The sequence below is a fragment of the Aureimonas ureilytica genome (genome assembly GCF_001475935.1).
In the GTDB taxonomy this organism is placed as follows: Bacteria; Pseudomonadota; Alphaproteobacteria; order Rhizobiales; family Rhizobiaceae; genus Aureimonas; species Aureimonas ureilytica_A.
In genome coordinates, this window is sequence record NZ_LDQA01000029.1 from 1 (window position 1) to 54,795 (window position 54,795).

Annotated in this window: 55 protein-coding genes, 1 other RNA gene and 1 pseudogene; 30 read left to right on the forward strand and 27 right to left on the reverse strand. The window is 66.8% G+C overall.

What is annotated here, in order from left to right:
- From NS365_RS14245 to deoA, 8 genes are all read left to right on the forward strand, one after another.
- Positions 1 to 1,049: ABC transporter ATP-binding protein (locus NS365_RS14245; protein ID WP_058600964.1), on the forward strand; the 1,049-nt coding region annotated here is incomplete at its 5' end.
- Entirely contained in the window at positions 1,046 to 1,495 is a 450-nt protein-coding gene (locus NS365_RS14250; protein ID WP_058600965.1) for a VOC family protein, read from the forward strand. The genes NS365_RS14245 and NS365_RS14250, both read left to right, overlap by 4 nt.
- Positions 1,492 to 2,628, forward strand: coding sequence for an ABC transporter permease (locus NS365_RS14255; RefSeq protein WP_058600966.1), 1,137 nt, complete (start codon positions 1,492 to 1,494; stop codon positions 2,626 to 2,628). Before NS365_RS14250 ends, NS365_RS14255 begins: the two co-directional genes overlap by 4 nt.
- Positions 2,628 to 3,596: an ABC transporter permease gene (locus NS365_RS14260; RefSeq protein ID WP_058600967.1), complete on the forward strand. Its 969-nt coding sequence runs from the start codon at positions 2,628 to 2,630 to the stop codon at positions 3,594 to 3,596. Before NS365_RS14255 ends, NS365_RS14260 begins: the two co-directional genes overlap by 1 nt.
- Entirely contained in the window at positions 3,596 to 3,991 is a 396-nt protein-coding gene (locus NS365_RS14265) for a cytidine deaminase (RefSeq protein ID WP_058600968.1), read from the forward strand. Before NS365_RS14260 ends, NS365_RS14265 begins: the two co-directional genes overlap by 1 nt.
- Positions 3,988 to 4,788: a purine-nucleoside phosphorylase gene (locus tag NS365_RS14270; protein WP_058600969.1), complete on the forward strand. Its 801-nt coding sequence runs from the start codon at positions 3,988 to 3,990 to the stop codon at positions 4,786 to 4,788. Before NS365_RS14265 ends, NS365_RS14270 begins: the two co-directional genes overlap by 4 nt.
- Entirely contained in the window at positions 4,785 to 5,540 is a 756-nt protein-coding gene (gene deoC / locus NS365_RS14275; RefSeq protein ID WP_058600970.1) for a deoxyribose-phosphate aldolase, read from the forward strand. Before NS365_RS14270 ends, deoC begins: the two co-directional genes overlap by 4 nt.
- Positions 5,540 to 6,850, forward strand: a complete 1,311-nt coding sequence (gene deoA / locus NS365_RS14280) for a thymidine phosphorylase (RefSeq protein WP_058600971.1) — start codon at positions 5,540 to 5,542, stop codon at positions 6,848 to 6,850. Before deoC ends, deoA begins: the two co-directional genes overlap by 1 nt.
- Positions 6,851 to 6,929: 79 nt before the next feature.
- Here the strand turns inward: deoA and NS365_RS14285 are convergent, their stop codons facing one another.
- The 4 genes from NS365_RS14285 to NS365_RS14300 form a co-directional block, all read right to left on the reverse strand.
- Positions 6,930 to 7,460 (reverse strand): retropepsin-like aspartic protease family protein, encoded by a 531-nt coding sequence (locus NS365_RS14285; protein WP_058600972.1) that lies wholly within the window; start codon positions 7,458 to 7,460, stop codon positions 6,930 to 6,932.
- Between the two features lie 455 nt (positions 7,461 to 7,915).
- Positions 7,916 to 8,116 (reverse strand): hypothetical protein, encoded by a 201-nt coding sequence (locus NS365_RS14290; RefSeq protein ID WP_058600973.1) that lies wholly within the window; start codon positions 8,114 to 8,116, stop codon positions 7,916 to 7,918.
- A gap of 2 nt (positions 8,117 to 8,118) precedes the next feature.
- On the reverse strand, positions 8,119 to 8,307 hold the full coding sequence (locus NS365_RS14295; RefSeq protein WP_058600974.1) for a hypothetical protein: 189 nt from the start codon (positions 8,305 to 8,307) through the stop codon (positions 8,119 to 8,121).
- 86 nt (positions 8,308 to 8,393) lie between these two features.
- On the reverse strand, positions 8,394 to 9,683 hold the full coding sequence (locus NS365_RS14300) for a cytochrome-c peroxidase (protein ID WP_058600975.1): 1,290 nt from the start codon (positions 9,681 to 9,683) through the stop codon (positions 8,394 to 8,396).
- Between the two features lie 313 nt (positions 9,684 to 9,996).
- On the opposite strand from NS365_RS14300, the gene NS365_RS14305 reads away from it, so the two are divergent.
- Complete coding sequence (locus NS365_RS14305; RefSeq protein WP_430515423.1) at positions 9,997 to 11,538, forward strand: acid phosphatase; 1,542 nt, start codon at positions 9,997 to 9,999, stop codon at positions 11,536 to 11,538.
- A gap of 112 nt (positions 11,539 to 11,650) precedes the next feature.
- Here the strand turns inward: NS365_RS14305 and upp are convergent, their stop codons facing one another.
- From upp to NS365_RS14335, 6 genes are all read right to left on the reverse strand, one after another.
- A complete protein-coding gene (gene upp / locus NS365_RS14310) occupies positions 11,651 to 12,280 on the reverse strand; it encodes a uracil phosphoribosyltransferase (protein WP_058600977.1) in 630 nt (209 codons plus the stop codon).
- Between the two features lie 38 nt (positions 12,281 to 12,318).
- The gene (gene add / locus NS365_RS14315; RefSeq protein ID WP_058600978.1) at positions 12,319 to 13,335 is read right to left on the reverse strand and encodes an adenosine deaminase; all 1,017 of its coding nucleotides are present in this window, start codon (positions 13,333 to 13,335) and stop codon (positions 12,319 to 12,321) included.
- The gene (locus NS365_RS14320; RefSeq protein ID WP_058600979.1) at positions 13,332 to 14,528 is read right to left on the reverse strand and encodes a phosphopentomutase; all 1,197 of its coding nucleotides are present in this window, start codon (positions 14,526 to 14,528) and stop codon (positions 13,332 to 13,334) included. The genes add and NS365_RS14320 overlap by 4 nt, the downstream gene beginning before the upstream one ends.
- A gap of 107 nt (positions 14,529 to 14,635) precedes the next feature.
- Positions 14,636 to 15,175 (reverse strand): TadE/TadG family type IV pilus assembly protein, encoded by a 540-nt coding sequence (locus NS365_RS14325; RefSeq protein WP_058600980.1) that lies wholly within the window; start codon positions 15,173 to 15,175, stop codon positions 14,636 to 14,638.
- Between the two features lie 23 nt (positions 15,176 to 15,198).
- Complete coding sequence (locus NS365_RS14330; RefSeq protein ID WP_058600981.1) at positions 15,199 to 15,735, reverse strand: TadE/TadG family type IV pilus assembly protein; 537 nt, start codon at positions 15,733 to 15,735, stop codon at positions 15,199 to 15,201.
- Between the two features lie 76 nt (positions 15,736 to 15,811).
- Positions 15,812 to 16,273 carry a pilus assembly protein N-terminal domain-containing protein gene (locus tag NS365_RS14335; protein WP_058600982.1) on the reverse strand — a complete coding sequence of 154 codons (462 nt, stop codon included), beginning with the start codon at positions 16,271 to 16,273 and terminating at the stop codon, positions 15,812 to 15,814.
- A gap of 256 nt (positions 16,274 to 16,529) precedes the next feature.
- Here NS365_RS14335 and NS365_RS23615 point away from each other — a divergent pair, with 256 nt between their 5' ends.
- From NS365_RS23615 to NS365_RS14375, 9 genes are all read left to right on the forward strand, one after another.
- Positions 16,530 to 16,706: a Flp family type IVb pilin gene (locus NS365_RS23615; RefSeq protein ID WP_062222939.1), complete on the forward strand. Its 177-nt coding sequence runs from the start codon at positions 16,530 to 16,532 to the stop codon at positions 16,704 to 16,706.
- A 168-nt stretch (positions 16,707 to 16,874) separates the two neighbouring features.
- Entirely contained in the window at positions 16,875 to 17,381 is a 507-nt protein-coding gene (locus tag NS365_RS14340) for an A24 family peptidase (RefSeq protein ID WP_058600983.1), read from the forward strand.
- Between the two features lie 111 nt (positions 17,382 to 17,492).
- Positions 17,493 to 18,329 (forward strand): Flp pilus assembly protein CpaB, encoded by an 837-nt coding sequence (gene cpaB, locus NS365_RS14345; RefSeq protein ID WP_058600984.1) that lies wholly within the window; start codon positions 17,493 to 17,495, stop codon positions 18,327 to 18,329.
- 3 nt (positions 18,330 to 18,332) lie between these two features.
- On the forward strand, positions 18,333 to 19,931 hold the full coding sequence (locus NS365_RS14350) for a type II and III secretion system protein family protein (RefSeq protein ID WP_058600985.1): 1,599 nt from the start codon (positions 18,333 to 18,335) through the stop codon (positions 19,929 to 19,931).
- Positions 19,928 to 20,617 carry a CpaD family pilus assembly protein gene (locus tag NS365_RS14355; RefSeq protein WP_058600986.1) on the forward strand — a complete coding sequence of 230 codons (690 nt, stop codon included), beginning with the start codon at positions 19,928 to 19,930 and terminating at the stop codon, positions 20,615 to 20,617. The genes NS365_RS14350 and NS365_RS14355 overlap by 4 nt, the downstream gene beginning before the upstream one ends.
- 10 nt (positions 20,618 to 20,627) lie before the next feature.
- A complete protein-coding gene (locus tag NS365_RS14360) occupies positions 20,628 to 21,908 on the forward strand; it encodes an AAA family ATPase (RefSeq protein WP_058600987.1) in 1,281 nt (426 codons plus the stop codon).
- 79 nt (positions 21,909 to 21,987) lie between these two features.
- The gene (locus NS365_RS14365; protein WP_058600988.1) at positions 21,988 to 23,475 is read left to right on the forward strand and encodes a CpaF family protein; all 1,488 of its coding nucleotides are present in this window, start codon (positions 21,988 to 21,990) and stop codon (positions 23,473 to 23,475) included.
- Between the two features lie 14 nt (positions 23,476 to 23,489).
- On the forward strand, positions 23,490 to 24,470 hold the full coding sequence (locus NS365_RS14370; protein ID WP_058601028.1) for a type II secretion system F family protein: 981 nt from the start codon (positions 23,490 to 23,492) through the stop codon (positions 24,468 to 24,470).
- Positions 24,471 to 24,478: 8 nt separating this feature from the next.
- On the forward strand, positions 24,479 to 25,468 hold the full coding sequence (locus NS365_RS14375; protein WP_058600989.1) for a type II secretion system F family protein: 990 nt from the start codon (positions 24,479 to 24,481) through the stop codon (positions 25,466 to 25,468).
- Positions 25,469 to 25,510: 42 nt separating this feature from the next.
- On the opposite strand, the gene NS365_RS14380 is transcribed toward NS365_RS14375, so the two are convergent.
- A complete protein-coding gene (locus NS365_RS14380; protein WP_082684612.1) occupies positions 25,511 to 26,377 on the reverse strand; it encodes a tetratricopeptide repeat protein in 867 nt (288 codons plus the stop codon).
- Between the two features lie 109 nt (positions 26,378 to 26,486).
- Here NS365_RS14380 and NS365_RS14385 point away from each other — a divergent pair, with 109 nt between their 5' ends.
- From NS365_RS14385 to NS365_RS14395, 3 genes are all read left to right on the forward strand, one after another.
- Positions 26,487 to 27,869, forward strand: a complete 1,383-nt coding sequence (locus NS365_RS14385; RefSeq protein ID WP_058600991.1) for a leucyl aminopeptidase family protein — start codon at positions 26,487 to 26,489, stop codon at positions 27,867 to 27,869.
- Between the two features lie 70 nt (positions 27,870 to 27,939).
- Positions 27,940 to 28,290 carry a MarR family transcriptional regulator gene (locus NS365_RS14390; protein ID WP_058600992.1) on the forward strand — a complete coding sequence of 117 codons (351 nt, stop codon included), beginning with the start codon at positions 27,940 to 27,942 and terminating at the stop codon, positions 28,288 to 28,290.
- Positions 28,287 to 29,162 carry an NlpC/P60 family protein gene (locus tag NS365_RS14395; protein WP_058600993.1) on the forward strand — a complete coding sequence of 292 codons (876 nt, stop codon included), beginning with the start codon at positions 28,287 to 28,289 and terminating at the stop codon, positions 29,160 to 29,162. Before NS365_RS14390 ends, NS365_RS14395 begins: the two co-directional genes overlap by 4 nt.
- Before the next feature lie 181 nt (positions 29,163 to 29,343).
- On the opposite strand, the gene NS365_RS14400 is transcribed toward NS365_RS14395, so the two are convergent.
- The 9 genes from NS365_RS14400 to NS365_RS14440 all read right to left on the reverse strand — a co-directional run bounded on the left by NS365_RS14400 (position 29,344) and on the right by NS365_RS14440 (position 41,092).
- Positions 29,344 to 30,285: a 2-hydroxyacid dehydrogenase gene (locus NS365_RS14400; RefSeq protein ID WP_058600994.1), complete on the reverse strand. Its 942-nt coding sequence runs from the start codon at positions 30,283 to 30,285 to the stop codon at positions 29,344 to 29,346.
- A 46-nt stretch (positions 30,286 to 30,331) separates the two neighbouring features.
- Complete coding sequence (locus tag NS365_RS14405; RefSeq protein ID WP_058600995.1) at positions 30,332 to 30,982, reverse strand: NUDIX domain-containing protein; 651 nt, start codon at positions 30,980 to 30,982, stop codon at positions 30,332 to 30,334.
- Complete coding sequence (locus NS365_RS14410) at positions 30,979 to 32,631, reverse strand: ABC transporter ATP-binding protein (RefSeq protein WP_058600996.1); 1,653 nt, start codon at positions 32,629 to 32,631, stop codon at positions 30,979 to 30,981. The genes NS365_RS14405 and NS365_RS14410 overlap by 4 nt, the downstream gene beginning before the upstream one ends.
- Before the next feature lie 10 nt (positions 32,632 to 32,641).
- On the reverse strand, positions 32,642 to 33,724 hold the full coding sequence (locus tag NS365_RS14415; protein WP_058601029.1) for a cation diffusion facilitator family transporter: 1,083 nt from the start codon (positions 33,722 to 33,724) through the stop codon (positions 32,642 to 32,644).
- A 5-nt stretch (positions 33,725 to 33,729) separates the two neighbouring features.
- Positions 33,730 to 34,854, reverse strand: a complete 1,125-nt coding sequence (locus NS365_RS14420; protein ID WP_058601030.1) for an ABC transporter permease — start codon at positions 34,852 to 34,854, stop codon at positions 33,730 to 33,732.
- A 140-nt stretch (positions 34,855 to 34,994) separates the two neighbouring features.
- A complete protein-coding gene (locus NS365_RS14425) occupies positions 34,995 to 36,083 on the reverse strand; it encodes a microcin C ABC transporter permease YejB (protein ID WP_058600997.1) in 1,089 nt (362 codons plus the stop codon).
- Positions 36,084 to 36,123: 40 nt separating this feature from the next.
- Complete coding sequence (locus NS365_RS14430) at positions 36,124 to 38,004, reverse strand: extracellular solute-binding protein (RefSeq protein ID WP_058600998.1); 1,881 nt, start codon at positions 38,002 to 38,004, stop codon at positions 36,124 to 36,126.
- A gap of 10 nt (positions 38,005 to 38,014) precedes the next feature.
- Positions 38,015 to 39,979: an extracellular solute-binding protein gene (locus NS365_RS14435; RefSeq protein ID WP_058601031.1), complete on the reverse strand. Its 1,965-nt coding sequence runs from the start codon at positions 39,977 to 39,979 to the stop codon at positions 38,015 to 38,017.
- A gap of 255 nt (positions 39,980 to 40,234) precedes the next feature.
- Complete coding sequence (locus tag NS365_RS14440) at positions 40,235 to 41,092, reverse strand: c-type cytochrome (protein WP_058600999.1); 858 nt, start codon at positions 41,090 to 41,092, stop codon at positions 40,235 to 40,237.
- 388 nt (positions 41,093 to 41,480) lie between these two features.
- Here NS365_RS14440 and NS365_RS24995 point away from each other — a divergent pair.
- Together NS365_RS24995 and NS365_RS25000 are read left to right on the forward strand one after the other, a co-directional pair.
- A pseudogene (locus NS365_RS24995) lies at positions 41,481 to 42,140 on the forward strand (3-deoxy-manno-octulosonate cytidylyltransferase); the annotation flags it as partial.
- A 120-nt stretch (positions 42,141 to 42,260) separates the two neighbouring features.
- Positions 42,261 to 43,082 (forward strand): prephenate dehydratase, encoded by an 822-nt coding sequence (locus NS365_RS25000; RefSeq protein WP_058601032.1) that lies wholly within the window; start codon positions 42,261 to 42,263, stop codon positions 43,080 to 43,082.
- A 129-nt stretch (positions 43,083 to 43,211) separates the two neighbouring features.
- Here NS365_RS25000 and NS365_RS23625 read toward each other — a convergent pair whose 3' ends face one another.
- From NS365_RS23625 to NS365_RS14455, 3 genes are all read right to left on the reverse strand, one after another.
- Positions 43,212 to 43,358 carry a DUF1127 domain-containing protein gene (locus NS365_RS23625; RefSeq protein ID WP_082675558.1) on the reverse strand — a complete coding sequence of 49 codons (147 nt, stop codon included), beginning with the start codon at positions 43,356 to 43,358 and terminating at the stop codon, positions 43,212 to 43,214.
- 143 nt (positions 43,359 to 43,501) lie between these two features.
- Entirely contained in the window at positions 43,502 to 44,476 is a 975-nt protein-coding gene (nudC, locus tag NS365_RS14450; protein WP_058601000.1) for an NAD(+) diphosphatase, read from the reverse strand.
- The gene (locus NS365_RS14455) at positions 44,473 to 44,889 is read right to left on the reverse strand and encodes an HIT domain-containing protein (RefSeq protein ID WP_058601001.1); all 417 of its coding nucleotides are present in this window, start codon (positions 44,887 to 44,889) and stop codon (positions 44,473 to 44,475) included. The genes nudC and NS365_RS14455 overlap by 4 nt, the downstream gene beginning before the upstream one ends.
- A 30-nt stretch (positions 44,890 to 44,919) precedes the next feature.
- Between NS365_RS14455 and ffs the strand changes: the two genes are divergently transcribed.
- From ffs to recR, 4 genes are all read left to right on the forward strand, one after another.
- An RNA gene (ffs, locus tag NS365_RS23630) (signal recognition particle sRNA small type) lies at positions 44,920 to 45,016 on the forward strand.
- Between the two features lie 240 nt (positions 45,017 to 45,256).
- Positions 45,257 to 47,230 carry a DNA polymerase III subunit gamma/tau gene (locus NS365_RS14460; protein WP_058601002.1) on the forward strand — a complete coding sequence of 658 codons (1,974 nt, stop codon included), beginning with the start codon at positions 45,257 to 45,259 and terminating at the stop codon, positions 47,228 to 47,230.
- 39 nt (positions 47,231 to 47,269) lie between these two features.
- Entirely contained in the window at positions 47,270 to 47,593 is a 324-nt protein-coding gene (locus NS365_RS14465; RefSeq protein WP_058601003.1) for a YbaB/EbfC family nucleoid-associated protein, read from the forward strand.
- Positions 47,594 to 47,667: 74 nt separating this feature from the next.
- Positions 47,668 to 48,273 carry a recombination mediator RecR gene (gene recR, locus NS365_RS14470; RefSeq protein WP_058601004.1) on the forward strand — a complete coding sequence of 202 codons (606 nt, stop codon included), beginning with the start codon at positions 47,668 to 47,670 and terminating at the stop codon, positions 48,271 to 48,273.
- Positions 48,274 to 48,276: 3 nt separating this feature from the next.
- Here the strand turns inward: recR and NS365_RS14475 are convergent, their stop codons facing one another.
- Complete coding sequence (locus NS365_RS14475) at positions 48,277 to 48,750, reverse strand: monooxygenase family protein (protein ID WP_058601005.1); 474 nt, start codon at positions 48,748 to 48,750, stop codon at positions 48,277 to 48,279.
- Between the two features lie 61 nt (positions 48,751 to 48,811).
- Between NS365_RS14475 and NS365_RS14480 the strand changes: the two genes are divergently transcribed.
- From NS365_RS14480 to NS365_RS14490, 3 genes are all read left to right on the forward strand, one after another.
- Positions 48,812 to 49,354, forward strand: coding sequence for a TetR/AcrR family transcriptional regulator (locus tag NS365_RS14480; protein WP_082684614.1), 543 nt, complete (start codon positions 48,812 to 48,814; stop codon positions 49,352 to 49,354).
- A gap of 84 nt (positions 49,355 to 49,438) precedes the next feature.
- Positions 49,439 to 50,674 (forward strand): lytic murein transglycosylase, encoded by a 1,236-nt coding sequence (locus NS365_RS14485; protein ID WP_058601033.1) that lies wholly within the window; start codon positions 49,439 to 49,441, stop codon positions 50,672 to 50,674.
- Between the two features lie 96 nt (positions 50,675 to 50,770).
- A complete protein-coding gene (locus tag NS365_RS14490) occupies positions 50,771 to 51,682 on the forward strand; it encodes a cation diffusion facilitator family transporter (RefSeq protein ID WP_058601007.1) in 912 nt (303 codons plus the stop codon).
- Between the two features lie 85 nt (positions 51,683 to 51,767).
- Here the strand turns inward: NS365_RS14490 and NS365_RS14495 are convergent, their stop codons facing one another.
- From NS365_RS14495 to NS365_RS14505, 3 genes are all read right to left on the reverse strand, one after another.
- A complete protein-coding gene (locus tag NS365_RS14495) occupies positions 51,768 to 52,316 on the reverse strand; it encodes a GNAT family N-acetyltransferase (RefSeq protein ID WP_058601008.1) in 549 nt (182 codons plus the stop codon).
- A gap of 234 nt (positions 52,317 to 52,550) precedes the next feature.
- Positions 52,551 to 52,997: a glyoxalase superfamily protein gene (locus NS365_RS14500; RefSeq protein WP_058601009.1), complete on the reverse strand. Its 447-nt coding sequence runs from the start codon at positions 52,995 to 52,997 to the stop codon at positions 52,551 to 52,553.
- A gap of 213 nt (positions 52,998 to 53,210) precedes the next feature.
- On the reverse strand, positions 53,211 to 54,707 hold the full coding sequence (locus NS365_RS14505) for a serine protease (protein ID WP_058601010.1): 1,497 nt from the start codon (positions 54,705 to 54,707) through the stop codon (positions 53,211 to 53,213).
- Positions 54,708 to 54,795 lie beyond the last annotated feature (88 nt).

Consider the following 54,795-nt stretch of genomic DNA (forward strand, 5'->3'; position numbering starts at 1 on the left):
TCCTGATCCTCGACGAGCCGACCGGCGTGCTGACCCCGGCCGAGGCCGACCAGCTCTTTTCCGTGCTCCGCCACCTGCGCGACGAGGGAAAGACCGTCATCCTCATCACGCACAAGCTGCGCGAGATCCTGGCCGTCACCGACAATGTCTCCGTCATGCGGCGCGGCGAGATCGTCGCGACGGTCAAGACATCAGAGACCAGCGCGGCGGAACTCGCCGAACTCATGGTCGGGCGGCGTGTGCTCTTGCGCGTCGAAAAGGGCGAGGCCGCGCCGAAGGCTCCGCTTCTGGACGTGCGGAACCTCACCGTACGGGACGGGCGCGGCGTCACCATGGTGGACGACGTGTCGTTCAGCTTGCGCGCGGGCGAGATCGTCGGCATCGCGGGCGTGGCGGGCAACGGCCAGTCGGAGCTTCTGGAAGCGCTGTCGGGCATTCGGGCGGCGGAAAGCGGCACGCTGCGCCTCAACGGCGAGGCGCTGGACCTGAAGCGCGACATGGACCCCGCCGGCCTTCGCGCGCGGGGCCTCGCCCATGTGCCTGAAGATCGGCATCATATGGGCCTCGTCCTGCCCTTCAAGGAATATGAGAACGCCATTCTCGGCTATCACCGCGACCCCGCCTATGCGAAGGGGCCGTTCTTGAGCGTTTCGGCCATGCGCGCGGAAGCGAAGGAAAAGATCGCGGCCTATGACATCCGCCCGCCCTCGGCCGATCTGAAGACCGCCAATTTCTCCGGCGGCAATCAGCAGAAGGTCGTTCTGGCGCGCGAAATGGAGCGCGACCCCGCCGTGCTCCTGATTGGCCAGCCGACGCGCGGCGTCGATGTCGGCGCCATCGAATTCATCCATAAGCGCATCATCGAGATGCGCGACGCCGGCAAGGCGGTTCTGCTCGTCTCCGTCGAACTCGACGAAATCCGCGCCCTGTCCGACCGCATCCTCGTGATGTGCGCGGGCCGCGTCGTCGGCGAGCGCAGCCCCGACACGTCCGAAGGCGAACTCGGCCTGATGATGGCCGGCGAGACGGCAGCGGAGGCGGCGGAATGAGGGACGCGCGCGTCACGCTCGTCACCTTGGGCGTCACCGACATTGCCCGCGCCGCCCGCTTTTACGAGACGCTCGGCTGGGTGAGGACGGATCAGGGCAACGACAAGGTGATCTTCCTGCAAGGGGAGGGGCTGGTTCTCTCGCTGTTCGGCTTGCAGGATCTGGCTGACGACGCGTCGCTGCCGCTGGAAGCGCTGCCGCGCTTTCGCGGCATGACGCTGGCGATCAATCTTTCCAGCGAAGCGGAAGCCGATCGGCTCTTCGCGCTCGCCTGCGAGGCCGGCGGCGTGCCCGTGAAGGCCCCGCAAAAGGTCTTCTGGGGCGGCTATTCCGGCTATTTCGCCGATCCCGACGGGCATCTCTGGGAGATCGCCCACAATCCCTTCTTCGCGCTCGACGCCGCCGGGCGGCTCGACCTTCTGAATCAGCCGAAGGACCCGGCATGAGCCGACCCTATACCAAGCTTCCCGCCTGGATCGACCATGGCGTCATTCCGCTCGTCAATGTCGTGGTGGCCTTTCTGGTCGCCGGGCTCGTGGTCCTGGCCGTCGGAGAAAGTCCGGTTGAGGCCGCGCGTCTCATGCTGCGCGGCGCCTTCGGCTATGGCGAGGGCTTCGGCTTCACGCTCTACTACACGACCAACTTCATCCTGACGGGCCTCGCCGTCGCGGTCGCCTTTCACGGCGGCCTGTTCAATATCGGCGGCGAGGGGCAGGCCTATGTCGGGGGCCTCGGCGTCGCGCTGGTGGCGCTGAACCTCGGCTCCATCCTGCCCTGGTGGGTGAACCTGCCCCTGGCGGTGGTCGCGGCCGGCGCCTTCGGCGCGGCCTGGGCCTTTCTGCCGGGCTATCTCCAGGCCAAGCGCGGCAGCCATGTCGTCATCACGACGATCATGTTCAATTTCATCGCCTCGGCGCTGATGGTCTATCTCCTCGTCGGCCCCTTGCGCCCGCTCGGCACGATGCAGCCCGAAACGCGCCAGTTCGATGCGGGCGGGCAATTGCCCAAGCTCGGCGGGCTGTTCGAGAGTCTGGGCATGAGTCTCGGCGGCGCGCCATTGAACATGACCTTCTTCGTCGCGCTTGCCGCCGCGCTCTTCGTCTGGGTGCTGATCTGGCGCACGCGGCTCGGCTATGAAATCCGCACGCTGGGCTTCTCGCCCGCCGCCGCGCGCTATGCCGGCATGAAGGAAACGCGCCTCGTCGTGACCATCATGCTGATCTCCGGCGCGCTCGCCGGCATCATGGCGCTGAACTCGGTGATGGGCGATCAGTACCGGCTTCAGCTCAACTTCCCGGCCGGCGCAGGCTTTGTGGGCATCGCCGTCGCGCTCATGGGCCGGGGCCATCCGCTCGGCATCCTGCCGGCCGCGCTTCTCTTCGGCGTTCTCTATCAGGGCGGGGCGGAACTCGCCTTCGACATGCCATCGATCTCGCGCGACATGATTGTCATCATCCAGGGCCTCGTGATCCTCTTTGCCGGCGCGCTCGAAAACATGCTGCGGCCGGGCGTCGGCAGGCTCTACGGCTTCGTGCGCCTGCCGCTGACGAAACCCTTGCCCGCCGAGGAGGCCCGCTGATGGAACTGCTCGGCCTTCTCAATCTCCTGGATTCCACCATCCGCCTCTCGACGCCGCTTCTCTTCGCGGCGCTGGCTGGCCTTTATTCCGAGCGCTCGGGCGTCTTCGACATCGGGCTGGAAGGTAAGATGCTGGCGGCGGCCTTTGCCTCCGCCGCTGTCGCGGCCCTGTCGCAGAACGCCTTTGCGGGCCTCGCCGCCGGCATCGGCGTCGCCGTCGTCTTCTCACTGGTCCATGGCTTGGCCTCGATCACCTATCGCGGCAACCAGATCGTCTCGGGCGTGGCGCTGAACTTCATCGCGTCGGGTCTCACCATCATCCTCGGCGCGGCCTGGTTCGGGCAGGGCGGCAACACGCCGACGCTCAGCCAAAGCGGGCGCTTTCTCGACATCGCTCTGCCGGGCGCGGAGGCGGTCAAGGATGTGCCGGTTCTGGGCTTCGTCTATTCCGGCCTTGTGTCGGGGCAGAACCTTCTCGTCTATCTCGCCTTCCTCGCCGTGCCCTTCACCTGGTGGGTGCTCTATCGCACACGCTTCGGCCTGCGCCTTCGCGCGGTCGGCGAAAATCCCGGCGCGGTGGATACGGCCGGCATCTCGGTCACATGGCTGCGCTACCGCGCCGTGATCATCTGCGGTGTGCTCACCGGCATGGCCGGCACCTATCTCGCCATCGCGCAGTCGGCGGGCTTTGCGCGCGAGATGACGGCGGGGCGCGGCTATATCGCGCTGGCGGCCCTCATCTTCGCCAATTGGAAGCCGGTGCCCGTCATGTTCGCCTGCCTCCTGTTCGGCTTTCTGGACGCGGCCTCGATCCGCCTCCAGACGACGGAACTGCCTCTCATCGGTCAGATCCCGCCGCAGCTCGTCCAGGCGCTGCCCTATATCCTGACCGTGATCCTGCTCGCCGGCTTCGTCGGCAAGTCGCACCCGCCCAAAGCCGGCGGCGTGCCCTATGTGAAAGAGCGCTGATGTCGGAAGACCTGTTTCTCAAGGCGCGCTCGGCCATGAAGAAGTGCCACGCGCCCTATTCCAACTTTCCCGTCGGCGCGGCCCTGCGCACCGAAGACGGGCGCATCTATGCCGGCTGCAATATCGAGGTCGTGAGCTTTCCCGAAGGCTGGTGCGCCGAGACGACGGCCATCGCCCATATGGTGATGGATGGCGGCGGCAAGATCGCGGAAATCGCGGTCGTCGCCGAGCGGCTGCGCGCCTGCTCGCCCTGCGGGGGCTGCCGCCAGCGCATCGCGGAGTTCGCCAGCGCCGAGACGCGCGTCTTCCTGTGCGACGCCGTTGAGGGCGTGGTGGAAACCATACTGATGGGCGAACTTCTGCCCAAGGCCTTTCCGACGGATGCCGTCTCGTGAGCGCGGCGGCGGATGCCCTGCGGGATCGGCTCGGCGCGCGTCGGCCGCGCGTCGCGCTGGTGCTCGGCTCCGGCCTCGGTGCGCTCGTGCGCGAGGTCGAGGACGCCCATCACATTCCCTATCGCGATCTGCCGGGCTTTCCCGTCTCGGCCGTGTCGGGCCATGCGGGCGAGGTGGTCTCGGGCTGGCTGGCGGGCGTCGATGTCCTGATCCTGTCGGGCCGCATTCATTATTACGAGGCGGGCAACGCGGCGGCCATGCGCCCCGCGCTGGAAGCCTTGAAGGCGGTCGGCGTCGAGATCCTGTGCCTCACCAACGCGGCCGGCTCGGTGAACCCCGCGATCGCGCCGGGCGAGGTCATGCTGATCGACGATCACATCGCCTTTTCCGGGGCCAATCCGCTGATCGGGGAGCCGACCGACGCCCGCTTCGTCGGGATGACCTCGGCCTATGATCCGCAGCTGCGCGAGGCCATGCTGCGCGGTGCGATCAAAGCTGAGGAGGCGCTGCACCGCGGCGTCTATATGTGGTTCTCCGGACCGTCCTTCGAGACGCCGGCCGAAATCCGCATGGCGCGGGTTCTGGGCGCGGATGCGGTCGGCATGTCCACCGTGCCGGAAACGATCCTCGGACGTTTCTTGGGTCTTCGCGTCGTCGGCGCCTCCGTCGTCACCAATTTCGGCGCGGGCATGACGGGTGCGGAACTCAGCCACACAGAAACCAAGGACATGGCGCCGATCGGCGGCGCCAAGCTCGCCCGCATCCTCGCCCACGCCCTGCCGGAGTTCGCCCTATGAGGGATCGCGCAGACGACGCACGCCGGCTGATCGCCTGCCTCGACCTCACCAATCTCAACGAGACCTGCACACCGGCCGATATCGACGCGCTGGTGAAGCGCGCTCAGACGCCCGAGGGCGATGTCGCGGCCATCTGCATCTGGCCGCGCTTCGTCGCGCAGGCGCGGGCCATTCTGCCCGAGACCATCCATCTCGCGACGGTCGTGAACTTTCCGGCCGGGGGCGAGGACGTGGAGGCCACCGTCCGGGAAACGAAGCAGGCCGTGGCCGATGGCGCGGACGAGATCGACCTCGTGATCGCCTATCGGCGCGTCGCCGCCGATCCTGCCTTTGTCGAGGCTCAGGTCCGCGCGGTGAAGGCGGCGGCCGGTTCGGCGCGGTTGAAGGCCATCCTGGAAACGGGGGAGCTTACCGACCCCGACCTGATCCTCTCGGCCTCAGAGGCAGCGCTGCGGGGCGGAGCGGATTTCCTGAAGACCTCGACCGGCAAGGTACCCGTCAGCGCGACACCCGAGGCCGCCCGTATCCTGCTTCAGGTCATCGCGAATGGCGGCGGCGCGGTCGGTTTCAAGCCGTCCGGCGGCATCAAGACCTACGAGGACGCCAAGCTCTATCGCGACATGGCCGAAGAGGTTTGCGGCGCGGGCTGGCCGACGCCCGACCGCTTCCGGCTCGGCGCGTCCGGTGTCCTGACCGACCTTCTGGCGGTGGCCGGCGGGGACGGGCGAGGCGGCGAGACGAGCGGCTATTGATGCGCCTGCCCGCCGAGATCATCCGCGCCAAGCGCGACGGGCTGGCGCTGGACGGGGCCGAGATCGCGGATTTCGTGCGCGGTGTCAGCAAGGGCGCGATCCCCGACGCGCAGATCGCAGCACTTTGCATGGCGATCTTCCTGCGCGGCATGGATCGCGATGAGACCGTCGCGCTGACGCTCGCCATGCGCGATTCCGGCGATGTGCTCGACTGGCGCTTTCTGGAGCGTCCGGTCGCCGACAAGCATTCCACCGGCGGCGTCGGCGACAATGTCTCGCTGATGCTGGCACCGATCCTGGCCGACTGCGGCGCGGCGGTGCCGATGATCTCGGGCCGGGGCCTCGGCCATACCGGCGGTACGCTGGACAAGCTGGAAGCCATTCCGGGCTACACGGTCACGCCCGAGCCGGATCGCTTTCGCCGCGTGGTCAGCCAAGTCGGCTGCGCCATCGTCGGGCAGACGGCGCGCCTCGCCCCGGCGGATGGGCGCATCTACGCCGTGCGCGATACGACGGCCACGGTGGAATCGACGCCGCTCATCGTCGCCTCCATCCTGTCGAAGAAGCTCGCGGCCGGCCTCCAAAGCCTCGTTCTCGACGTGAAGACGGGCTCGGGCGCCTTCATGGCGGATGAGGCGGATGCGCGCGCGCTCGCCCGCGCGCTGGTGGATGTCGCCAACGGGGCTGGCCTGCCCTGCAGCGCGCTGCTCACCGATATGAGCCAGCCGCTGGCAGCGGAAGCCGGCAATGCGCTGGAAGTGGCCAACGCCGTTCGTTTTTTGAAGGGCGAAAGCGCCGGCACGCGGCTGCATCGGGTCACGTTGGCGCTCTGCGCCGAAGCTCTGGTCCAGGCGGGGCTCGCCGGAAACGCCGATGAAGGCGAGACCTTGGCTGCGCGCGCGCTGGAAAGTGGCGCGGCGCTGGAGCGGTTTGGCGCGATGATCGCCGGGCTCGGCGGCCCGGCCGATTTCGTGGAACGGATGGACGCCTACCTGCCAGCCGCGCCCGTGGTGCGCCCCGTCGCCGCGCTTTCGGCCGGCATCGTGGCTGGGATGGACACGCGCGCGCTGGGGTTGGCCGTGGTGCAACTGGGCGGCGGGCGCAGCGTGCCGGGCGAGGCGATCGACCCCTCGGTCGGCCTGTCAGCCATCGCGCCGCTCGGAACGTCTGTCGCGCCGGGCGATCCGCTGGGCTTCGTCCATGCCCGAAGCGAAGCAGAAGCCGAGCGCGGGGTGGCGCAGGTTCTCGCTGGTATCACGCTGGCCGAGACGGCTCCTGAAAGCCGCGATGTGATCGACCGGATCGGATAAAGCCGTCCCTGCGATGGGGCGCAATGGGTGCCGGAAGCCGGGGCTTCGCGCGACCTATGGCTCGGCTGGCCCGTCGCCCTCAGGGCACCAGCGTCAGCGTATTGCCGCTGGCCGAAAAGCTCTTCAGGCGCTTGAGGAAGCTCATCCCGAGAAGGGTGGTGGACAGCGCCTCGCCCTTGGCCACCATGACATCGACATCGCGCACTTCCACCGAGCCGATGGCAATGCGTCTCGCCTTGGCGAGCGCGACGGGCATGGGGCCATTGGCGGTCTGGGCCACGCCGGTGAAGGCTTCGGGCGGAACATTGATGCCGAGACGGCGCGCCGTGCGCTCGTTGACGGCCACATAGGTCGCGCCCGTGTCGATCAGCACGGGCTCGATGCGCCCCTCGAAGCGCGCTTCCGTGCGGAAATGCCCGTCCGCGCCGGCGCGCAGCTGCAGGCCGCGACCGCTCGCGGGCGCGGGCAGCGCGGCTTCCACCACCTTGGCCGGTGGGGTCAACTGCTCGGCCTCGCCCGTTTGCAGCGTCGCGCGATAGCGCTCGAACACCGATGGAAAGGCCATGGCGACGATCGAGGCGAAGACGGCAAAGCCGAGAAGCCGGGTCATGCTCAAGTTCCCTGGGCAGCGAGCGGAGGCCGATCGAGGAAGCTTGGCGGCAAATGGTGAACGAAGGCTTGGGGAATGCCTCGTCGGACACCTTATGGTTAGGGATCAATGGGGCGTCGGGCTTCGATTTTCCCTGACTGCCCCTGGGCTCGCCGAAGCAATGCGGCTCGGACGCTCGGGTTGGGAAACGCGCCGGCCTTCGCGCGGATGATCTCAGAGGCTGTCCGGCCGCCCATCGGGTCGGGCCGTCGTGAGGTGTGTCGTCGGCGTGAAGCGCTCAAGGAAGACGATGCGTGGGCAAGGCCCAGCCTCGGCCACGAGACGGCGGGTGGATGGGGCAAACCGTTCGGGGGCCTCAACAGCGCGGAGGCTTTCCGACGGCCGATGGATACGACGGCCCGAAAGGGAGAAAGGCCCGCCATGAAGCGAGCCTTTCCAGAATTCGGCGCATCCGCCTATTTCAGATTCGCGTCATGCGTATGGTGCGTGTCCTGCTCGCCGCCACCGCCCGAGATCTGCGCACGGGGGCCGTTGGTCGGCTCGCCCGGCTTGGGGCCGCGACCCTCGGTGGGGTCGGGTCGGTCGGGCGCCTGATGGCTGGAGCCGGGGCCGCCATGATGGCGGTTGGCGCTTTCCGTCTTCGATGAGCTGGACATGGCTAGCGGTCCTGCTGATGACCCTGATGGGTCGTGTTCTGGTGGATATTGCCTTGCCGGCCCTGCGTATCGAGATTGCCGGGGGAGGCCTGAGCGCCTTTGGCGACGGTATCAGCCTTGTGGGTCTCGTGGTCGCCCGGTCCTTTCGGGCTCAGATTCTCGGCCGGGATCGGCGGGGATTTGGAGGACATGCGATCGCTCCTTCTCGTTGTTCGAGAAGGTTAATCCCGTTCTCCCCCATGGGTTCCCAGCCTTTCGCCGGGCAAGGATTTGGCTCTCAAGGCCGGGGCGCATCCGTCTTGGGCGCGAGGTCCGCATCCGTCAGGGTCTTCAGGAAGGCCACGACATCGTCGATCTCGCTCTCGCTCAAGGCCGGCGCGCCGCCCGGCTTGCGGCCGAAGGGCGGCTCCTGGTTCACGTTGGCGCGCGCGGCCTCTGGCAGGTCGTCATAGGTTCGGGCGGTGCCGTCGGCCTTGTGCCCGTACCAGCGGCCGGGGTCGGTGTCGCGCGTGGCATAGAAGGCCACCGCATCGCGCAGCGAATGGAACACGCCATTGTGGAAGAAGCTCGTGCGCAGGGCGACATTGCGCAAGGAGGGCGTGCGGAACAGGCCGCAATAGTCGGTGTGATCCTTGAGATCGGTGCGATAAGGGCCGCAGAGGCCGAGGTCGAAATAGCGGGGATCGCGATTGGCCGGGATCGCTTCGTTGCGCGGCGGCGCGATGGCGAGAAAACCGAAGTCGGAGAATTGCGGCGGCTCGCCGTCATTGGCGCGTTCGCTCACATGGCAGCTCGAACAATTGCCCTTGTCCTCCGCCTGAAACAGGGCGAGCCCGCGTTTTTCCTGGTCCGTGAGATCGCCCTTGCCGGCGAGATAGGCGTCGTAGCGGCTGGAATAGGGATAGAACTCGGCCGGGTTCTGCTCGAAGGCGGCCAGAGCCTTGCCGGCCGCGTGCAGCGCATTCTCGGGCCGCTCGAAGATATCGCCCCCGAACAGGCGCTTCAGCTCGGGCGCATAGGGCGCGGCGGCGAGCGAGCGGGTGAGGCTCGCCGCATCCGCATTGGCCATTTCGAAGGGCGAGAGAAGCGGGATCGCCGATTGCGCCGCGCCGCCGTCCACGCGCCCGTCCCAGGTGAGGCCGCCGGTCGGGCCATTGTCGACGCTCTCGTCGGCCTCGTCGTCGGATTCGAAATAATGCTGGGTAAAGGGGGGAACGGCCTGCAGATAGCGCAGCGACGGCACGGCCCTCACGCCCGGCCGGTCCAGCGCCGGCCCGCCCATCATCACGGGCTCGGCCGAAGCCGGGCCGAAAGCATGGGCCGGGTCGTGGCAGGTCGAGCAAGCTTCGCGGCCGGACGCCGACAGGGACGGGTCGAAGAACATCTCTTGCCCGAGCGCCCGGAGCGCATCGGCCCGCGCAAAGGCCTGCACACGGCTCATCGGCGCGGCATCGGGGTGCGGCGGCCCGCCGGCCTGAACCAGCGCAGGCAGGAAGGGCGCGCCAAAGGCGGTGAGCGTCAGGCCCAGCAGGGCAGCAAGGTGCAGACGAAGGGGCTGCGGGGTCATATCGGCGACTCTTCACATCGACAGGGCGAACCTCGCGCACCCAGCAGCACGCGGAGCGGCGGGCTTGGCCGCAGCGGATCGTCCAGACAACTCGCAGGCAACAGCGATTCGCCGCGCTTGGCGCTCGCTCCTATCGGCGCGGTTCGTGACATCTCGATGAATTCCAGCGCCGATTTAATTTTCACGCGAATGTGAAACTGTCACGAACCTGTCAGAACTCGGGCCTAGAGCGGCGGCGCGAACCCTCCCCCTGGAGGGCCGTGCCGTTCGCCGCCTTCCCTTGCGGCCGGCCTCTTTCGAAGGGCTCTTGATGATGAAGCTTTCCCAGCTTTCTCGCCGTCTTCTGGCGGGCGCATCCGCCGCGCTCGTGCTCGCGCCGAGCATCGCATCCGCCGCGCCGGCGGGGCTCGACAAGATCGACACCGTGGTCGTGATCTATGCCGAGAACCGCAGCTTCGATAATCTCTATGGCGCCTTCCCCGGCGCGGACGGTATCGCGCAGGCCTCCGCCGAATCCAAGCTCCAGCTCGATCGCGACGGCAAGCCGCTGTCCGAATTGCCGCCAGTCTGGGAAGGGCTGACGGCCAAGGGCGTGACCCCGGTCATCAACGAAACGCAGACCGAGCACCTGTCGAACGCGCCTTTCGCTTTGGACGATCCCAAGGGCTTCGACCTGTCGCTCGGCACCATCACACGCGATCTCTGGCACCGCTTCTATCAGGAGCAGATGCAGATCGACGGTGGAAAGAACGACAAGTTCGCGGCATGGGCCGATTCCGGCGCGCTGGTCATGAGCCATTTCGACGGCTCGAACATGCCGATGTGGAAGGTCGCGCAGAAATACGTTCTGGCCGACCACTTCTTCCAGGCGGGCTTCGGCGGCTCGTTCTTCAACCATTTCCAGCTCGCCTGCGCCTGCGCGCCGGTTTATCCCGACGCCGACAAGAGCCCGGCCAAGGATCTGATCGCGGCGGTGGATGGCGACGGCAAGACGCTGACGCTCGCGGCCAACTCCCCGGCTTCGGCGCTGGAGGGCATGCCGAAATTCGAGAAGGACGGCAATCTGACGCCGGACTTCTACGCCGTGAACACGATGCAGCCGCCCTATCAGCCGAGCGCCAACGCGCCGGCCGAGGGCGGCGACAAGGCCTATGCGGATCCGGCCAAGCCCACGACCCTGCCGCCGCAGCATGAGGCGACGATCGGCGATCTCCTGTCGCAGAAGGGGATCGGCTGGGCCTGGTATGCCGGCGCCTGGCAGGACACGCTGGACGGCAAGAACGCCCGGCCCGTGCCGAACTTCCAGTTTCACCACCAGCCCTTCAACTATTTCGCGGCCTATGCGCCGGGCACGCCCGCGCGCGCCGAGCATCTGAAGGACGGCGGAATGGCCGGGGCGAAGTTCATCGCCGATATCGACGCCGGCCATCTGCCCGCCGTCTCCTTCTACAAGCCGCAGGGCAATCTGAACGAGCACAATGGCTATACGGACGTGGCGAGCGGCGACGAGCACATCGCCGACGTGATCGCCCATCTCGAAAAGAGCCCGCAATGGGGGCACATGCTCGTCGTCGTCACCTATGACGAGAACGGCGGCTTGTGGGATCATGTCGCCCCGCCCAAGGCCGACCGCTGGGGCCCGGGCAACCGCATCCCCGCCATCATCGTCTCGCCCTTCGCGCGCAAGGGCACGGTGGACCACACGCAGTACGACACGACCTCGATCCTGCGCTTCATCACCGAGCGCTACGACCTGCCGGTTCTTCCCGGTCTCGCGCTGCGCGACAAGGCGCTGGCGGAGAACCACGAGAAGCCCATGGGCGATCTGACGGCGGCGCTCGACCTGTCGAAGTGAGCGGGGAGGCCTCCAGGCCTCTTCCTTGTGAAACGCGAAACGGCCCGGATGGCGCGCTCGCCGTCCGGGCCGTTCTCATCCATCGCTCCGCGCTTTCATTGCGCGGCGCGGCTTATTTCGTGCCGTACATGCGGTCGCCCGCGTCGCCCAGACCCGGCATGATATAGCCTTTCTCGTTCAGCCCCTCGTCGATCGAGGCGGTGAAGACGGGAATGTCGGGATGGGCGGCGCGGAAGCGCTGGATGCCTTCGGGCGCGGCGAGAAGGCACAGGAAGCGGATGTTCTTGGCACCGCGCTCCTTCAGCTTCTCCATGGCGGCGGTGGCGGAATTGGCCGTCGCCAGCATCGGGTCCACCACGATGATCAGGCGGTTGGCAAGGTCTTCGGGCGCCTTGAAGTAATATTCCACGGGCTGGAGCGTATCGTGGTCGCGGTACATGCCGATATGGGCGACGCGCGCGGCCGGCACGAGATCCAGCATCCCTTCCAAGAGCCCGTTGCCGGCGCGCAGGATGGAAGCGAAGACGAGCTTCTTGCCTTCCAGGATCGGCGCGTCCATCTCGCGCATCGGCGTTTCGATGCGGGTCGTGGTCAGGTCGAGATCGCGCGTCACCTCGTAGCACAGAAGCGTCGAAATTTCCCGCAGGAGCCGGCGGAAGCTCGCCGTCGAGGTCTCCTTTTTGCGCATCAGGGTGAGCTTGTGCTGCACGAGCGGATGGTCGATGACGGTGACGCCGTCCATGCGGGAACCTCTTCTGGTCGTTCGTTCGTATGACAGGTCTATTGCGTTGCGGCCGGCGCGCCAAGCAGGAGCGCGCGCATGGTCAACAGGGACAGGAGGCGCTGGCGCGTCGCCGCGTCCATGAAACCCGCCTCGATGGCGTTGCGCGTCAGCGCCAGCCGTTCGGACGGACCGAAGCCCGCCGCTGCGGCAAAGGCATATTCGCGGGCGAGATCGGTGCCGAAAAAGGGCGGATCGTCGGAATTCACGGTCAGCCGCAGCCCGGCCTCGCGCAGGCGCTTCAGCGGATGGGCCGCCGCGTCGGGATAGACGCCGAGCGAGAGGTTGGAGCCGGGGCAGACCTCCAGCGTGATCGCCTCCTCGCGCAGGCGTTTCAGGAGGTCCGCGTCCTCGATCGACCGCACGCCATGTCCGATCCGCGTGACCTTCAGCTCATCCAGCGTCTCGCTGATGCCATCGGCCCCCGCGAACTCGCCGGCATGGGCGGTGAGGCCGAGCCCCGCCTCGGCGGCGATGCGAAAGGCGCGGGCAAAGTCGCGCGGGCGGTGAAGCCGCTCATCGCCGGCCATGCCGAAGCCCGTGACGCCCGACGCGCCGGCGGCAAATCGCGCGGCTTCCTCCACCGCCTCGGGGCCGAGATGGCGCACGCCGACCACGAGAAAACGGCAGACGATGCCGCTCGCCTGTTCCGCGTCCTTCGCCCCTTGCGAGAGGGCGTTGAGATAGGTCTCAGGCGACAGGCCGCTCGCCCGCGCATGGTCGGGTGAAATCGTCAGCTCGCTATAGATCGCGCCGTCGGCGGCGATGCGCGTCAGATAATCATAGGCGAGGCGGCGATAATCCTCCGGCCGACGCAGAAGCGCCGCCGCCCGGTCATAGGCCGCGAGAAAGCCGGAAAAACCCTCCCAGCGATAGGTCTCGCCTTCCGCAAAGCTGCCGAGATCCACGCCCTCGCGCCGCGCCAGTTCGCGCGCGAAGGCGGGCTCCAGCGTGCCCTCGACATGGGCGTGCAATTCGGCCAGCGGAAAACGGGCGTCGGTGGAGGAGGCGATCACAGGAAGCTCCTTCCATGCGCGCCGGCCGGCAGGCCGAGATGGGCGGCGACGCTTTCGCCGATATCGGCAAAGCTCGGTCGAAGGCCGATGGCGCGGGGTTCCATGCCTGGCCCGAAGCCGAGAATCGGCACATGCTCGCGCGTGTGGTCGGTGCCGGGATAGGTCGGGTCGCAGCCGTGGTCGGCGGTGAGGATCGCGAGATCGCCCGGCCGCAGCAGGGCTTCGAGTTCCGGCAGGCGCGCGTCGAACTCTTCGAGGGCTTTCGCATAGCCCGGCACGTCGCGTCGATGGCCGTAGATCATGTCGAAATCCACGAAATTGGCGAAGACGAGATCACCGTCCCCCGCGTCGTGAACCGCGCCGAGCATGGCGTCGAACAGCGCCATGTTGCCGTCGCCCTTGCGCACCTCGCTGATGCCCTGATGGGCGAAGATGTCGCCGATCTTGCCGATGCCGATGACGCGGCGGCCGGCGGCCACGGCACGGTCGAGCACGGTGGCTTCCGGGGGCGGTACGGAATAATCGCGCCGGTTGGCGGTGCGGCGGAAGCTGTCCGCTGTTTCTCCGGTGAAGGGCCTGGCGATGACGCGGCCGATATTGAGCGGATCGACATGGCGTCGGGCCGCGATGCAAAGCTCGTACAGACGGTCGAGGCCGAAATGGGTCTCGTGCGCGGCGATCTGCAACACGCTGTCGCTGGATGTGTAGAAGATCGGCTTGCCCGAGCGGAGGCTCTCCTCGCCGAAGCGCTCGATGATCTCCGTGCCCGAAGCATGGCAATCGCCCAGAATGCCGGGAATGCCCGTATCGTCCTGGATTGCCGCGATCAGCTCGGGCGGGAAGCAGGGGATCGTGCGCGGGAAATAGCCCCAGTCGAACAGGACAGGGACGCCCGCGATCTCCCAGTGGCCCGATGGCGTGTCCTTGCCCCGGCTGATCTCGGCCGCCGAACCCCAGAGCCCGGCGGGCTCGCCGCCATGCCCGCGACCACCGGCCGCATGGAAAAGCCCGAGCCGCTCCATGTTGGGCAGGCGCAGCGGCCCGGTGCGCTGGCCCGTTCGATCGGCCTCCCCGCGCTCGGCGGCTTCCCGGATATGACTGAACGTATCGGCGCCCTCGTCACCGAAGGCGCTCGCGTCGCCGGCTTGGCCGATGCCGAAGGAATCCAGAACGATCAGAACGGCGCGGGTCATGAACCAAGTCTCCTTGCCCGTCTTGTGCCATGGCGCGGCCGGCGACGAAAGACGAAGGGAAGGGGCGCATCGCAGACCTCTCCTGTCTTAGCGTTTGCAGGCGATCCTCAGGAGCAGTCCGAGCACTGGATGCCGGCGTTGCCGCTCGTGTTGCGCGGTGCGAAATAGGCGGATTTGCTCATCTCGATCCCATGCGTGAAGCCGAAACCGCCGAGCGGCGTGTAAAGATAGCTGGCTTCCACCACAACGAAGCTGCGCGACGGCTGGTTGGCGAGCGAGTCCGGCAGGATAAACTCCGTGCCCTTGCGCCGCGCCACCGCGCCGTTGACCGCGCTCGACCAATCCACCACCGCCTTGCCCTTGGCGTCGATCAGGATCGAACTCAAGACGATCTTGACCTTCGCGGCGTCCAGCGGCTGCATCAGCGCGCGGGCGATGTCGAGTTCGGCCGTGAGGTCCGCCTTGGTGGTGGCGGAATCCTGCGCGATGAGATCGGCCGTCGCGTTGGCGGTAGACTGGAGCTTGCGATGGGCGGTGATCGCCAGCGCCACATCCGACGCGCCAATATAAAGGAGCAACATCACCGGGACGATCACGGCGAACTCGACCGCCGCGATGCCCTGCCTGTTGCGATGAAACCGGGCCAAAAGGTCTATTGCCGTACCGCCCATCAATAGGGCTCCGTGCGAAAGGCGGAGACGCTGGCGAGCATCACCGTGCGATCGGCGTCGGATAGAAGATTTAAGACGTCACTCACGGGCGTCCACGGATAATACACGCGCAGGGCCATGATCGTCTTGGCCGAACCTTGCTGAGTCTGCGTGCCATTCCGTTCGCTTTCGGCCGGTTGCGAGAGGTCCACATCCTTGAACGACGAGTAAGTTCGGAGGTCGATCGTCAATTTGTCGCACGACAAAAAGACCTCGACCCGTTCGCAGATGATCTTGCGGAAGGTTTCCGGTTTCAGGTCGTCGGCGTCGAGTTGCCCCGTTCGAACCAGTCGGGACACCTGATCGACCCCGCCGTCCAGTGTCAGTTGCGACATGAACAGGAGGCCCGTTTCCACCGTTGCGAAGACCACGAACAGGAACGGAATCACCAGAAGCGCAAACTCGATGGCGGTTGCGCCCGAATTGTCCCGAGAAGGACGCCGTACCCAGACACCTCGGCGGCTTCGGGCTCTTTCGCCGGGCAGCCTGGCTTTCATCCTCGTCTCCCTTCACGCCGCATGGCGCGGGGGTATAGGGGTGATAGAAGGTTTGAGAAGCCGTTAACTCGGGTGATCACTGGCCGGTGGTGATCATGCCCTCGTGACTCTTGAACTGGGCGAGCGCGCGGCTGAAATTGTCGTCCTCGTCGCCCACCGTCACTTTCGGCTCGCAGCGCGGCGAGCAGGAGAAGGTGGAGCGGGCCGCCTGCCGGTAGATGCGCACGGAACGGTCTTCCCGGCTCGTGACGGTGACATCATCGTCCAGCACCACGTCGCCCGCAGGGCCGAGCACCACGACATTCGTCACGCCATAGGAGCGGCCCGTCAGCACCAGCGTTTCGGAATCATGCACCGTCACGTCCACGATGGACGGATTGCCGATGATGATCGTGCCGGCCGCGCGCGGGATTTTCAGGATGCGCGCGTGGTCCACCGCGACGTCGAGGCCGCCCACGCTTTCGGCCATGGCGGCAGGCGCGCTCGCAGCCAGGACGGCGAGGGTCAGGACGATCGACAAGGGGGCGGACCGGCGCATGAACACGCGAACTCCATCAGGCTCGGGCCATGATCGCCCTTGCGCCCGATCATGTGGCGGCAAGGTTAAGAACAGGTTTCGGTTCGATTCCTCCCTTGTTTACCACTTCGTGATCGGCCGGCATTTTTAGTGATCGTTAAGTACGCTCCTTAACCTAAGGGAAATCCTGAGGGGCTTAGGTTGGGCTTAACCGAACGACGAGGCTGGGCCGGGTCGTCGGGATGAGACCATAACCGCTCCTCAGGGGACCTCATTCATGATGAAGCTTTTCGCTCGCTTCCAGAAGAACGAATCCGGCGCCACGGCCATCGAGTACGGCCTTCTGGCGGCGCTGATCGGCGTGGGCATCATTGCCGGCGCGTCGACTCTGGGCAACAATTTGAACACCAAGTTCAGCAACATCGGCACGAAGATCGGCACGACCGTTCCCTGATCTGAGTCAGGCTGACGAACTCGGACTTTGAGCTGCGCCGGACGGGCTTGGTTGCCCGCCCGGCGCGCTGCTGCGTGATGTGTTAACATTTCGCGGCAAGCATGTTGCTTCCCTGGTTGGGATAGCATCCTTCTGACATCGAATGCACCGGCCCATGCGGGAGGCGACATGCTCGCGACGATCTGCTGCCTGATCTTTGCCGGCGCGCTGCTGCTGGCCGTCCTCACCGATCTCGCCAGCATGACGATTCCGAACCGCCTCGTGGGCGCGGTCGCACTCTCCTTTTTCGTTTACGCTCTGAGCGCAGGTTGGCCTTGGGCTTCCGTCGGCTGGCATCTGGCGACGGGGGCCGCGATCCTGTGTCTGACCTTCGCCGCCTTCGCTTGCGGGTGGATGGGGGGAGGGGATGCGAAGCTGATCGCGGCGAGCGCCCTTTGGTTCGGCCCGTCCGCCGCGTTCTGGGACTATCTGTTTCTGGCCAGCCTGTTCGGCGGCGTTTTGACGTTGGCGATCCTGATGCTGCGCGCGTGTCTGCGTCCCACCACCGGCAACGCCTCGATCGACCGGCTTCTCGATGCCGGTTCGGGCGTCCCTTATGGCGTGGCGTTGGGGCCTGCCGGCCTTCTCGTGCTTGCGCGCTTTCCCGAGATGCAATCTCTTCTGGCGCTGATGTGACGTCGCGAAAGCCGGCGGTGTTTCCGGCTTGTTAACCATGTCTTGAGAGTTTTCCGTCGATAAAGGCTTAACGAGCGGACATCCGGCTCGGAGCACGATCGGGGGAACGCAATGCGTGGGACGCGTCTGGCGATTTTTGGCGTGGCAGGGGCTGCTGCGGCCGGCGCCGGCCTCATTGCCGTCAATCTCACGGCGCCCACCGCCGCACCCGAGACCGTGGTGATCACGGCCCAGCCGGCCGAGCCTCCGATCAAGCTGGTGGAGGTTCTCGCCGCCTCGCGCAACATCGCCATGGGCGAGCGCGTGGATGGCGCGCTGGAATGGGTTCAATGGCCTGAAACCGCGCTGTCGGAAGGGCTTCTTCGCCGCGACAGCAGCCCCAATGCTCTGGAGGAGTCCAAGGGCTCCATCGCCCGGCAGGCCTTCTTCACCGGCGAGCCCATCCGGGATGCCAAACTGATCAAGAGCGATCGCGGGTTCATGTCGGCCATCCTGCCGGAGGGCAAGCGCGCCATCGCCGTGCAGATCGCCGCCGACACCTCGGCCGGCGGCTTCATCCTGCCGAACGACCATGTGGACGTGATCATGGCGCGCGAGAAGACGACGCCGGGCGCGGCCTCCCAGCCCCAGACGAGCGTCGAGACCACGACGATCCTGAAGAACCTGCGCGTCCTCGCGATCGACCAGACGATCGAGGAAAAGGACGGAACGCGGGTCGTGGTCGGCTCCACGGCAACGCTCGAAGTCGATCCGCAACAGGCCGAAGCGCTGACGGCGGCCAGCCGGATGAGCGATCGTCTCATCCTGTCGCTGCGCGCGCTGGCCGATTCCGTTCCCGGCTCGCCCGGCTATGCCCGCTTCCTGCTGGAGCAGGAGCAGGCTCCGCAGAAAACGCAGATCCGCGTGGTGCGCTACGGCAAGACCACCGACATCACGACGAGGAACTGACGGATGTCGCTTTCCTTTCGCTCATCCCATTCGCGCCGGATCGCCGCTCTCCTGCAAGCTTCGCTGGCCGTCCTGCCTCTCGTGCCGCTGCCGGCGCTGGCCGACAATGCCGTGATCGCCATCAACCGCCCGCAGCAGACGATCAGCCTCGGCCTCGACAAGTCCAAGGTGATCGACCTGCCGCGCGACGCGCACGACATCGTCGTGTCGAATCCGGCGGTGGCCGACGCCGTGACGCGCACGGCCCGGCGCATCTATATTTTCGGCAAGCAGATCGGCCAGACGAACATCTTCGTCTTCGACGCCAATGGGCGCGAGATCGCGGTTCTCGATCTGCGCATCGAGCGTGACATCTCGGCGCTCGCCTCCACCATCAAGCGCTTCATCCCGACCGCCGAGGTGCGGGCCGAGATGCTGAACGACAATGTGATCCTGACCGGCACGGTCGAGAACGCGCAGGATGCCCAGCGCGCCGTCGATCTGGCGAACATCTTCGTCACGGGCGGCGAGGCGACCACCGGCCAATATATCAAGACGGCGACCAGCGGAGCCTCGGCGGCTGGCGGCGGCGGGGTGGCGATCGGCGGCGTGTCGCAGGCGCAGGAGCGCCGCCAGAGCAGCCAGATCGTCAACATGCTGCAAATCCAAGGCGAGGATCAGGTCACGCTGAAAGTGACCGTCGCCGAGGTGCAGCGCTCCGTGGTCAAGCAGCTCGGCATCGACGGCACGGGCACCGCCTCGCTCGACGGAATGCTCTTCTCCTCCGTCAGCGACAATCCGTTCGGCCTCGGCAAGGCAATCTCCTCGGCGGGCGCGGCGATTGCCAATGGCGGCAACAGCCCCAACGGCATCTCCGCCCAGCTTCGCGCCATGGAGCAGGCAGGCGTGATGCGAACGCTGGCAGAGCCGAGCCTCACGGCCATCTCGGGCGAAAGCGCCTCGTTCAAGGTCGGTGGCGAATTCACCGTTGCCAGCGGCAAGTCGGAAACGCCGGCCAAGCGCACGCCGATCTTGAACGCCAATGGCGGGATCATCGGCTACGACGAAACCCCGGCCAGCGTCGAGTACCAGCACAAGGACATCGACTACGGGATCGGGCTCGACTTCACGCCGGTGGTCCTGTCGCCGGGGCGCATCAGCCTGAAGATCCGAACGGCGGTGTCCGAGCCCACCTTCGAGTCGCCCTATGCGATTCCGGGCGGCATCGCGCCGGGCGTCAACCTCGTGGGCATTCGCAAGCGCCTCGCCGACACCACGGTCGAGCTGCCCTCCGGCGGCTCGCTGGTGATCGCGGGCCTCGTGCGCGACGAGATGCGTCAGGTCATCTCGGGCTTTCCCGGTCTGTCCAAGCTCCCGATCCTCGGCACCCTGTTCCGCTCGCGCGACTTCCAGCGTTACGAGACCGAACTCGTGGTGATCGTGACGCCCTATCTGGTGCGCCCGGTCGCGCGCCAGCAACTGGCCCGGCCGGACGACAATCTGAACTTCTCCTCGGACGGCGCTTCCAACTTCCTTGGCCGCGTGAACCGCGTCTATGGCGCCGCAGACACCCGTCTTCCCCCCGGCCGCTACCACGGCAACGTCGGATACATCTACAAATGACCGCGCGCCGCAGCCTTTCCCCCCGCCGTTTCCTGCCCCTTGTCGCCCTGTCGCTTCTGGCTGGCTGCGCCAACCAGCATGTCGAGGTCGGCGCCGTTCCCGACGATTATCGCACCCGGCACCCGATCACGGTGCGCGAGGCGACGGAGGATCTGGAACTGTTCGTCGCCTCGTCGGACACGCGACTGACCCATCCCGACCTGACGCGCGTCGAAAGCTTCGGCACCCGCTTTCGCCGGGCGCGGGCTTCGGTCCTGCGCGTTGGTGTGCCGTCGGGCGCGCGCAACGAGGCGGCCGCCCGGCTGGTCGCCGACGACGTGACGCGGGTGCTTCGCCAGATCGGCGTGCCGCGCCAGCGCATCCTGATCACGTCATACCCCGCGCACGGCGTCGCCGACGTGCCGCCGCTGCTTTTGTCCTTCAACGGGATGGTGGCCGAGGTCGCACCCTGCGGACGCTGGCCGGACGACCTCGCCGACACGAGCGAGAACCGCAACTATCAGAATTTCGGCTGCGCCACGCAGAGCAATCTGGCCGCCCAGATCGCCGATCCGCGCGATCTTCTGGGGCCCCGCGGCGAAAGCGAGATCGATGCCGAGCGCCGCTCGGTGGTGATCGAGAAGTATCGCCAAGGGCAACGGACGGCCTCCGAGCCGCCTCGCCAATCGTCCGATTACAATTGGTAGGCCACACGCGATGACCGATCTTCCCCTCGACGATGCCGCCTATCGTCCGTCCGACATGGACATGCGCGAGCGCCTCGAAGCGCTGCGTCCGGTGCCGCGCATCACCATTCAGGCCTTCTGCGAAACCGCGCCCGTCGCCGCCGCGATCGAGGCGGCGGCCGCCGACCGGCGCATGGTGAAGGCGCACGCGCGCGTGCACCTGGGCGGCATCCGCGCGGCGAACGAGCATTACGCCACCGCGCCGACGCCCAATCTCGTGCTCCTGGAATCGGCGCAGTCGCCGGCCGATCTCCTGGCCGATCTCGACGGCCTGGCCGAGGTCTGCGATCCCGGCTCGAAAGTGGTGATCATCGGCCACCACAACGACGTGTCGCTCTATCGCGAGCTGACCCGGCGCGGCGTGTCGGACTATATGCTGGCACCCGTGCAGATGGCCGACGTCATCAGCGTCGTGTCGCAGCTGTTCATGGCCGAAAACGCCGAGCCGCTCGGCCGCACGCTGGCCTTTGTCGGCGCCAAGGGCGGCTCGGGGGCCTCCACCATCTGCCACAATATCAGCTGGACCATCGCCAAGCTGTTCGGCGGCGAGGTCATGCTGGCCGATCTCGACCTGCCCTTCGGCACGGCCAATATCGATTTCGACCGCGACCCGCCGCAGGGCGTGGCGGAGGCGGTGTTCTCGGCGGAGCGGCTGGACGAGGTGTTTCTCGACCGGCTCCTCGTCACCTGCGCCGAGCATCTTTCGCTTCTGGCGGCACCCTCCACGCTGGAGCGCGCCTATGATTTCGACGCGGAAGCCTTTTCGGCTCTGATCGACGCCGCCCAGCGCGGAACGCCCTGCGTCGTGCTCGACGTGCCCCATGTCTGGAACAGCTGGACGCGCACCGTTCTGGAGCGCGCCGACGAGGTGGTGATCGTGGCCGAGCCGGATCTCGCCAACCTGCGCAACGCCAAGAACCTGATGGACACGCTGCGCAAGGCGCGCCCCAACGACAAGCCCCCGCATCTCGTGTTGAACCGCGTCGGCGTGCCCAAGCGGCCCGAGATCGCGCCGGCCGAATTCGTCGAGCCGCTCGGCGTCCAGCCGGCGGCCCAGATCGCCTTCGATCCGCTGACCTTCGGCACGGCCGCCAATACCGGCCGGATGCTGACCGAGATCGACGGCAAACACGCCGCCGTCGCGGCCTTCGAGCATATGGCGCATGTGCTGACGGGGCGCAGCGCCGCCAAGCAGGCCCCGCGCGCGGGGCTGAGTGGGCTGCGCGCCCTGATGCGCCGGCGCTCGGCCTGACGGGCGCCGGGGCCGGCGTTCCGACAAGAGAGAGCGAGGGGCGGCGGTCGCCCCCGCGAGGAATAGGGAACCAGCGGCGATGTTCGGCAAGCGCGGAAACGACACGGGCACTTTGGCACGGCCGGCACCGGCCGCGCCGCCTGTCGCCCCCGCGCCTGTCGCGGCTCCCGCGCCGCGCGAGGCCGCCGCGCCGCCCAAGCCCGTGAAAAGCAACGCTCCCCCGCAGCAGGCCGCCCCCGCCAGCGCGTCCGCACCGGCGGCCGCCAAGCCACGGCCCGACAGCTACTACGAGACCAAGAGCAAGATCTTCGCCGCGCTGATCGACACGATCGATCTGTCGCAGCTCGCCCGGCTCGAAGCCGAGATGGCGCGCGAGGAAATCCGCGACATCGTCAACGACATCATCTCGATCAAGAATTTCGCGATGACGATCGCCGAGCAGGAAGACCTGCTCGCCGACATCTGCAACGACGTTCTGGGCTACGGTCCGCTGGAGCCGCTTCTGGTTCGCGACGACATCGCCGACATCATGGTCAACGGCGCGCGCCAGACCTTCATCGAAGTCGGCGGCAAGGTGATCGAAGCCGGGGTGCGCTTTCGCGACAACCAGCAGCTTCTCAATATCTGCCAGCGCATCGTGTCGCAGGTCGGCCGGCGCGTCGACGAATCTTCGCCCATCTGCGACGCGCGCCTGCCGGACGGCTCTCGCGTCAACGTCATCGCCCCACCGCTCGCCATCGACGGCACGGTGCTCACCATTCGTAAGTTCAAGAAGGACAAGCTGACCCTGCCGCAGCTCGTGGATTTCGGCGCGATTTCGCCGGAAGGGGCGACGATCCTCGAGATCATCGGCCGGGTGCGCTGCAACGTCGTCATCTCCGGCGGCACGGGCTCGGGCAAGACCACGCTCCTCAACTGTCTGACGCGCTATATCGACGAGGACGAGCGCATCATCACCTGCGAGGATTCGGCCGAACTCCAGCTCCAGCAGCCCCATGTCGTGCGCCTCGAAACGCGCCCGCCCAATATCGAGGGCGAGGGCGAGATCACCATGCGCGATCTCGTCAAGAACTGCCTGCGTATGCGCCCCGAACGCATCATCGTCGGCGAAGTGCGCGGACCGGAAGTCTTCGATCTCCTTCAGGCGATGAACACGGGCCATGACGGCTCGATGGGCACGATCCACGCCAACAGCCCGCGCGAATGCCTCAACCGTATGGAGGCCATGATCGCCATGGGCGGCTTCTCGCTGCCCTCGCGCACGGTGAAGGAGATCATCGTCGGCTCGGTGGACGTCATCGTTCAGGCCGCGCGCCTGCGCGACGGCTCGCGCCGCATCACCCACATCACCGAGGTGGTGGGCATGGAAGGCGACGTCATCATCACGCAGGATCTCTTCCTCTACGACATTCTGGGCGAAGACTCGCGCGGGCGTCTCCTCGGGCGGCATCGCTCCACCGGCATCGGCCGGCCGGCCTTCTGGGACCGCGCGCGCTACTACAACGAAGAGCAGCGCCTGGCCCGCGCGCTGGACGCGGCCAATGTCGAAGGGGAGCGTGGGCTGTGACCGCTCTTCTCTTCATGCTGCTCGTCGCGCTGGCGACCGGCGCGCTGATCTATGGCCTGGTCCAGCCGCGTCTCGAAAACGACAAGGCGTCGCGCTCGCGCTTCGACCAGTTCTCGGCCTCCGAAAACGATCTGGCGCTGCGCCAGGCGGCGCGCGACCGGATGCAGGAGGTGAGCAAGCGGCGCAAGACGCTTCAGGCTTCGCTTCAGGATCTGGAAGAGAAGAACCGCAAGCGCAACGGCCATCTGCGCAAGGCGAGCCTCGAAGCGCGCTTGTTGCAGGCGGGACTGCGCATCTCCGTTCGGGCCTATATCATGGCCTGCGTCGCCCTCGGCCTGACCCTGTTTCTCGTGGTGCTGATGGTCAGCGGATCGCTCCTCATAGCGCTCGGGCTCGGCTTCGTGGGCGCGCTCGGCCTGCCGCAATGGTTCTTGAGCCTGCGCAAGAAGAAGCGCCAGACAAAATTCACCGACGAGTTCGCCAACGCGCTCGACGTCATCGTGCGCGGTATCAAGTCCGGCCTGCCGCTGAACGACACGCTGCGCATGATCGCCACCGAAACGCCCGAGCCGGTGCGCTCGGAATTCGCGCGCGTGGTGGAGGCGCTGCAGATGGGCTCCTCGCTGCCGGAGGCCGTCAACCGCCTCTATGTCAGCATGCCCATCCCCGAGACCAATTTCTTCTCCATCGTGGTGTCGATCCAGTCGCAGTCGGGCGGCAATCTGGCCGAGGCGCTGGGCAACCTGTCGCGCGTGTTGCGCGACCGGCGCAAGATGAAGGGCAAGATCAAGGCCATGTCGATGGAGGCCAAGTCCTCCGCCGCCATCATCGGCTCGCTGCCCGTGATCGTCGCCGGGCTCGTGTATCTCACCTCGCCCGACTACATCTCGGTCCTGTTCACCGACCCGATGGGACACATGATCCTGCTCGGCTCGGCGTTCTGGATGTCGTGCGGCATCCTGATCATGCGCAAGATGATCAATTTCGACTTCTAGAGGCTGCTATGGACGCCGTATTTCAGATGCTCGGCCTGTCCAGCCATGTCGCGCTGGGCCTCTGTGTCGCGGTGGCGATGTTTGCGACCGTGGTGTCGCTGGTAGGCCCGCTGCTCAACGGCCGCGACATGAAAACGCGCATGAAGGCGGTGGCGCTGGAGCGCGATCAGGTCCGCGCCCGCGAGCGCGCCCGCATGGCCGGCGAGCGGGACAACCAGCGCGTCAGCCTGCGCCAGCAGGCCGACCGATCCTTCGCGGCGAAGGTGGTCGAGGCGCTGGACCTGCGCAAGGCGCTGATGGACGAGGCAACGACCAACAAGCTGCGCATCGCGGGCTTTCGCACCCAGCGCTCGCTGACGCTGTTCCTGTTCTGCCGGGTCAGCCTGCCGCTCCTGTTCGGCGTCGTCGCGGCCTTCTATATTTTCGGCCTCGGCATCATGGCGAGCCACGCCCTGGGCATCCGTCTGTTCGTCTGCATCGCGGTGGCCTATGCCGGCTTCTATGCGCCGATCGTCTTTGTCGGCAACGCGGGCAAGAAGCGCGCGCAGTCGATCTCCCGCGCCTGGCCCGACGCGCTCGACCTGCTTCTGATCTGCGTGGAATCGGGCAATGCCATCGAGGCCGCGTTTCGCCGCGTGGCGGACGAGATCGGCATCCAGTCGGTGCCGCTGGCCGAGGAAATGGTGCTGGTCTGCGCCGAGCTGTCCTATCTGCCCGATCGCAAGCAGGCCTATGAGAACCTCATCACACGCACCGGCCTCGAAAGCGTACGCTCGGTCTGCACGGCGCTGATCCAGGCCGAGCGATACGGCACGCCGCTGGGCGTCGCCCTGCGCACGCTGGCGCAGGAAAGCCGCGACCAGCGTATGACGGCCGCTGAAGGCAAGGCCGCCGCGCTGCCGCCCAAGCTCACCGTTCCGATGATGGTGTTCTTCCTGCCGGTGCTGTTCGCCGTGATCATCGGGCCGGCTGTGATCAAGGTTCTGCCGAACCTTTGAGGATGGAGGGGCGGCGAGGGGCCGTCCCCCGCCTCGTCTGCGTCAGCCCCGGCGCTCGCTTTTCAGCTCGCTCCACGTGTTGCGCTGGGAGAGCATCTGCTTGAGATAGGCGACATTGGCCTGCGCTTCCTCGGGCGACAGCACGTCGGAGGCGATCTTCTCCGCTTCCGAGAAGCGACCCTGAAGCCCCACGGCGAGCGCCAGATTCTGGCGCACGCGCGGATCGGCCCCCGGCTGGCGGGCGGCGCGGCTGAGATAGGATTCGGCGCTTTTCAGATCGTTCTGCAGAAGCGACGACATGCCGAGATTGGAGAGAATCGCGGGTTCGTTCGGCTGGAGCACCAGCGCCTTTTCGTAGAGAACGCGCGCCTTCTCGGGCTGGCCGAGCTGGTCGAGGATCGCCCCTTCGGCCGACAGGAGACGCCAGTCCGGCCGGTCCGGCGTCTGGGCCCGCTGTACGGTTTCGAGCGCCTTGTTGAGATCGCCCGCCGCCGCCAGCGCCTTGCCATAGGCGCCGAGCACGTCCCGGTCGTTCGGGAAGGCGATGGCGACCTGCTGCATCACGGCCAGCGACTGGTCGTTGCGCCCGGCCGCCTGGAGGGCTGCTGCATAGGCGAGGCCGACATCCTTGTTCTTCGGATTGCGTTCGTAGGACGCGCCGTAAACGCGGATCGCGGCGCGCAGCTCGTCCGCCGTCATGGTGGAGACGTCGCGGCGCGGAGCGGCCTCGCCGCGCGGGGCGATAGAGCCCGTCGTCATGCGCGAGGTGTGCGTGCAGCCGCTGGCCGCCATCAAGGTCAGAAACACAAGCGCCAGCGAACCGCGCCTTGCGCCCGCGCTCCGGCGGGCGTAGTTCGGCGCGGCGTCGCCGCCTTCGGCTCGCGCAAGCGGTCGCATCGATCGACGCATCGGCTTCCCCGTTTCTTCTTCGCCCGCTGCGGGCAGAGTGCAAGCGGGTCATCTTTCGTTAACCCCTACGTCCCGTTCATTTCGCGGGGCTGACGTTCACGAGCGCCTCATGACCGACCGCCTACTTTCCTCCGCCCTCGATGCTCGTTCCGTCCATGCGGTGGACGAGGCCGGACTGGAGCGCCTACCCGAGACCGCCCGCCAATGGCTGGACGCGGCCGGTTACAAGGCGAGCGCGGGCTCGGTCGCGCTGTTTCCGCTGGACGGCGGGAGAGCGGGCGCGGTGTTGGGCCTCGGCGAGCCCGAGGCGCAAAGCCCGGCCGCCCGCGCGCTGCTGACCGGAGCGCTGGCGCAGAGCCTGCCGGCAGGGGACTGGGCGCTGGAGGGCGAACACGGGCTCGATCCCGATCTCGCCGCGCTGGGTTTCCTGCTCGGCTCCTACCGGTTCGAGCGCTATCTGTCGAAGCCGGGGAAGGCGGGTGCGCGTCTTGCGCTGCCTGAGGCCGCAGACGAAGCGGCGGTGCGGCTTCTGGCGAGCAGCGTCTTTCTGGTGCGCGATCTCATCAACACGCCGACCAACGACCTCCTGCCCGATGGCATCGAGGCGGCGGCGCGGGATGTGGCGACCGAGTTCGGTGCCGAGATCAGCACCATCGTCGGCGATGCGCTTCTGGAACAGAATTTCCCGATGATCCATGCGGTCGGCCGCGCCTCCAGCGTCGCGCCCCGCCTCATCGACATGAGTTGGGGCCCGGCGGATGCGCCGCGCGTCACGCTGGTCGGCAAGGGCGTCGCCTTCGACACGGGCGGGCTCGACATCAAGCCGGCCTCGGGCATGCTTCTGATGAAGAAGGACATGGGCGGCGCGGCCAATGTTCTGGGGCTGGCTCGGCTCGTGATGGGCTCCAAGCTCCCGGTGCGCCTGCGCGTGCTGATCCCGGCTGTCGAGAATGCCATCTCCGCCAACAGCTTCCGGCCGAGCGACATCCTGCGCAGCCGGCTCGGCAAGAGCGTCGAGATCGGCAACACGGATGCGGAGGGGCGTCTGATCCTCGCCGATGCGCTGGCGCTCGCCGACGAGGAATCGCCTGAGATCCTGATCGACATGGCGACGCTGACGGGCGCGGCGCGCGTCGCGCTGGGGCCGGACCTGCCGCCCTTCTACACCGACGACGAGGCGTTCGCGGGCGAGATCGCGGCGGCCAGCCACGCGCTGCACGATCCGCTCTGGCGTCTGCCGCTCTGGAAGCCCTATGCGAAAAACCTCGCGTCCAAGGTGGCCGACACGAACAACGTCACATCGGACGGTTTCGCCGGCTCCGTCACCGCCGCGCTCTTCCTCCAGGGCTTCGTGTCCAAGGCCAAGAGCTGGGCGCATTTCGACGTGTTTGGCTGGCGTCCGCAGCCCGGCCCGCTCGGCCCTGCCGGCGGCGAGGCGCAGGGCATCCGCGCCCTTCACCACGTTCTGTCGGGTCGCTACCCACGGTCTTGAAACCGCCTGAAAGTGCCGGACACTAGGCCCCGAGCGTCGCCTGAGACGAATCGACGCTCCCGAGGGGCGTATGGGACTCGACATCAAGCCGGGGCAGGCCTTGCGCCTGCTCCATCGCAACGCAATGGTTCAATCGCAGCATCCGGGCTCCGATCTCACGGCGCGCCAGACCGCGATTCTGCTGACGATCTATCTCGACCCGCCGCCCCACACGGTGCGCGGTCTTGCGCAGAAACTGCACGTGGCCAAGCCCGTGGTGACGCGCGCGCTCGACTCGATGGGACGCATGAATCTGCTCGAACGCCAGCGTGACCCCAGTGATCTGCGCAATGTCCTGATCCGCCGCACGGTCGAGGGCAGTCTCTTCGTCTCCGAAATGGCCGACCGGCTGGTCACCGAAGCGGAGGCGCTCGGACGATGACGGCCCCGCTCGACCCGCGCCTGCACGCCCACCGCCCCGATCTCGCCGACCGCCGCTTGGAAGGGCGCGTGGAGGCCGAGCGCTTCGTGGACGGCGCGCCCGCCCATGTCGTCATGCCCGTCGCCGACCTGCGCCGCCGCCCGTCGGCCGACGCGCCGCTGGAAACGCAGGCGCTCTATGGCGAGCGGCTGCGCGTCTTCGAGGAAACCGGCGAGGGCTGGTGCTGGGTTCAGCTCGACAAGGACGGCTATGTCGGCTGGGTGCCGACCGTGACGCTGATGAACGGCGAGCCGCCCGCGCCGACCCATCGCATTGCCGTTCGCCGCACGCTGGTCTTCCCCGGCCCCGACATCAAGCGTCCGCCCATGCACGACTTGCCGCTCGGCGCGCGGCTGCATGTGAAGGGCGAGGCGAGCGACCACAACGCGACCTATGGGCTGATCGCGCCCTTCGGCGCGGTGGTCGTGCAGCATATGAAGCCCGCGACCTCGTTCGAGACCGATTTCGTCGCGGTGGCGCAAGGGTTTCTGGGCGTCGCCTATCTCTGGGGCGGCAAGTCGGCGCTCGGCATCGACTGTTCGGGGCTGGTCCAAGTCGCGCTCGACGCCTGCGGTATCCTCGCCCCGCGTGACACCGACCTGCAAATGGCCTTGGGCGAAGCGCTGAGCGAGGGGGAAAACCCCCGGCGCGGCGATCTCGTCTTCTGGCGCGGCCATGTCGGCATCATGATGGACGAGACGCAGCTTCTCCACGCCAACGCCCATCACATGATGACGGCGATAGAGCCTCTGTCGGAGGCCGTGTCGCGGCTCGAAGCCAAGGGCGCGCCCGTACTTTCGATCCGTCGCCTGCCGGAGGTCCAGCAGGGCTGACGCTTGCCGGCGTGGGTTTAGAGCCGGGGACAAAACCCTGCGGGTCGATCCGCCGGGCTCTTCCGCCCCCGATGATCGTTGCCGATGCTCACCGATGCCGCCGGCATCGACTGCGCTCAACGCCTCGTCGGGAACGCAAGTCCCTCGCCGGCTTTCCGCCGCAGGGTTCTTTCCCCGGCTCTCAGTACCCCGCCGCACGATCCACGATGTTGGTGAGCGCCTCGCCGCGCCGGTGGGCCGCGATCTGTCGCATGATGATGGGCGCCAGCGCTTCCGGGTCGGAAGATGCGGCGGCGTGGGGCGTGACGAAGACGCGCGGGTGGCGCCAGAGCGGGCTGTCGGCGGCCAGCGGCTCGCGCTCGAACACGTCCAGCGAGGCTTCCATCAAGCGATTGTCGTTGAGCGCGCGCAGAATGGCCGAGTCGACCTGCAAGCCGCCGCGCCCGGCATTGACCAGAACCGGCGTGCCCAGCGGCGTTTCGCGCTTGAGCCGCGACAGGAAGGCGTCGTCGATCAGCCCGCGCGTCTCGCTCGTAAGCGGCAGAAGCACGACCAGAATGTCGCTTTGGGCCAGGATCGCCCCGAGCCCCTCCTCGCCATGGAAGGTGGTGACGCCCTCGACCTGACGCTCGCGCCGGCTCCAGCCCGAGACCTTGAAGCCGAGGAGGCGGAGCTTTTCGGCCGCGTCCCGCCCGAGTTCGCCAAGGCCGAGAATGCCGACCTGAACATCGCCGGCGGCGGGCTGGCGGCGCTCGTTCCAGAGACGGGCGGCCTGCTGCGCGCGATAGACCATGCCCCGGCGATGATGGTCGAGCACCCGCCAGACGACATATTCGCTCATGCGCGCGGTCAGATCGTCGGCCACGATGCGCACGATCGGCACATCGGGCACCGTGCGGTCGGCCAGGATGTGATCGACGCCCGCGCCGAGCGAAAAGACGGCCTGAAGGTTCGGCAGCCCTTCCAGAACCCCCGGCGGCTGCTTCCAGACCACGGCATAGCGGATCGAGGGATCGCCCGCCGTTTCGGGCCGCAGCACGATGGTCTCCGCCGGCGCGGCTTTCAGCATGGCGTCGTGCCAGCGCGTGGGGTCGAAGCCGGTGACGGACAGGAGAAGGGTCATGCAGGTCTCTTCGGTCAGCGTTCGGATAGGGCGTGCGGGCGGGAGGTCAGGCGACGGGTTCGGCGGCGTCCTGCAGCAGGCGCGCCTGCTGGCGTCCGTGGCGGGCGAACCAATGCGTGGCGGAAACAAGGAAGCCGTTCTCGATCGAGCCTGCGTCCACCGCCTCGATCAGAGCGTCCACCGGCGCTCGGATCGCGATGATGTCCTCCTGCTCGTCCAGCTTGCCGCCATGGCCATGCAGCGCGCCGGCATCCACCAGCGCGAGGAAGAAGCAGGCAACCTCGTCGCACAGGCCGGGGGAGGAGAGGATCGTATAGGCCGGCGCGATCGCATGCGTCACGAGCCCGGTTTCCTCTTCCAGTTCGCGGCTGGCCGCCTCGATCGGATTCTCGCCTTCGTCCACCAGGCCCGCCGGCAGTTCCAGCGCCGCCGCCTTGCCCGACGTCAGCGCCGCGCCGATGCGGAACTGGCGGATCACCACGATCTCGTCGCGCACGGGATCATAGGGAATGATGATGGCGGCGAGGCCCGAGCGCAGGAATTCGCGCCGCGCCAGCACCGGCTCGTCGCGCCCGAGCGGTGCGTGGCGCACCGTCACCGCGTCCAGCGCGCGAAAGCCTGCGTGAAGGCGCTCGTCCTTCTCGATGGTGAAATCGAGCGGCTGGTCCTCCAGCCTCTGACGGTAGATGTCGCTCATTCCGAAACCTCTCGGGCACCCGCCGCTTCGATGCGGAAGGCCGCCGCCATCAATGCCTTGGTATAGTCGGTTTGGGGATTGTCGAAGATCGCGTCCGACGAGCCACGCTCCACAACGTGCCCGCCGCGCATGACGATCACCTCGTTGGCGAGCGCGCGCACGACCTTCAGATCGTGGCTGATGAAGAGATAGGCGAGATCGTGCTTCTTCTGGAGATGGCGCAGGAGATCGACCACCTGCGCCTGCACGCTCATGTCCAGCGCCGAGGTCGGCTCGTCCAGCATCACGAAGCGCGGGTTGAGCACCATGGCGCGGGCAATCGCGATGCGCTGGCGCTGGCCGCCCGAGAATTCGTGCGGATAGCGAAAGCGGGTGGCCGGGTCGAGCCCGACTTCGGTCAGCGCCGAGACGACGCGCGCGTCCCGATCCGCGCTGGAGAGCGAGGGCTGGTGGACGCGCAGACCCTCCGCGATGATCTCGCCCACCGCCATGCGCGGCGAGAGCGAGCCGAACGGGTCCTGAAACACGATCTGGACGCGGTCGCGAAGGGGCCGCATGTCCTTGAAAGAGCGCTGGTCGATCCGCTCGCCGTCGAAGCGGATTTCGCCTTGGCTTGCGATCATGCGGCAGAGCGCGAGGCCGAGCGTCGTCTTGCCCGAGCCCGACTCGCCGACGACGCCGACCGTCTGCCCGGCGCGCACCGTGATGTCGATCCCGTCCACGGCCTTCACATGGTCCGAAACGCGCCGGAACAGGCCGGTGCGCACGGGAAACCAGACCTTGATGTCCCGCCCTTCCATGACGACCGGCGCGTTGGCATTGGCCGCGGGCGGCCGCCCCTTGGGCTCGGCGGCCAGAAGATGGCGCGTATAGGCGTGCTGCGGATTGGCGAAGATCTCGGCGGTCGGCCCGGTCTCGACGATCTCGCCCTTGGTCATGACGCAGACCCGGTCCGCGATGCGCCGGACGATGCCGAGATCATGCGTTATGAAGAGGAGGCCCATCTGGCGCTCCTCCTGGAGCTTCTTCAAAAGCTCCAGAATCTGCGCCTGAACCGTCACGTCGAGCGCGGTGGTCGGCTCGTCGGCGATCAGAAGGTCCGGCTCGTTGGCGAGCGCCATCGCGATCATCACGCGCTGGCGCTGGCCGCCAGAGAGTTGGTGCGGATAGGCGCCGAGGCGCTTTTCCGGCTCGCGAATGCCGACCTGATGCAGAAGCTCCAGCGTGCGCTCGCGCGCGGCGCGGTCGGACAGGCCCCGATGCACCTTCATGACCTCGCCGATCTGCCGCTCGATCGTGTGGAGCGGGTTCAGCGAGGACATGGGCTCCTGAAAGATCATCGAAATGCGGTTGCCGCGCACCGCCCGCAGCGCGTCGTCGCTCGCCCCGATCAGGTCCTGCCCCTCGAACAGGACCTCTCCGCCCGGATGGCTCGCGGCGGGGTAGGGCAGGAGCTTCAGGATCGAGAGCGCGGACACGGACTTGCCCGAGCCGGACTCGCCGACCAGCGCCACGGTTTCGCCCTTGGCGATGGAAAAGGACACGCCCTTCACCGCAAGGCTGGTCGCCCCGCCCTGCGCGAAGGCCACCTGAAGCCCGCGCACATCGAGAAGCGGGCTTTGCGCGGAGGAGGAAGCAGCTTGGCTCAAAGATGTCTCCTCACGCCGGACGGGCGTTCAGCGCGGAAGCGGCGGGATGGACGTTCGCCGCATGGCGATGGTGGCCGTGACCGGTATGGCCCTGATGCCCGTGGTCGTGGTCGTGGTCGTGGTCGTGGTCGTGGTCGTGGTCGTGGTCGTGGTCGTGGTCGTGGGGATGTGCGGCGTCGGCGCAGAGATCGCCTTCGACCTCCACCGTCGCATGGCCGATGGCGAAGTCCTGTCGCAGGGCGGTCTTGATGGCGCGCACGGTGCCCGGCCCGTCCGCGCCCTCCAGAAGCTTGGCATGAAGCGTCGCGGCGCGGCGCTTGGGCGTGATCATCCAGACATGGACATGATGCACTTCGGCCAGACCCGGCACACGATCGGCGAGAGCCTGTTTCACCGCCGCGCCATCCACGCCGGCGGGCGAGCCTTCGAGCAGGACATGGCCGGATTCACGCACCAGCCGCCAGGCATTGCCGAGGATCAGGAGGCAGACGAGCACGGACAGGATGGGGTCGATCGGCGTCCAGCCGGTGCGCCAGATGACGATCGAGGCGATGATGGCCGCGACCGAGCCCAGGAGATCGCCGAGCACGTGCAGAAGCGCGCCGCGCAGGTTCAGGTCTTCCTTATCGCCGCCATGCAGCGTGAAGAAGGCCGCGATGTTGACGAGAAGGCCTGCGACGGCCACGGCGAACATCGGCCCGGCCAGAACCGGTGCCGGGTTGGCCAGACGCTGCCACGCCTCGAAGATGATGAAGGCGCTGATGCCGAAGAGAACCAGACCGTTGGAATAGGCGACCAGAATCTGGAACCGATCATAGCCGAAGGAGCGGCGCGCATCGGCCGGGCGCCGCGCCATGCGGATGGCGACGAAGGCGAGCGCCAGACCGGCGAAGTCCACCAGCATGTGCCCGGCATCGGCCAGAAGCGCGAGCGAGCCGGAGACGATCCCGCCCGCGACCTCGACCAGCATGAAGACGCCTGTCAGCCCCGCCGCGATGGCGAGCCGGCGCTCGCTCGCATGGGCCGCATGATCGTGGTCGTGGCCGGCATGGCTGTGGCCAGCATGGCCGGCCTGATCGTGGGAATGGCCCATCGTGCTCACCTGAAGCTCTTGCGGGGGTCGAAGGCGTCGCGCACCGCTTCGCCGATGAAGACGAGCAGCGACAGCATCAAGGACAGGACGACGAAGCCGGAAATGCCGAGCCAGGGCGCCTGAAGATTGTTGCGCCCCTGCGCCAGCAACTCGCCGAGCGAGGGCGAGCCGGGCGGCAGGCCGAAGCCGAGGAAGTCGAGCGAGGTCAGCGTCGTGATCGAGCCGTTGAGAATGAAAGGCAGGAAGGTCAGCGTCGCGACCATGGCATTGGGCAGGAGATGCCGGCCCATGATGGTCCAGTCGCCGACGCCGAGCGCGCGCGCCGCGTTCACATATTCGAAGTTGCGCGCCCGCAGGAACTCGGCGCGCACGACGCCCACGAACGAGACCCAGGAGAAAAGCAGCATGATGCCCAGCAGAATCCAGAAGCCCGGCGGCAGGATCGCGGCGACGATCAGGAGCAGATAGAGAACCGGGATCGAGCTCCAGATCTCGATGAAGCGCTGGAAGATCAGATCGACCCAGCCGCCGAAATAGCCCTGCACCGCGCCCGCGAACACGCCGATCACGGCCGAGGTGGCGGTGAGGATCAGGCCGAACAGGACGGAAATGCGGAAACCGTAGATCAGGCGGGCCAGAACGTCGCGCGCCTGATCGTCCGTTCCCAGCCAGTTCCAGTTGCCCAGCACGCAGTTGGGATCGTTCGCCCCCAACGGATAGCGCGCGCAGCGCTCCTCCTTGGAAAAGGTCCAGGAGGGCGGGGAGGGGGCGGGAACGGGAATCTCGTTGTTGACGCTGCCGTAGGAATAGCGGATCGGCGGCCAGACCATCCAGCCGTTCGCCGCCACCTCGTCCTGAATGAACGGGTCGCGGTAATTGGTGACGGGCAGAAAGCCGCCGAAGACCTCTTCCGGGTAGTCCTTGAAGATGGGCGTGTAATATTCGCCCTTGTAGGAGATCAGGAGCGGGCGGTCATTGGCGATGAACTCCGCGCCGAGCGTCAGCACGAAGAGCACGAGGAAGATCCAGAGCGACCACCAGCCGCGCCGATGCGCCTTGAAGTTCTGCCAGCGGCGCTGGTTGAGCGGCGACAGGCGCGGCGGACGCAGCGTCTCGACAGGCGGCGCCATCTGCGCCAGCGCGCCGGTGTCGGCCCTGGCGTCGGCGGCCTTGATGATCTCGGGCGGGTTGTCCGAAGAAGACGTCACGGATCAAACCTCCCGTCGCATGGCCGAGTCGGAAAACCGGGTTCCACTTTTCCGGGCCATGCTCAAACCTCCCGCTTCTCGAAATCGATGCGCGGATCGATCCAGGTATAGGTGAGGTCGGAGATCAGCGTGGTGAGCAGGCCGATCAGGGAGAAGATGTAGAGCGTGGCGAAAACCACGGGATAGTCCCGCTTGTAGATGCTTTCGAAGGACAGCAGCCCGAGCCCGTCCAGCGAGAAGATCGTCTCGATCAGGAGCGAGCCGGAGAAGAAGGCCGAGATGAAGGCGCCGGGGAAGCCCGCGACGATGATCAGCATGGCGTTGCGGAACACATGGCCATAGAGCACGCGGCGCTCGGTGAGGCCCTTGGCGCGCGCGGTGGTCACGTATTGCTTGCGGATTTCGTCGAGGAACGAGTTCTTGGTCAGCAGCGTCGTCGTGGCGAAGGCCGACAGCGACAGCGCGATGAGCGGCAGCGTCAGGTGCCAGAAATAATCGACGATCCGCTCCGGCCAGGAGAGCTGCGCCCAGTTGTCGGAGGTCAGCCCGCGCAGCGGGAACCAGTCGAGAAACGAGCCGCCGGCAAAGAGCACGATCAGGAGAACCGCGAAGAGAAAGCCCGGAATGGCATAGGCCACGATGATGACCGCGCTCGTCCAGGTGTCGAAGCGCGAGCCCTCCTTCAAGGCTTTGCGGATGCCGAGCGGGATCGAGATGATATAGGAGAGAAGCGTGATCCAGAGCCCGAGCGAGATCGAAACCGGCAGCTTCTGGATGATGAGATCCACGACAGTGGCATTAGAAAAGAAGCTCGTTCCAAAGTCGAAGCGGGCATAATCCCAGATCATCGTGGCGAAGCGTTCGAGTGGCGGCTTGTCGAAGCCGAACTGCTGCTCCAGCCGCTTGATGAACTCGGGGTCCAGCCCCTGCGCACCGCGATAGCCCGAGGATTCGCCCGACATCGCAGCGGCTTCGCCGCCACCTCCGCCGCCCAGCCGGTCGGCCGCGCCGCCGCCCTGGCCCTGGAGGCTGGCGACGACCTGTTCCACAGGGCCACCCGGCGCGAACTGGATCACGATGAAGGAAACGGCCATGATCCCGAACAGGGTCGGAATCATCAAAGCCAGACGTCGAAGAATATAGGCGGCCATTCACCCGTTCCGTTGCGCGGCGATCAGGGGCGCGTCGGGCTCAAGCCCGACCCGCCGCCTTCGCCTTGGCCTCGTCGTACCACCAGAGCCGTTCCACCGGAAACCCGTAATCGGGCTTGGGATCGCGAAAGCCGAACATGTCCCACCATGCGACCTTATGCCCGGTGGAGCCGATATTGGGCAGCCAGTCCAGGCGCCAGCGCAAGGTCCGGTCCAGCGCGCGCATGGCGATGGCGAGGCTTTCCCGGTCCTGCGCCTCGCCGACCTTCGCGATCAAGGCGTCCAAGGCCGTGCTCGCCGTGCCCGGATAATTGTAGGAGCCGTTGCGATCGCGCGCCGCCGAGCCGAAGAAAAGCCCGAGGCTTTCGCGTGTCGGCGTGCCGTTGAGCGAAAAGGCGCAGAGCATCATGTCGAAGTCGAAACGGTTCTGCCGGTCCTGATATTGCGCGGCGTCCACGAGGCGCAGCGAGGCGTCGATGCCCAGAAGCTTCATGTTCTCGATCATCTTGCCGTAGATGCGCGCCTGCTCGGGGTCGTTGATCAGATGTTCGAGCCGGAAGACCGTGCCCTTGGCGTCCACGAGCTGCGAGCCCTTGCGCGTCCAGCCGGCGGCCTGGAGCAGGTCGGCGGCCTCGCGCAGGAGCTTGCGGTCGCGGCCCGATCCGTCCGAGATTGGCTGGCGCCAGACCTCGCCGAAGACCTCCGGCGGCAGGTCGGCCCGCAGCGGCTCCAGCAGCGCCAATTCCTCCGGCGGAGGCGCGCCCACGGCCACGAAATCCGAATTCTCGAAGGGCGATTGCGAATGCTCGCGCAGGCCATAGAGAAGATTGGCGTTGGTCCATTCGAAGTCGAAGCAGAGATTGATCGCGCGGCGCACGCGCGCATCCTGAAACTGCGCCCGGCGCTGGTTCAGCGCCCAGCATTGGAAGCGCGGCCATTTTTCTTCCTCGAACTGGCGCATCTGCACGCGTCCGTCGGTCACGGCCGGAAACTGATATTCCGTCGCCCAGGCCTTGGTCGTGAACTCCTCGCGATAGGTCGTGTCGCCCTTCTTGAAGGCTTCCAGCGCGCTCTGGCGGTCGCGGTAGAACTCGACGCGGATCGTCTGGAAATGGTCCAGCCCGCGCTGGAAGGGCATATCCTTGGCCCAATGGTCGGCCCGCTTCTCGTATTCGATGAAGCGCCCTGCGATATAGCGGCCGATGCGATAGGCGCCGGAGCCCGGGATCTCGGTGAAACCGCCCTGCGTGAACGGTCGATCCTGAAAAAAGCTTTCCGGCACGATCGGGATGGAAAGCGCCTGAAGCGCGGTCGGCAGGGTCTGCCGACCGGAAAAGCGGATCGTCACCCCGCGCTCGCCGTCGGCTGTCACCTCAATGACCTCTGCCAGCTGAATGGCGAGCGCCGGGTGGCCCTCGCTCTTCATGGTGCGATAGGAAAAGGCGACGTCGGAGGCCAGAACCGGCGCGCCGGTGGAGAAGCGCGCTTGTGGGCGAAGCTCGAAGCGGAATGTGTTGTTGTCGGGCGAAACGGACACGCTCTCGGCCAGCTGACCATAGATCGCGTCCGGCTCGTCCAGCGTCCCGGTCATCAGCCCTTCATAGAGCATTTCGATGCGCGGCGGCGCGTTGCCCTGAAGAATGAAGGTGTTGAACGTGTCGAACGTATCGGGCGCCTGATTGAGCACCCAGTTCGGCACGGTGAACGTGAAGCGCCCGCCCTCTGGCGCGTCGGGGCTCGCGTAGTCGAACTGCTGGTAATCGGCGGGGTATTTCAGATCGCCGAAGGGCGAGAGGCCGTGCAGCTTGGTGTCGTGCGCGAGCGCCGCGAACCCCAGGCGCGGCAGCGCGGCGACCGCGCCCGCCGCCAAGGCCAGCCTGCCGAAGTCGCGACGCGAGAAGAGGCGGAGAGGCCCGGTCATGGCGCGCCTCTCAAGGCTGCACGGGCGGGATGGCCGGCTTGGCCGCCGGGTCCGGCGCGCCGGCCGCCGCCGCATCGGCCGGCGTGTTCACCGGCACCTCGCCCTTTACCCACCAGGAATAGGGGTCGAGCCCGACATAGGCCGGCTGCTTCTCGGGCATTCCGAACTTGTCCCAATAGGACACCCAGATTTCCGGATTGTGCCATTGCGGCACGACATAGAAATTCCAGAGAAGAACGCGGTCGAGCGCATGGACGGCGGTCACCAGACTGTCGCGGTCGGGCGCGTAGATCACCTTCTCGACCAGCGCATCCACCGCCTCGTTGCGGATGCCGGCCGTGTTCTTGCTGCCCGGCTGCGAGGCGGCCGGCGTGGTCCAGAACTCGCGCTGCTCGTTGCCGGGCGACAGCGACTGCGCCATCACGTCGGTCACAATGTCGAAGTCGAAACTACTGGTCAGCGCCAGATATTGCGAGACGTCCACGATGCGCGTCGAGGTCTCGATGCCGAGCCGCTTCAGCTGGTTGGCGAACGGGTCGATGACGCGCGAGGAAGAGGGATCGGTCGCCAGGAACTCGATGCGGAACGGCTCGCCCTTCGCGTTCACCAGCTGCGAGCCCTTGCGGGTCCAGCCGGCGGCGGTCAACAGGTCGAAGGCCTGCTTCAGATAGGTGCGCTCGGCATTGGGCTGCGAATAATCGGGCAGGGTGAAGGGCGTGGTGAAGACCTCGGGCGGGATCTTGTCGCGCAGCGGCTCCAGAAGCTTCAGCTCGCCCTCGCTCGGCAGGCCGGATGAGGCCAGTTCCGTGCCCTGGAAATAGCTCGTCGTGCGCTGGTAGAGGCCATAGAACAGGTTCTTGTTCATGTCCTGAAAGTTGAAGGCCAGCGTCAGCGCGCGGCGCACGCGCGGATCGGCGAATTTCTCGCGCCTCGTGTTCAAGACATAGCCCTGCATGGGCTGCCCGGTTTCGGAGGCCAGCGCCATCTTTTTCACGCGGCCATCGTTGAAGGCCGGGAAATTGTAACCCTGCGCCCAGCGACCGGCGCTGTTCTCGACCCGGTAGTCCGAAAAGCCGCCGCGCTTGTAGGCTTCCCAGCTTGCGCTCTGGTCGCGGAAATAGGTGTAGCGAATTTCGTCGTAATTGTAGCGGCCGATGCGCGCCGGCTTCTGGGCGGCCCAGTAGTTGGGCACCCGCTCCCAGGTGATGTCCGAGCCCGGCGTGAAGCTCTTGATGCGGTAGGGGCCGGAGCCAACCGGCACTTCCAGCGTCGGCGCGGTGATGTCGCGCTTCTGCCCGTTCGGCCCCGTGCCTTCCCACCAGTGCTTGGGCAGCACGACGAGATCGCCCATGATGTTGGGCAGTTCGCGATTGCCGGTCTGGTCGAAGCGGAAGGTGACCTCGCGCTCGCCGGTCTTCTCCGCGCCCGTCACGCTGCGATAATAATTGCCATAGAGCGGCGACAGCGCCTTCACCGTCTCGAAGCTCCAGATCACGTCCTCGACCGTGATCGGCTGCCCGTCGCTGAACCGGGCGTCGGGGTCCAGTCGGTAGGTGACGGATGAGAAGTCCGAGGGGTAGCGCAGCGCTTCCGCGATCAGCGCATGGCTGACGCCCGGTTCGTCGGGCGACTGGTCGAGAAGCGTGTCATAGACGATGCCCCCGCCCAGCACCGCAAAGCCCGCCGCCGGCGTGCCGCGCACGGGGAACGGGTTGAAGCTGTCGAACGTGCCTGGCGCCGACAGGCGCAGGACGCCGCCCTTCGGCGCGTCGGGGTTCACGTAATCGTAGCGCTGGAAGGTCTCGCCATATTTCGACGGCCGGATCAGCGAGGACGACGTGTGCCATTCCCCCGCCTCCACCGCCGGAGCGGCGGTCGGGGCGGGCGCCGGTTGCTGGGCATAGGCCAGCGGGGCGGTGCCGGCGAGAAGCGCCGAGGCGAGAAGGAGGGAAACGGCGCGGGATGCGATCGGCAAAGCGAACTCCAGGCGGGACAGGCGGAAAAGACGGAGCCCAGACGGCCGGATCAATATGGCCATCCTCGGGCGACGGGCGCCGAGATACGAAAGTGTAATGGCCGAGCGGCCGGTGTCCATGCCCTCGGGCATCACGCTCTCGTCGCAGAGCGGCGCGATCGTCCTGAAACGCGAAAGTCTTGAAACGCGAAAAGTGCCGAAACGCAAAAAGGCCGGGCGTCGCCGCCCGACCTTCTGATCTCGTTGGCGCCCGCCTTACTGCGCGGGTGCCGGGGCCGGGGCTGCCGGAGCCGCGCCGGGGTTCTGCGCCTCGGCCGGGCTTGGAGCCTGCGGCGGGGCGGAGGTGGCGTTGTCGCCCGTGGCCGGCACCGCGCCGGAGGGCGGCGCTGTCGGGGCCGCGCCCGTGGTGGCGTCGGTCGTGCCGCCGCTCTGGGGCTGCGTCACCGGGTCGTTGCCGCCGGGGCTGCTGTTGGTGGTCGTGGCCGGGTTGGTCGGGGCGGGAGCGTTGGCATCGCCCGCACCGGCTGCGGGCGCGGCCGCTTCGCTCGCGCCGGCATCGGGCGCGGGCGGCGGAACCGGCGTGTCGGCCAGCGTGCCGAGATAGGCCAGGAGATCGGCGCGTTCCTGGTCCTTGGGCAGGCCGGCAAAGCCCATGGCGGTGCCGGGAATGTACTGCTTGGGGCCGTGCAGGAAGTGGTTCAGGTGATCCCAGTCCCAGAGGACGGTCTTGCCCTTGGAGAACTCGGTCATGGCGGCCGAGTAGGAGAAGCCCTCATGCGAGGCCATCGGGCGGTTCACGATGCCCCAGAGATCGGGGCCGACCTTGTTCGGGCCGCCCTTCTCGCCGGAATGGCAGGCCTGGCAGCGCTTGAAGATGGCCGCGCCGGCCTGCGCATTGGCGGTCTGCATGAGCTTGCCGACCGGCGTCACCTCGGCTGCGGCCGGGGCCGCGGAGGCCGCGCCCGCGGCCGGCTCGGCGGCGGTGATCGCAAAGCCCGGCTTTTCCGGCACTTCGGAATGGAAAATGGCTTCGGCCAGAAGGCTGCCGCCGAACAGAACGAAGACGGTGCCCAGAACGGCGCCGAAAATCTTGTTGGCCTCGAAAGAATCCATGTGGCTGGGCGGCTCCCTCTCCAACCGGCCCGGCGACCGGCGAACGCTGCTGACACGAAGTCATGATACCAGGGCCGTCCGCTCGTTCGGTGCGGAAGGCCCCGGGCCGTCGAATGCTCGGCGTCTCAAGGGGAAAAGGACAAGTCCCTTCCTCCGCAAGCGCCTTGGGGCCTTTTGCCGGATAGCGGCACCCCCTATAAGCCCCCTCGGCGTGTCTTTCGAAATGCGAGCGGCGACCTTTCGGCCCGCGCCTTTCGAAAGACACGCAAAGTCTGGAAGCGTTCTGACATTCCCCCCGGAATGGATCAAGCGCCCACCTGTCACAGCTCCGCGTTATCTCGCGCATTCCGGGCGGGATTTCGTGCGATTGGCCCCGAAAGTTGCGTCCATGTCCACACTCGTCCTCATTCCCGCGCGTCTCGCCTCGACCCGCCTGCCCAACAAGCCGTTGGCCGACATTGCCGGCGCGCCGATGATCGTGCGCGTGGCCGAGCGCGCGCGCGACGCCGCCATCGGCCGTGTGGTGGTCGCCACCGATAGCGACGAGGTGCTGCGCGCGGTGCGCGATGCCGGCTTCGAGGCGGTGATGACGCGGGCTGACCATCCGTCGGGCTCAGACCGCATCTTCGAGGCGCTGCAGGCCGTCGATCCCGAGGGCCAGGTGGATGTGATCGTCAATCTGCAGGGCGATCTGCCGACCATCGAGCCGGAGACGGTGCGCGCCGTTCTCAAACCCTTCGCCGACCCGGACTGCGATATCGCGACCGTCGTGGTCGAGATCGGCAACGAGGCCGACGCCAAGGACCCGAACGTCGTGAAGCTGATCGGCACGCCGAACGGCGAGCGCCGGCTGAACGCGCTCTATTTCACCCGTGCCACCGCGCCGACGGGCGACGGGCCGCTGTTCCACCATGTCGGCATCTATGCCTATCGCCGCGCCGCGCTGGAGCGCTTCGTCACGCTGAAGCCCTCGCCGCTGGAGGTGCGCGAGCGGCTGGAGCAGCTGCGCGCGCTGGAAGCGGGCATGCGGATCGACGCCGAGATCGTCGATGCCGTGCCGCTCGGCGTCGACACGGCCTATCAGCTGGAGGAAGCGCGCCGTGCCTTCCTGCCGCCGGCCCGCACCGGGCGCATCGCCTTCCAGGGCGAACGCGGGGCCAATTCCGACATGGCCTGCCAGGCCATGTATCCTGATCTGGAGCCGCTGCCCTGTCCGAGCTTCGAGGACGCGTTTGCCGCCGTCCAGAACGGTACGGCCGATCTCGCCATGATCCCGATCGAGAACACGCTGGCGGGGCGCGTCGCCGACGTTCATCACCTTCTGCCCTCGTCGGGCTTGCAGATCGTCGGCGAGTTCTTCCTGCCGATCCGCTTCCAGCTCATGGTGAAGCCGGGCATGACGCTGGCCGACATCAAGGAAGTGCACAGCCATGTCCACGCGCTCGGCCAGTGCCGGGGCATCATCCGGCGCAATGGTTGGAAGCCGGTCGTGGCGGGCGATACGGCGGGCGCGGCGCGCATCGTCTCGGAAATGGAAGAGCGCCATGTGGCGGCCCTCGCACCGCGCTTGGCCGCCGATCTCTACGGGCTCGATATTCTGGCCGAGAATGTCGAAGACGCCGAGCACAACGCGACGCGCTTCGTCGTTCTGACGCGAAAAGAGGCAGGCCGGGCGCTTTGGGCAAAGAATGACAACCGCGTGGTCACCACTTTCGTCTTCGAAGTGCGCAATGTCGCGGCAGCGCTCTATAAGGCGCTGGGTGGCTTTGCCACAAATGGCGTCAACATGACCAAGCTCGAAAGCTACCAGCTGGAGGGCAAGTTCGTGGCGACGCAGTTCTATGCCGATATCGAGGGGCACCCGGACGATGTGGGCGTCGCCCATGCGCTGGAGGAGCTGGAATTCTTCTCCAAGCGGCTGGCCATTCTCGGCGTCTATTCGGCCGCGCCCAACCGGCCCGAACTGCCCGCGCCCGCCATCGGCGAATGAGGGGCTGAGGGGAGGGCGGCTTCGGTCGCCCACTTCTCGTTCGAACCCAGAGCCCCAACAGCAAAAAGCCCCGCTTGGCGGGGCTTTTTCGTCGGCCGGGTCGAGGTGCCCGGCAGGTTCTTTCGGCGCTTAGCGGCCGACGCGAACCATGCGCTCGATGTCGCCGCGCAGAACGCCGATGTCGCTGAGCATACGGTCGTCCATGCGGCTGAGCTCGGCGACGGTGCGGCGGTGAGAGCGGAGGTTGCGAATGCGGGAGGCGATCTCGGTGATCATCGGACTGTTCCAGAATGGGTTCGTTTGTTGACCGAGATATAAGCGACCCCTCTGCCTCTTAGGAGAGCAAAGTCTGCACGCCAGTTGTGCAATCTGCGCATGGCATGGTCATATTTCCGTTCATCGCATTTTAAGAAATTGCCTCATAGAAATGCATGATCGCGCTCCCTGCCTTCCAAAAAGGCACGAATCAGGTGGTGCGCAATGGCGAAGGGAGCCGGTAGGGTGAGCCCTTGCGGGTGCTGCCCTTCCAGCATGGCGCGCACCTCCTCGCGGTCGAACCAGCGGCAATCCTCCAGTTCCGCGCCGTCGAACTGGATCTCCGTCGTCAGCGCCTCGGCCATGCAGCCGATCATCAGCGAGTTCGGAAAGGGCCAAGGCTGCGAGGAATGGTAGCGCACGGCGCCGACCGTGATTCCCGCTTCCTCGAAGGTTTCGCGGCGTACCGCGTCCTCGATTGTCTCGCCCGCCTCGATAAAACCGGCAAGGCACGACCACATGCCGGCGGGAAAATGCGGCTGCCGCCCCATGAGGCAGCGGCCGGCCCCGTCCTGCACCAGCATGATCGACACCGGGTCGGTGCGCGGAAAGATCATGTGATCGCATTTTGTGCAGCGGCGTCGAAACCCGGCCGCCTCTGACACGGTGGCGTCGCCGCAGCGCCCGCAGAAGCGGGCCGAATCATGCCAGTTCAGGAGATGGGCGGCTTGGGCAAGTTGCCCTTCCGTGTCGGCGTCGAGCGCCTCGCGATGGCCGAGCATGCGCAGGTCGAACAGCGGCAGGCCACCCAGACGCCGCTCCGCCCCTTCGCCGTCCATCCCGAGGGCTGCGATCCGCGCCTCCGACAGGCGCACGGCCAGACGCGGCTGCCCATCCCCGGTGTGGCCGAGCAGAAGCTCAGGCTCCTGCGAACCCAGAAGCGTCTGCGCTTCCCCGCGCCCCAACAGCGGGCGGATCGAGTCGCCATCCTGATGCGCCAGCCATTGTCCGGCTGCCTGGACATAGAAGCCGGCCTCCGGGTGATCCAGCGCCTCGGCAAGGCTCGTCTCGGTTCGGAGTTCTCCGTCGCGGACGAGGCGGTTGCCGGCAAAGCCGAGGCGAGGGGTTGGAGCGCTCATGACAGGCTTTCGAGAAGGCGGGCGCGAAGGGATTGCGCCTCATCAGAGGAATAGGGCTCGCGCGCGCCAAACCCCCAGACGGGGCCGGGCCAGTTCGGATCGCCCTTCTGGCGCGCGACGACATGAAGATGGAACTGGCGCACGATATTGCCCAGCGTCGCGACATTCATCTTTTCCGCCCCCGTCAAGGCCTGCATCGCCTTCGCGACGTCACAGGCTTCCGCGTCGAGCTGATGGCGGTCCTCGGCTGCGAGATCGAACAGTTCCACGATTCCGGCACGGCGCGGCACCAGAATCGCCCAGGGCCAGCGGCGGTCGTTCATCAGGAGAAGGCGCGACAGCGGCAGGTCGGAGACGAAAATCGTGTCGGCCCGAAGGCGTTCGTCGAGTTCGTGATCGGTGGTGGCTTGCATTCGGCACGTTTCTCCACGATATGAGCCTTGGGAGGTTGGTGGTGGACGAGCCGCTCGCCAACCGGGTCAGGTCCGGAAGGAAGCAGCCCCAGCGAATCCGGCGCGGGTCATCGTGCCAGCCTCCCACCCTTTCCCTCGCCCGTTTTGATCCGTTCGCCAAGCCCGCTCGCGTGTAAGAGCCGGCTTCGAAGAGCTATGGGCGCGGATCGCCTCCCACGCATGGCCTCGCCTCCCGCGCATTGCATTGAGCGAAAAGCCTTGTAGACCCGTCCCAGCGACAAAGCGCGGGTTCCAATCGGGTCCCTTTGCTTTAGTGTCGCGCCGCGTGGGCTCGCCCCGGCGCGGGGGCGCATTCGAACGAGACGGCATGGCTGAGAACGGCGACGAACTGGCTGAAACGGGGGGCTCGGGCGGCTCCTACCGCGTTCTCGCGCGCAAATACCGGCCGCGCTCCTTCGACGACCTGATCGGCCAGGAGCCGATGGTGCGCACCCTCACCAACGCCTTCGAGGCGAATCGCATCGCCCAGGCCTGGATGCTGACGGGCGTGCGCGGCGTCGGCAAGACGACGACGGCGCGCATCCTCGCCCGCGCCCTGAATTATGAGACCGAGACGATACACCAGCCGACGATCCATATGGTCGAGCCCGGCATCCACGATCAGGCGATCATGGAAGGGCGGCATGTGGACGTGGTGGAGATGGACGCCGCCTCGCACACGGGCATCGACGATATCCGTGAGATCATCGCGCAAGTGCGCTATCGCCCCGTTTCGGCGCGCTACAAGGTCTACATCATCGACGAGGTGCACATGCTCTCCACGCAGGCCTTCAACGGCCTGCTGAAGACGCTGGAAGAGCCGCCCGAGCATGTGAAATTCGTCTTCGCGACGACCGAAATCCGCAAGGTTCCCATCACCGTCCTGTCGCGCTGCCAGCGCTTCGACCTGCGCCGCGTCGATCCGGCCACGATGATGAGCCATCTCACGCGCGTGCTGGGCTCGGAAAAGATCGAGGCCGAGGAAGGCGCGTTGCGCCTCATCGCCCGCGCTTCCGAGGGCTCGGTGCGCGATGCGCTGTCGCTCACCGATCAGGCCATCGCGCACGGCGCGGGCCATGTGTCGGCGCAGACCGTGCGCGACATGCTGGGCCTGGCCGACCGCGCGCGGGTGGTGGATCTGTTCGAGCTTCTGATGAAGGGCGACGGGGCAGGGGCCTTGCGTGAGTTCGCCGAGCAATATCAGGCCGGAGCCGATCCGGTCGTGGTGCTGACCGATCTCGCCGATTTCAGCCATCTCGTCACCTCGCTGCGCTTCGTGCCGGAAACGGCGGGCGACGCTTCGCTCTCGCCCGACGAGGTGGAGCGCGGGCGCGACTTCGCCGCGCGCCTCTCCGTGCGCACCCTGTCGGAAGTCTGGCAGATGCTTTTGAAGGCGATCGAGGAGGCACGCTCCGCCGCCTCGCCCCGTCAGGCCGCCGAAATGGCGCTGATCCGCATCGCCTATGCCGCCGATCTGCCTTCGCCGGACGAACTCGTGAAGCTTCTGCGCGAAGGCGGCGGCCAACTGGCCGCGCTCGGTGGCGCGCCGGGCGGTCAGCCACGCCTGCCGGGCAACGGCGCGCCGGGTGGCTCGGCGGTTGATGCGCGCGGCTCCCTGGGGCCGAACGGCTCGGGGCCGGGCGGCGCGCCGACCATGCAGCTGCGCTCGATCCAGGGCGGCGGACTGTCGCTCGCCGCGCGCATGGCCGCGCCCGCGCCGGACGCGCAGCCCGCGCGCGTCGGCGCGGTGGACGCCGATCCGCTCTCCATGCCGGCCTCCTTGCGCGATCTCGCAAAGCTCGCGGGCGAGAAGCGCGATTCGCTGATGAAGACGCGCATTCGCCGCTATCTCCGGCTGGTGCGCATCGAGCCCGGCCGCCTGGAAATCCAGCCGGCCGAAGGCGCGCCGGTGAGCTTTGCCGGCGATCTCGCCAAGCGTCTGTTCGACTGGACGGGCCTGCGCTGGGTCGTCACGGTCGCGCCGTCGGGTGGCAGCGAAACGCTCGAAGAGGTCGAGGCGGCGCGGCGCGCGCAGCTGATCCGTGAGGCGGAGGCCGACCCCGATGTCGCCGCCATTCTCGCCGCCATGCCGGGCGCGAAGGTGCGCGAGGTGCGCCTGCGCAGCGAGCCGGAAACCCCGCCCGAGCCGGAACCCGCCGAGCCCCTGGACGATTTCGTCGGGGATGGCGGTCTGCCCGAACAATATGATGTGGGCGAGCCGGACCTTGGCATGGGCGGCGCGGATGACGACATAGCGTTCGACGCCTCGCTGGAACCCGGCGACGACGATGACGACGACTGAGCCTTTCGATTCAACGCGGCAGAAGGAGCACGGCCCGGCATGAAGGATCTCATGGGCATGATGAAGCAGGCCAAGGCCATGCAGGAGAAGATGCAGGGCCTGCAGGCCGAGATCGCCGAGACCACGGCCAGCGGCCAGGCCGGCGGCGGCGTCGTGTCCGTGACGCTGAAAGGTTCGGGCGAACTGGAGTCGCTGAATCTCGACCCCTCGCTTCTCAAGGCCGACGAGAAGGACATTCTCGAAGACCTCATCGTTGCCGCCCATGCCGACGCCAAGCGCAAGCTCGACGCCTTGATCCAGGAAAAGACGCAGGCCCTCACCGCCGGCCTGCCGCTGCCTCCGGGCCTGAAGCTGCCGTTCTAGGCCTTTCGCTACGCCTATGGCGGCCCTTCGGGGCCGCCCCATTGCCTGAGACACCGCTGAAAGCGTCTTCCCGAATGGCCAAGTCCATCGCCGGTCCCGAGATCGAGCGGCTGATCCAGCTTCTCGCCAAGCTGCCGGGGCTCGGCCCCCGCTCGGCCCGGCGCGCCGCCCTGCATCTGGTGAAGCGGCGCGAACAGCTTCTGCGCCCGCTCGGCGCGGCCATGGCCGAGGCGGCGGAGGAGGTGAAGGTCTGCTCGCATTGCGGCAATATCGACACGCGCGATCCTTGCACGATCTGCACCGATGCCGGGCGCGACCGCTCCACCGTGATCGTGGTGGAGGACGTATCCGATCTCTGGGCGTTGGAGCGCGCCAAGGCGCTGAACGCCAGCTATCATGTGCTGGGCGGCGTGCTCTCGCCGCTGGAGGGCATCGGCCCGGAAGACCTCACCATCCGCCGCCTCGTGGAGCGCGTCGCGGAAGGGGGCATTTCCGAGATCATCATCGCCGTGAACGCCACGGTCGAGGGCCAGACAACAGCGCATTACATTATCGACCAGCTCGACGGGTTCGATCTCAAGATCACGCGCCTCGCCCATGGCGTGCCGGTCGGCGGCGAGCTGGATTATCTCGACGAGGGCACGCTGTCGGCCGCCATGCGCTCGCGCACCAAAATCTAGATTCTATCCCCGCCGCGCTTCGGCACCGGCGCGCACGCGGTCCCGGCTCGTCATGAAGGGGCCGACCGGCGCGCGCTCGGGCGCGAAGGCGGCGAGGCCGCCGGGCCGGGGCAGGTTGACATAGATCGCCTCGACGCCGCCGCGCGCGTGAAAGGCCTCGTGCCAGAAGCCGCAGGTCTGGGCATCGCGCAGGAAATCGCGCCACCAGAGCGAATGGGGCTCGGCGCGGGTGAAGCGCTCCAGACTGTCCGGATCGCGCCAATATTGGCGGATGCCGACATGATTCCAGCCATAAATGAACTGCTGGTCCCAGAGGAGCCCGTCCGGCGCGTGGTGGCGCAGCCCGCGCAGGCCCCGGCCAATGCGCAGGAGCGCCGGCACGCCCCGCCAGCCCTGAACCTGAAAACCCAGGAGCACCATCACAAGATCGGGATAGGCGGAGAGATCGACGCTTTGGCGCTTCGGTTTGGCTTGCATCGGAATGGCCTCCTTGTTTACACCGTAAACGTAACGCGGAATGTGTACGGTGTAAACAGCCATGTCTCCCATCGAAGAGTCCGGTTTGCGTGCGCGGCTGATCGCAGCTGCCGTGGCGGCGCTGGAAGGGGGGGCGAATGATCTCAGCCTCCGGGCGCTGGCGCGGGATGTCGGCGTCTCGGCCATGGCGCCCTATCGCCACTTCGCCGACAAGGCCGCGCTCATGGGCGCGGTGGCAGGGCATGGGTTCGAGCGGCTTCGCGAGGCCTTGGTGGAAGCCGATGCGACGGCGGAGGGGAGCGAGGCCGTGGTCGCGCAGGGGCTCGCCTATCTCCGTTTCGCGCAAGCGCATCCGGCGCTGTTTCGCCTGATGTTCTCGGGCGCCTGCGTGCCGCCCGAGCCTGTGGGCGAAACGGCTTACGGCGTTCTGGCGCGCCGGGTGGCCACGTTGACGAACGACCCCGCCGCCACGCTCGCCTGCTGGGCGCTGGTGCATGGGTTGGCGGTTCTGGCGCTGGACGGCCGCGCGCCGCCGGACGGGACGGGGACGGGCGACCCGGCCGCCGTGCTGCGCCTGCTGGCCGGCCCTCTCGCCAAGACGTGAGACCCCTCGCCACGAGTTCGACGCAAGCTCGTGGCCTTAGCCTTCCGGCAGGAGAGGGACTGTCTCCCCGAAGGAATCCGCATGATGAAGAAGCGACTGGCGGCTTTGTGCCTTGCCCTGATGGCTGTGACGGCGCCCGCGTTGGCCGCGCCCAAGCCCGAGATCGAGGCCGGCTTCCGCCGCTTTCTTGAAGCTGAAATCTGGCCCGAGGCGCGGGCGAACGGCGTGTCGCGCGCGACCTTCGACGCCGCCTTCCGGGGCGTGGAGCCGAACTTAAGCCTGCCCGACCTGCAGCTCCCCGGCCAGAAGCCGAAGGTGGAGGAGGTGAACCGGCAGGCCGAGTTCCAGAGCCCCGCCGCCTATTTCGACGAGAAGAAGATCGCGGGCGTCGTCGCCAAGGGCCGCGCGCTCCTGCAGGCCAACGGCGCGCTTCTCCAGCGCATCGAACGCGAAACAGGCGTTCCCGGTCCGATCGTGCTCGCCGTCTGGGGCCGCGAGTCCGGCTATGGCGCGGCGAAGATTCCCTACAACGCCTTCGAGGTGCTCGGCACCAAGGCCTATCTCTCGCGCCGCAAGGACATGTTCCGCGCCGAGCTGATCGCCGCCCTCAAGATCGTGCAAGAAGGCCATCTCAAGGTCTCGGACATGAAGTCCTCCTGGGCCGGCGCGCTGGGTCAGCCGCAGTTCATGCCCTCGAAATTCCGCGCGCTCGCCGTGGATGAGGATGGCGACGGTCGCCCCGATATCTGGAATTCGGTGCCCGACACGCTCGCTTCCATTGCCCATTATCTCCAGATGTCGGGCTGGCAGCGCGGCCGGCCCTGGGGCTACGAGGCGCGCTTTCCCGCCGGCGTCTCCTGCACGGGGGAGGGGCCGGATCGCCCGCGCCCGATCGCCGATTTCGCAAAAGCCGGCGTCGCGCGCGCCTCGGGCCGCGGCTTTCCCGATGCCGAGCTGAAGCGCCCCGGTCATCTCCTGATGCCGGCCGGCCGCCTCGGGCCGGCTTTCGTCGCGACGCCCAATTTCTACGTCATCAAGGAATACAACAATTCCGACCTCTACGCCCTGTTCATCGGCCATGTGGCCGACCGGATCGCCGGCGGCGGGGGCTTCGACGCGCGCTGGCCGGGCGCGTCCGGCCTGACGCGAGGCGATGTCTCGCGCCTTCAGGAGCGCTTGCAGAAACAAGGTTACGATGTTGGCGGCACGGACGGGCTCGCCGGCTTCAAGACGCGCCGCTCCATCGGCCAGGCGGAGGAGAAGCTGGGCCTGCCCGCCACCTGCTGGCCCACCCCGGCGCTCGCCAAGAAACTCGGTTGACGACGCGTTCGTGAGCGGCCTGTCAGCGTCCGGCAGGCTGCTTCTTTAACCGGCCTGCCCTAGCTCCTTGTCGATTGCCACGACCGGAGCCCTCCGATGCCTGCCGCCGCGCCCGACGAAAGCGCCGTTCTGAAGCTTTCCATCGCCATGACGCTCCTGATCGGGGCGACGGGCGTCGTGTTCGGCATCCTGTCGGGATCGCTGTCGATCGCCTTCGATGGCGTCTTCTCCGTGGTGGATGCCTCGATGACCGGCATGGCGCTTCTCGTCACGCGCCTCATCGCGCGCGACACGAGCCAGCGTTTCCAGATGGGCTTCTGGCATTTCGAGCCCATGGTGCTCGCCTTCAATGGCGGGCTTCTGTCGCTTCTCTCCTTCTACGCCTTCGTCAACGCGATCGGCACGATCCTCGATGGCGGGCGCTCGCTCGAATTCGGCTGGGCCATCGTCTATTCGTTTTTCGTGGTCGTGATCTGCATCGTGATGGCGATCTACGGCCGGCGCGCCAACCGCGCGCTCAACTCCTCCTTCATCGCGCTGGACGCCAAGGGATGGGTCATGTCCGGCGCGATCACCGCCGCGCTGCTCTGCGCCTTCATCGTCGCCTGGGCGCTGGAGGGCACGGCCTACGCGCATTGGACGCCTTATGTGGATCCGGCGATCCTCGCGATCCTGACCCTCTGTCTCATTCCCGTTCCGCTTCAAACCGTGTTCAAGGCCTTTCAGGACATCCTGCTGCTCGCCCCGGCCGATCTCGACGCCCTGGCCCGGAGGGTGGCCGACGAGACCGTGCGCCGCCACGGCTTCATCCGCGCCCACACCTATGTCTCGCGCGCGGGCCGCTCGCGCATGGTGGAGATCCATTTCGTCGTGCCGGCGGAGCGCGACTTCGGCCGCATCGGCGCTTTCGACGCCATCCGGGAGGAAGTCGGCAAGGCCATCGGCGGCGCGGGGCCGGATCGCTGGCTGACGGTGGCGTTCACGGGGGATGAGAAGTGGGCGGTTTGAGCGGGCGAGCGTTTGAGTCTGGGAAGGGGGAGTTTCCGCCCTTCCAACGGTTCGTTGCATCTACTGTCGGCTTCGAGTCTCTCTCCTATCGGATTCGAGCGTACATGGCGCAGTCTCGCGGACACTGCGAGACGTTCGGATGAAGGAAGTATCGGCGTAGAATGCCCTCTCGGGTCATGCCGGCTTTCTCCATAACCCGTGCAGAGGCGGGATTATCGACATCGCAGAAGGCTTCTGTGCGAAACACCGTTGGATGCGACAAGGCATGCTCAACGAGCCATGTCAGTATCTCGGTCGCGCAACCGTTCCCCCAGGCGCGACGAGCCAGGACGTAGCCGTAGTTCACCTTGCCGGGTTCTACATGGGGATGGAACATGCCGATGATGTCATCGGGATTCGAATTGGGAGACACGACTAACGGGTAGCCGCGTCCCATCTCCCATTCCTGTGCGACGTTCTCCACAAAGCGTTCGGTCTCGCACAACTCCGCATGGGGCCGCCAACCCAAATAGCGGGTGACAGTCGTGTCCCTGGCATAGCTGTCGAAGATCGCCGATGCGTCCTGCGAGGTGACCCGCCGCAGGCGATAGCGCGACGTCTCGAAACTTTCCGGTAAGCGATGGAGTCCATCCATCGTCCGATGGTCGGGCTTACCGAAGCTCTTCACAAGAGCAGATTCACGGCGCTCACGCAGGAGGCCCCCGGGTCGCTCCGAGGGCCATGCTTTTGTCCAGCGCCCTAAGACCTCACGCGATCTTGCCGCCGCCCTGCTTCGTGATGGCGACGACCGAGGGGCGTGTCGGGCTGGAATTTCGGGCTGATGGTCGAGCGCTTTTCTTCGATGCTCGCTCGCAACGTCCGGGCGGGCCTACCAGAGCAACTCGACCTGCGGCCGTCCGTTCGATGTCTTCTCCATCGTGCGCCCCGTGCCGTCGACACGGCAGGACACGCGCTGGCGAAAGGCGGAGAAACTGTCGAACGTCACGACATCGACGGGCTCGTCGAACTGGAGCACGAGGCGATAGCGACCGCTCTCGCTCCCCAGCGCCTCGACGCCGAGGACCGACGCCTCGAAGGGCTGGCCGAGATAGAAGCCTTTGACGCGCGCGCCCAGGCGGTACGGGTCGAAGGCGCCGCGATTGCCGATATGGGCGTGAAGCGTGTTCCAGTCTCGAAAGCCGTGCTGGGCGGCGACAAGCTCCAGCGACTTGGAATGAGACAGGGTCTGGCCGTCCTCGCTGAGTGCGGCGCGCAGACGCTTGGCCTGATCCTTCAGCCCGTCGAGGGCAGGGAGGGGCCTGGGGGAACGTGTCATAAGGGTCTCCGCTCGGTGCATGTCGATATGCGAGGGGAGTCCGCGTTGCCGCCCGCGACATGCCACAAGGGATGACCGTTGGACGCTGTTCGATCGGAGAGCTTCACCAAGGGCTGTCAGCCTGCGGACGGCCGGGGCTCTCCAGCCCGTGGCCGTCATCATAGCGCGCAACAAAGCGGCCCGTCAAAGGCCGCCTTGTTGTATCTGGCGGATTTACTTCGTGCCGAGGCAGAGCACGGGATAGATCGACTCCTGCACCTTGGCCGTCGCGTCCGGCACGCTTTCCAGCGCGGCCTTGGCATCGGCCGTCTGATAGGCGACCTTGTGCTGGTCGAGGAAGCGGGTGGCGGCGTCCGGGCGGATCGCGAAGTTGATGGACTGCGGAATGTCGCCCGTCAGATCGGCAACGGCCACGGCGTTGAGCTTGGCGGTGACGACGCCGACGACGCGGCCGGCCAAGTCCACCAGCGGGCCGCCCGAATTGCCGGGCTGCACGGGGGCCGAAATCTGCAGGTAGTTCGCGTCGTTCATCAGCCCCATGAGCGAGGAGATGTTGCCGCGCGTCACGTTGAGACTATCGGCCAGGATGGAACGCAGCGGGAAGCCGAGGGCGAGAATGTCCTCGCCCAGACGCGGTTTGTTGGTGACGATGGGCAGCGGCTTGCCGACCGGGGCATCGACCTTCAGGAGGGCTAGATCGTGCCCCTCGTCCACCACCACCTTGGACGCCGCGCCGAGATCGCCGACCAGAACGGTCTTGCAGCTCTTGGCGACATGCGCGTTGGTCAGCAGCCAGCCGTCCTTCGACACGACGAACCCGGTGCCCGACGAGTCGAAGCCGGGGGCCGCGAGCGCCGGGCCTTGGGGCTCGCCGGCGGGCGGCGTCGCGGTCTGCGTTTCATGCTCGCCAAAGGCGACACCTTCAGCGCGGCCCGAGCGGAAGAGCTTGGCCATGGGGCCAAGTTCCTCGCTATGCGGCTCGCCCGCGAACGGGTCGAAAGCATTGGAGGCGACCACCGTATAGGGCTTGATGGCCGCTTCGTGCCCCTTGTCCCAGGCGACAGAGAAGCCGCGCAGATCACCGTTGCGATCGGCGAAGCGGATCAGGAAGGAACGCCCGTCCTCCTGACCGCGAATGGTGAAGCCATCGTTGGACAGCGTGGAGGAAGAGACCGTCTTGTTGTCGCCATCCGTGGACAGGACGTTGAAGACGCCCTGAAGCGAGTAGCCCTCGTCATGGAAGCGAACCGTCTCGATCTCGACGCCGCTATCGGCCGAGCGCCAGACGGAACCGACTTCGGTTTCGCCGGCGGGGGAGACGAGCGCGCCGGGCAGGCCGACGCGGACGCCGGTGCGGTCGTCACGCACGAGCCGGTAGCCGAGTCCGTCGCGCACCTTGTCGCTCTCGGCGATCACCTTCTTGAGGAAGGCGTCGGTCATCACGCCATCGGGTTTGAACCCGGTGCGGGCTTGAAAATCGCGAATGGCGCGCAATGTCTGAGGTCCGACGCGCCCGTCGAACGTGCCGTCATAGTCTCCCGTCCAGGCGAGGCGCGTCTGGAGGCCGATGCGGAAGGCCGCGTCGGTATTGTCATTATAGGCCGAAGCCAAATCCGTGCTGGCGAGGGCTTGCGTTGCCATGGCCGGAAGAGCCGCCGGCGACGCGCAGAGCACGAGACTTGCCAGAACTGCCTTCAACATACCACGCATGAGGTAAGTCCCCGAATTTCCAGTCCTGTGGAAAACGCGGCGGAAGCATTTTCGATCCCGACACGTTAGCAGATTGTCAAGAATTGGC

Excerpts from the sequence above, each read along its gene's own strand:
- NS365_RS23615 (WP_062222939.1), top strand. The coding sequence starts at position 16,530 with ATGATGAAGCTTTTCGCTCGCTTCCAGAAGAACGAATCCGGCGCCACG.
- NS365_RS14400 (WP_058600994.1), bottom strand. The coding sequence starts at position 30,285 with ATGACCCTTCTCCTGTCCGTCACCGGCTTCGACCCCACGCGCTGGCAC.
- NS365_RS14360 (WP_058600987.1), top strand. The coding sequence starts at position 20,628 with ATGACCGATCTTCCCCTCGACGATGCCGCCTATCGTCCGTCCGACATG.
- NS365_RS14495 (WP_058601008.1), bottom strand. The coding sequence starts at position 52,316 with ATGGATGGACTCCATCGCTTACCGGAAAGTTTCGAGACGTCGCGCTAT.
- NS365_RS14505 (WP_058601010.1), bottom strand. The coding sequence starts at position 54,707 with ATGCGTGGTATGTTGAAGGCAGTTCTGGCAAGTCTCGTGCTCTGCGCG.
- NS365_RS14390 (WP_058600992.1), top strand. The coding sequence starts at position 27,940 with ATGGGACTCGACATCAAGCCGGGGCAGGCCTTGCGCCTGCTCCATCGC.
- deoC (WP_058600970.1), top strand. The coding sequence starts at position 4,785 with ATGAGGGATCGCGCAGACGACGCACGCCGGCTGATCGCCTGCCTCGAC.
- NS365_RS14475 (WP_058601005.1), bottom strand. The coding sequence starts at position 48,750 with ATGCAAGCCAAACCGAAGCGCCAAAGCGTCGATCTCTCCGCCTATCCC.
- NS365_RS14250 (WP_058600965.1), top strand. The coding sequence starts at position 1,046 with ATGAGGGACGCGCGCGTCACGCTCGTCACCTTGGGCGTCACCGACATT.
- NS365_RS14260 (WP_058600967.1), top strand. The coding sequence starts at position 2,628 with ATGGAACTGCTCGGCCTTCTCAATCTCCTGGATTCCACCATCCGCCTC.
- NS365_RS14465 (WP_058601003.1), top strand. The coding sequence starts at position 47,270 with ATGAAGGATCTCATGGGCATGATGAAGCAGGCCAAGGCCATGCAGGAG.
- NS365_RS14455 (WP_058601001.1), bottom strand. The coding sequence starts at position 44,889 with ATGCAAGCCACCACCGATCACGAACTCGACGAACGCCTTCGGGCCGAC.
- NS365_RS14385 (WP_058600991.1), top strand. The coding sequence starts at position 26,487 with ATGACCGACCGCCTACTTTCCTCCGCCCTCGATGCTCGTTCCGTCCAT.
- NS365_RS14295 (WP_058600974.1), bottom strand. The coding sequence starts at position 8,307 with ATGTCCTCCAAATCCCCGCCGATCCCGGCCGAGAATCTGAGCCCGAAA.
- NS365_RS14395 (WP_058600993.1), top strand. The coding sequence starts at position 28,287 with ATGACGGCCCCGCTCGACCCGCGCCTGCACGCCCACCGCCCCGATCTC.
- cpaB (WP_058600984.1), top strand. The coding sequence starts at position 17,493 with ATGCGTGGGACGCGTCTGGCGATTTTTGGCGTGGCAGGGGCTGCTGCG.
- NS365_RS14460 (WP_058601002.1), top strand. The coding sequence starts at position 45,257 with ATGGCTGAGAACGGCGACGAACTGGCTGAAACGGGGGGCTCGGGCGGC.
- NS365_RS25000 (WP_058601032.1), top strand. The coding sequence starts at position 42,261 with ATGGCCTGCCAGGCCATGTATCCTGATCTGGAGCCGCTGCCCTGTCCG.
- NS365_RS14355 (WP_058600986.1), top strand. The coding sequence starts at position 19,928 with ATGACCGCGCGCCGCAGCCTTTCCCCCCGCCGTTTCCTGCCCCTTGTC.
- NS365_RS14380 (WP_082684612.1), bottom strand. The coding sequence starts at position 26,377 with ATGCGTCGATCGATGCGACCGCTTGCGCGAGCCGAAGGCGGCGACGCC.
- NS365_RS14255 (WP_058600966.1), top strand. The coding sequence starts at position 1,492 with ATGAGCCGACCCTATACCAAGCTTCCCGCCTGGATCGACCATGGCGTC.
- deoA (WP_058600971.1), top strand. The coding sequence starts at position 5,540 with ATGCGCCTGCCCGCCGAGATCATCCGCGCCAAGCGCGACGGGCTGGCG.
- NS365_RS14440 (WP_058600999.1), bottom strand. The coding sequence starts at position 41,092 with ATGGATTCTTTCGAGGCCAACAAGATTTTCGGCGCCGTTCTGGGCACC.
- NS365_RS14480 (WP_082684614.1), top strand. The coding sequence starts at position 48,812 with ATGTCTCCCATCGAAGAGTCCGGTTTGCGTGCGCGGCTGATCGCAGCT.
- NS365_RS14415 (WP_058601029.1), bottom strand. The coding sequence starts at position 33,724 with ATGGGCCATTCCCACGATCAGGCCGGCCATGCTGGCCACAGCCATGCC.
- NS365_RS14340 (WP_058600983.1), top strand. The coding sequence starts at position 16,875 with ATGCTCGCGACGATCTGCTGCCTGATCTTTGCCGGCGCGCTGCTGCTG.
- NS365_RS14290 (WP_058600973.1), bottom strand. The coding sequence starts at position 8,116 with ATGTCCAGCTCATCGAAGACGGAAAGCGCCAACCGCCATCATGGCGGC.
- NS365_RS14500 (WP_058601009.1), bottom strand. The coding sequence starts at position 52,997 with ATGACACGTTCCCCCAGGCCCCTCCCTGCCCTCGACGGGCTGAAGGAT.
- NS365_RS14300 (WP_058600975.1), bottom strand. The coding sequence starts at position 9,683 with ATGACCCCGCAGCCCCTTCGTCTGCACCTTGCTGCCCTGCTGGGCCTG.
- NS365_RS14335 (WP_058600982.1), bottom strand. The coding sequence starts at position 16,273 with ATGCGCCGGTCCGCCCCCTTGTCGATCGTCCTGACCCTCGCCGTCCTG.
- NS365_RS14420 (WP_058601030.1), bottom strand. The coding sequence starts at position 34,854 with ATGGCGCCGCCTGTCGAGACGCTGCGTCCGCCGCGCCTGTCGCCGCTC.
- NS365_RS14330 (WP_058600981.1), bottom strand. The coding sequence starts at position 15,735 with ATGAAAGCCAGGCTGCCCGGCGAAAGAGCCCGAAGCCGCCGAGGTGTC.
- NS365_RS14305 (WP_430515423.1), top strand. The coding sequence starts at position 9,997 with ATGAAGCTTTCCCAGCTTTCTCGCCGTCTTCTGGCGGGCGCATCCGCC.
- NS365_RS14365 (WP_058600988.1), top strand. The coding sequence starts at position 21,988 with ATGTTCGGCAAGCGCGGAAACGACACGGGCACTTTGGCACGGCCGGCA.
- NS365_RS14285 (WP_058600972.1), bottom strand. The coding sequence starts at position 7,460 with ATGACCCGGCTTCTCGGCTTTGCCGTCTTCGCCTCGATCGTCGCCATG.
- NS365_RS23625 (WP_082675558.1), bottom strand. The coding sequence starts at position 43,358 with ATGATCACCGAGATCGCCTCCCGCATTCGCAACCTCCGCTCTCACCGC.
- nudC (WP_058601000.1), bottom strand. The coding sequence starts at position 44,476 with ATGAGCGCTCCAACCCCTCGCCTCGGCTTTGCCGGCAACCGCCTCGTC.
- NS365_RS14490 (WP_058601007.1), top strand. The coding sequence starts at position 50,771 with ATGCCTGCCGCCGCGCCCGACGAAAGCGCCGTTCTGAAGCTTTCCATC.
- NS365_RS14370 (WP_058601028.1), top strand. The coding sequence starts at position 23,490 with ATGCTGCTCGTCGCGCTGGCGACCGGCGCGCTGATCTATGGCCTGGTC.
- NS365_RS14265 (WP_058600968.1), top strand. The coding sequence starts at position 3,596 with ATGTCGGAAGACCTGTTTCTCAAGGCGCGCTCGGCCATGAAGAAGTGC.
- NS365_RS14405 (WP_058600995.1), bottom strand. The coding sequence starts at position 30,982 with ATGAGCGACATCTACCGTCAGAGGCTGGAGGACCAGCCGCTCGATTTC.
- NS365_RS14430 (WP_058600998.1), bottom strand. The coding sequence starts at position 38,004 with ATGACCGGGCCTCTCCGCCTCTTCTCGCGTCGCGACTTCGGCAGGCTG.
- NS365_RS14350 (WP_058600985.1), top strand. The coding sequence starts at position 18,333 with ATGTCGCTTTCCTTTCGCTCATCCCATTCGCGCCGGATCGCCGCTCTC.
- NS365_RS14375 (WP_058600989.1), top strand. The coding sequence starts at position 24,479 with ATGGACGCCGTATTTCAGATGCTCGGCCTGTCCAGCCATGTCGCGCTG.
- recR (WP_058601004.1), top strand. The coding sequence starts at position 47,668 with ATGGCCAAGTCCATCGCCGGTCCCGAGATCGAGCGGCTGATCCAGCTT.
- NS365_RS14425 (WP_058600997.1), bottom strand. The coding sequence starts at position 36,083 with ATGGCCGCCTATATTCTTCGACGTCTGGCTTTGATGATTCCGACCCTG.
- upp (WP_058600977.1), bottom strand. The coding sequence starts at position 12,280 with ATGGACGGCGTCACCGTCATCGACCATCCGCTCGTGCAGCACAAGCTC.
- NS365_RS14320 (WP_058600979.1), bottom strand. The coding sequence starts at position 14,528 with ATGACCCGCGCCGTTCTGATCGTTCTGGATTCCTTCGGCATCGGCCAA.
- NS365_RS14485 (WP_058601033.1), top strand. The coding sequence starts at position 49,439 with ATGAAGAAGCGACTGGCGGCTTTGTGCCTTGCCCTGATGGCTGTGACG.